General features: G+C 59.8%; 44 protein-coding genes (1 of these 44 only partly in view). 18 read left to right on the forward strand and 26 right to left on the reverse strand.

What is annotated here, in order from left to right; genetic code table 11:
- The 7 genes from murA to HX790_RS06275 all read right to left on the reverse strand — a co-directional run.
- Positions 1-832, reverse strand: the 5' portion of a protein-coding gene (gene murA, locus HX790_RS06245; protein ID WP_017138227.1) for a UDP-N-acetylglucosamine 1-carboxyvinyltransferase. 434 nt of this gene lie to the left of the window's left edge; only the first 832 of its 1,266 coding nucleotides appear in the window; the start codon lies at positions 830-832; its stop codon lies beyond the left edge, outside the window.
- A 23-nt stretch (positions 833-855) separates the two neighbouring features.
- Positions 856-1,095 (reverse strand): BolA family protein, encoded by a 240-nt coding sequence (locus tag HX790_RS06250; RefSeq protein ID WP_017138228.1) that lies wholly within the window; start codon positions 1,093-1,095, stop codon positions 856-858.
- A 114-nt stretch (positions 1,096-1,209) separates the two neighbouring features.
- Complete coding sequence (locus HX790_RS06255; RefSeq protein ID WP_138453435.1) at positions 1,210-1,515, reverse strand: lipid asymmetry maintenance protein MlaB; 306 nt, start codon at positions 1,513-1,515, stop codon at positions 1,210-1,212.
- Positions 1,512-2,165: a phospholipid-binding protein MlaC gene (locus HX790_RS06260; RefSeq protein WP_017138230.1), complete on the reverse strand. Its 654-nt coding sequence runs from the start codon at positions 2,163-2,165 to the stop codon at positions 1,512-1,514. The genes HX790_RS06255 and HX790_RS06260 overlap by 4 nt, the downstream gene beginning before the upstream one ends.
- An 11-nt stretch (positions 2,166-2,176) precedes the next feature.
- Positions 2,177-2,644: an outer membrane lipid asymmetry maintenance protein MlaD gene (gene mlaD, locus HX790_RS06265; RefSeq protein WP_010170575.1), complete on the reverse strand. Its 468-nt coding sequence runs from the start codon at positions 2,642-2,644 to the stop codon at positions 2,177-2,179.
- Complete coding sequence (gene mlaE, locus HX790_RS06270; protein WP_017138231.1) at positions 2,644-3,441, reverse strand: lipid asymmetry maintenance ABC transporter permease subunit MlaE; 798 nt, start codon at positions 3,439-3,441, stop codon at positions 2,644-2,646. Before mlaE ends, mlaD begins: the two co-directional genes overlap by 1 nt.
- On the reverse strand, positions 3,441-4,250 hold the full coding sequence (locus tag HX790_RS06275) for an ATP-binding cassette domain-containing protein (RefSeq protein WP_005784851.1): 810 nt from the start codon (positions 4,248-4,250) through the stop codon (positions 3,441-3,443). The genes mlaE and HX790_RS06275 overlap by 1 nt, the downstream gene beginning before the upstream one ends.
- A gap of 287 nt (positions 4,251-4,537) precedes the next feature.
- On the opposite strand from HX790_RS06275, the gene HX790_RS06280 reads away from it, so the two are divergent.
- From HX790_RS06280 to HX790_RS06325, 10 genes are all read left to right on the forward strand, one after another.
- Positions 4,538-5,512: a KpsF/GutQ family sugar-phosphate isomerase gene (locus HX790_RS06280; RefSeq protein WP_017138232.1), complete on the forward strand. Its 975-nt coding sequence runs from the start codon at positions 4,538-4,540 to the stop codon at positions 5,510-5,512.
- Complete coding sequence (locus tag HX790_RS06285; protein WP_017138233.1) at positions 5,513-6,037, forward strand: HAD family hydrolase; 525 nt, start codon at positions 5,513-5,515, stop codon at positions 6,035-6,037. It abuts the gene before it with no gap.
- An 8-nt stretch (positions 6,038-6,045) separates the two neighbouring features.
- Complete coding sequence (lptC, locus tag HX790_RS06290) at positions 6,046-6,618, forward strand: LPS export ABC transporter periplasmic protein LptC (RefSeq protein ID WP_017138234.1); 573 nt, start codon at positions 6,046-6,048, stop codon at positions 6,616-6,618.
- Complete coding sequence (lptA, locus tag HX790_RS06295) at positions 6,605-7,177, forward strand: lipopolysaccharide transport periplasmic protein LptA (RefSeq protein WP_017138235.1); 573 nt, start codon at positions 6,605-6,607, stop codon at positions 7,175-7,177. Before lptC ends, lptA begins: the two co-directional genes overlap by 14 nt.
- Positions 7,177-7,902, forward strand: coding sequence for an LPS export ABC transporter ATP-binding protein (gene lptB / locus HX790_RS06300; protein WP_016974288.1), 726 nt, complete (start codon positions 7,177-7,179; stop codon positions 7,900-7,902). Before lptA ends, lptB begins: the two co-directional genes overlap by 1 nt.
- A 184-nt stretch (positions 7,903-8,086) precedes the next feature.
- Positions 8,087-9,580 carry an RNA polymerase factor sigma-54 gene (locus HX790_RS06305; protein ID WP_017138236.1) on the forward strand — a complete coding sequence of 498 codons (1,494 nt, stop codon included), beginning with the start codon at positions 8,087-8,089 and terminating at the stop codon, positions 9,578-9,580.
- 75 nt (positions 9,581-9,655) lie between these two features.
- Positions 9,656-9,961: a ribosome hibernation-promoting factor, HPF/YfiA family gene (gene hpf, locus HX790_RS06310; RefSeq protein WP_017138237.1), complete on the forward strand. Its 306-nt coding sequence runs from the start codon at positions 9,656-9,658 to the stop codon at positions 9,959-9,961.
- A 12-nt stretch (positions 9,962-9,973) separates the two neighbouring features.
- Positions 9,974-10,438 (forward strand): PTS IIA-like nitrogen regulatory protein PtsN, encoded by a 465-nt coding sequence (ptsN, locus tag HX790_RS06315; protein WP_017138238.1) that lies wholly within the window; start codon positions 9,974-9,976, stop codon positions 10,436-10,438.
- A gap of 2 nt (positions 10,439-10,440) precedes the next feature.
- Complete coding sequence (rapZ, locus tag HX790_RS06320; protein WP_017138239.1) at positions 10,441-11,298, forward strand: RNase adapter RapZ; 858 nt, start codon at positions 10,441-10,443, stop codon at positions 11,296-11,298.
- A gap of 16 nt (positions 11,299-11,314) precedes the next feature.
- Positions 11,315-11,587: an HPr family phosphocarrier protein gene (locus tag HX790_RS06325; protein ID WP_017138240.1), complete on the forward strand. Its 273-nt coding sequence runs from the start codon at positions 11,315-11,317 to the stop codon at positions 11,585-11,587.
- A 37-nt stretch (positions 11,588-11,624) separates the two neighbouring features.
- On the opposite strand, the gene HX790_RS06330 is transcribed toward HX790_RS06325, so the two are convergent.
- The 6 genes from HX790_RS06330 to pmbA form a co-directional block, all read right to left on the reverse strand.
- On the reverse strand, positions 11,625-12,518 hold the full coding sequence (locus HX790_RS06330; protein ID WP_099548388.1) for a ZIP family metal transporter: 894 nt from the start codon (positions 12,516-12,518) through the stop codon (positions 11,625-11,627).
- Between the two features lie 32 nt (positions 12,519-12,550).
- On the reverse strand, positions 12,551-13,162 hold the full coding sequence (locus HX790_RS06335; RefSeq protein WP_017138242.1) for a superoxide dismutase: 612 nt from the start codon (positions 13,160-13,162) through the stop codon (positions 12,551-12,553).
- Between the two features lies 1 nt (position 13,163).
- Positions 13,164-13,592 carry a hypothetical protein gene (locus tag HX790_RS06340; RefSeq protein WP_017138243.1) on the reverse strand — a complete coding sequence of 143 codons (429 nt, stop codon included), beginning with the start codon at positions 13,590-13,592 and terminating at the stop codon, positions 13,164-13,166.
- 27 nt (positions 13,593-13,619) lie between these two features.
- Positions 13,620-14,996 (reverse strand): lyase family protein, encoded by a 1,377-nt coding sequence (locus tag HX790_RS06345; protein ID WP_176991353.1) that lies wholly within the window; start codon positions 14,994-14,996, stop codon positions 13,620-13,622.
- Complete coding sequence (locus HX790_RS06350) at positions 14,989-15,384, reverse strand: FagA protein (protein ID WP_176991354.1); 396 nt, start codon at positions 15,382-15,384, stop codon at positions 14,989-14,991. The genes HX790_RS06345 and HX790_RS06350 overlap by 8 nt, the downstream gene beginning before the upstream one ends.
- A 134-nt stretch (positions 15,385-15,518) precedes the next feature.
- Positions 15,519-16,865, reverse strand: a complete 1,347-nt coding sequence (gene pmbA, locus HX790_RS06355) for a metalloprotease PmbA (RefSeq protein WP_176991355.1) — start codon at positions 16,863-16,865, stop codon at positions 15,519-15,521.
- A 108-nt stretch (positions 16,866-16,973) separates the two neighbouring features.
- Here pmbA and yjgA point away from each other — a divergent pair, with 108 nt between their 5' ends.
- Complete coding sequence (gene yjgA, locus HX790_RS06360; protein WP_017138246.1) at positions 16,974-17,495, forward strand: ribosome biogenesis factor YjgA; 522 nt, start codon at positions 16,974-16,976, stop codon at positions 17,493-17,495.
- Positions 17,496-17,540: 45 nt separating this feature from the next.
- Here yjgA and tldD read toward each other — a convergent pair whose 3' ends face one another.
- The 8 genes from tldD to mreB all read right to left on the reverse strand — a co-directional run bounded on the left by tldD (position 17,541) and on the right by mreB (position 28,742).
- Positions 17,541-18,983, reverse strand: coding sequence for a metalloprotease TldD (gene tldD, locus HX790_RS06365; RefSeq protein WP_064450712.1), 1,443 nt, complete (start codon positions 18,981-18,983; stop codon positions 17,541-17,543).
- A 16-nt stretch (positions 18,984-18,999) separates the two neighbouring features.
- A complete protein-coding gene (locus HX790_RS06370; protein WP_017138248.1) occupies positions 19,000-19,848 on the reverse strand; it encodes a carbon-nitrogen hydrolase family protein in 849 nt (282 codons plus the stop codon).
- Between the two features lie 48 nt (positions 19,849-19,896).
- A complete protein-coding gene (locus tag HX790_RS06375; RefSeq protein ID WP_176991356.1) occupies positions 19,897-23,712 on the reverse strand; it encodes a YhdP family protein in 3,816 nt (1,271 codons plus the stop codon).
- Between the two features lie 76 nt (positions 23,713-23,788).
- Entirely contained in the window at positions 23,789-25,246 is a 1,458-nt protein-coding gene (gene rng, locus HX790_RS06380) for a ribonuclease G (RefSeq protein WP_010213134.1), read from the reverse strand.
- Between the two features lie 71 nt (positions 25,247-25,317).
- On the reverse strand, positions 25,318-25,914 hold the full coding sequence (locus HX790_RS06385; RefSeq protein WP_176991357.1) for a nucleoside triphosphate pyrophosphatase: 597 nt from the start codon (positions 25,912-25,914) through the stop codon (positions 25,318-25,320).
- A 51-nt stretch (positions 25,915-25,965) separates the two neighbouring features.
- Positions 25,966-26,454, reverse strand: coding sequence for a rod shape-determining protein MreD (gene mreD, locus HX790_RS06390; protein WP_017138250.1), 489 nt, complete (start codon positions 26,452-26,454; stop codon positions 25,966-25,968).
- Positions 26,454-27,566 (reverse strand): rod shape-determining protein MreC, encoded by a 1,113-nt coding sequence (mreC, locus tag HX790_RS06395; protein ID WP_080593785.1) that lies wholly within the window; start codon positions 27,564-27,566, stop codon positions 26,454-26,456. The genes mreD and mreC overlap by 1 nt, the downstream gene beginning before the upstream one ends.
- A gap of 138 nt (positions 27,567-27,704) precedes the next feature.
- Complete coding sequence (gene mreB / locus HX790_RS06400) at positions 27,705-28,742, reverse strand: rod shape-determining protein MreB (protein WP_002555108.1); 1,038 nt, start codon at positions 28,740-28,742, stop codon at positions 27,705-27,707.
- 210 nt (positions 28,743-28,952) lie between these two features.
- Here mreB and gatC point away from each other — a divergent pair, with 210 nt between their 5' ends.
- The 6 genes from gatC to HX790_RS06430 all read left to right on the forward strand — a co-directional run bounded on the left by gatC (position 28,953) and on the right by HX790_RS06430 (position 34,147).
- Entirely contained in the window at positions 28,953-29,240 is a 288-nt protein-coding gene (gatC, locus tag HX790_RS06405; protein WP_003188556.1) for an Asp-tRNA(Asn)/Glu-tRNA(Gln) amidotransferase subunit GatC, read from the forward strand.
- A gap of 16 nt (positions 29,241-29,256) precedes the next feature.
- On the forward strand, positions 29,257-30,708 hold the full coding sequence (gene gatA / locus HX790_RS06410) for an Asp-tRNA(Asn)/Glu-tRNA(Gln) amidotransferase subunit GatA (RefSeq protein ID WP_065911562.1): 1,452 nt from the start codon (positions 29,257-29,259) through the stop codon (positions 30,706-30,708).
- Between the two features lie 10 nt (positions 30,709-30,718).
- Complete coding sequence (gene gatB / locus HX790_RS06415) at positions 30,719-32,164, forward strand: Asp-tRNA(Asn)/Glu-tRNA(Gln) amidotransferase subunit GatB (protein ID WP_017138253.1); 1,446 nt, start codon at positions 30,719-30,721, stop codon at positions 32,162-32,164.
- Between the two features lie 131 nt (positions 32,165-32,295).
- The gene (locus HX790_RS06420; protein WP_026013786.1) at positions 32,296-32,667 is read left to right on the forward strand and encodes a septal ring lytic transglycosylase RlpA family protein; all 372 of its coding nucleotides are present in this window, start codon (positions 32,296-32,298) and stop codon (positions 32,665-32,667) included.
- A gap of 56 nt (positions 32,668-32,723) precedes the next feature.
- Complete coding sequence (locus HX790_RS06425) at positions 32,724-33,770, forward strand: calcium/sodium antiporter (protein WP_032865800.1); 1,047 nt, start codon at positions 32,724-32,726, stop codon at positions 33,768-33,770.
- Positions 33,767-34,147, forward strand: a complete 381-nt coding sequence (locus HX790_RS06430; RefSeq protein WP_017138256.1) for a carboxymuconolactone decarboxylase family protein — start codon at positions 33,767-33,769, stop codon at positions 34,145-34,147. Before HX790_RS06425 ends, HX790_RS06430 begins: the two co-directional genes overlap by 4 nt.
- A gap of 112 nt (positions 34,148-34,259) precedes the next feature.
- On the opposite strand, the gene HX790_RS06435 is transcribed toward HX790_RS06430, so the two are convergent.
- The 5 genes from HX790_RS06435 to kdgD form a co-directional block, all read right to left on the reverse strand.
- Positions 34,260-35,201 (reverse strand): AEC family transporter, encoded by a 942-nt coding sequence (locus tag HX790_RS06435; RefSeq protein ID WP_170036267.1) that lies wholly within the window; start codon positions 35,199-35,201, stop codon positions 34,260-34,262.
- Positions 35,202-35,387: 186 nt separating this feature from the next.
- Positions 35,388-36,941: a galactarate dehydratase gene (gene garD / locus HX790_RS06440; RefSeq protein WP_176991358.1), complete on the reverse strand. Its 1,554-nt coding sequence runs from the start codon at positions 36,939-36,941 to the stop codon at positions 35,388-35,390.
- An 11-nt stretch (positions 36,942-36,952) separates the two neighbouring features.
- Complete coding sequence (locus HX790_RS06445; RefSeq protein ID WP_099548377.1) at positions 36,953-38,317, reverse strand: MFS transporter; 1,365 nt, start codon at positions 38,315-38,317, stop codon at positions 36,953-36,955.
- A 173-nt stretch (positions 38,318-38,490) separates the two neighbouring features.
- Positions 38,491-39,936, reverse strand: a complete 1,446-nt coding sequence (locus HX790_RS06450; RefSeq protein ID WP_017138260.1) for an aldehyde dehydrogenase family protein — start codon at positions 39,934-39,936, stop codon at positions 38,491-38,493.
- 54 nt (positions 39,937-39,990) lie between these two features.
- Positions 39,991-40,902, reverse strand: coding sequence for a 5-dehydro-4-deoxyglucarate dehydratase (gene kdgD, locus HX790_RS06455; RefSeq protein WP_176991359.1), 912 nt, complete (start codon positions 40,900-40,902; stop codon positions 39,991-39,993).
- A 236-nt stretch (positions 40,903-41,138) separates the two neighbouring features.
- On the opposite strand from kdgD, the gene HX790_RS06460 reads away from it, so the two are divergent.
- Positions 41,139-42,293, forward strand: a complete 1,155-nt coding sequence (locus tag HX790_RS06460; RefSeq protein ID WP_176991360.1) for a phospholipase — start codon at positions 41,139-41,141, stop codon at positions 42,291-42,293.
- Positions 42,294-42,721 lie beyond the last annotated feature (428 nt).

Consider the following 42,721-nt stretch of genomic DNA (forward strand, 5'->3'; position numbering starts at 1 on the left):
TAGTGATTTCAGCACCGGCTTCCTTGAGTTTTTCCAGCACGGCTTCCAGGATGGTCGGATCGGTGTCCTTGACCTTGACGCGGCCACCGGTAACGGCAGCGGCAACCAGGTAGGTGCCGGTCTCGATACGGTCCGGCATCACTTTGTAGGTGGCCGAGTGCAGACGCTTCACACCGTCGATAGTGATGGTGTCGGTGCCGGCGCCGGTGATGTTGGCACCCATGGCGATCAGGAAGTTGGCCAGGTCGACTACTTCAGGCTCGCGCGCTGCGTTTTGCAGCACACTGCGACCGTTCGCCAGGGCGGCAGCCATCATGATGTTCTCGGTACCGGTAACGCTGACGGTATCAAAGAAGAAGTTGGCACCGCGCAAACCGCCTTCCGGCGCCTTGGCCTTGATGTAGCCGCCTTCGACGTCGATGACCGCGCCCATGGCTTCAAGGCCACGGATGTGCAGGTCGACAGGGCGCGAACCAATCGCGCAACCGCCAGGCAGTGCTACTTCAGCTTCGCCGAAACGGGCAACCATCGGGCCCAGCACCAGGATCGAGGCACGCATGGTTTTCACCAGTTCGTACGGAGCGATCAGGGTCTTGATGGTGCGCGGGTCGATTTCGACAGACAGCTTCTCGTCGATCACCGGCTCAATACCCATGCGACCGAACAGCTCGATCATGGTGGTAATGTCGTGCAGGTGCGGCAGGTTGGCCACAGTTACCGGGCCATCGCACAGCAGGGTCGCTGCCAGGATCGGCAAGGCGGAGTTTTTTGCACCGGAAATGCGGATCTCGCCATCGAGGCGGGCACCACCGGTAATAATCAATTTATCCATAAGAATCTCGACGCCTTGGGGGCTCAGGTACGCTCGGCCCAGGCCGCGCGGCTGAAAAATTTCATAGTAACCGCGTGGATGCTGCCATCGGTGATCCACGGGTTCAAATGGGCATAGATCTGCTGTTGACGCTTGACCGGGCTCAATTTCGCCAGTTCATCGCTAATCACGTTCAGCTGGAAATTGCAGCCTTCGCCTTCAACTTCTACGATCGTTTCCGGCAGCTTTCCTTCAAGGAAGCTTTTAACTTCTAGGGCCTGCATGCTCAACCTCTATCGGCGCCCAGTGCGCACGGGTCGCACATCATACAAAAAAGCCCCGCGCCTGCGAACCCCGCATAGCAGGACTCTGACGGGGGGCTTCTTTAATAATGTGTATTAAGGATGCGCCAACAGTTCGGTAATACCGGAAACCTGAGCGATTTCACGCATGTCTTCGGGCATTGAGCGGATGCTGACCGGCTTCCTGGCGGCTTGCGCATCACGCATGAAGCACAGCAACAACGACAAGCCGACGCTGCTGGACTTGGTCACCGCCGAGCAATCAAGCACCAACGCAGGTGCGTTACTGCTGTTGATCAGCGCCTGACCCTGCTTGCGCAGGTCAGGCCCGGTGCGGTAATCCAGCACGCCACTGAGGAACAACTCGCCGGCGTCACCCAAACGAACAGCCGACTCGGTCATTGCGCAGGCTTCCCGGCTTGTTTGTCGGTTTCTTCCTTGGCTTTGGCGACTTCACCGGCCCAACCATTGATGGTTTTGTCCAGGTTATTGCCATTACGCTGCATCGCATCAGCGAACTGATCGCGGAACAGCTTGCCGATGTTGATGCCGTTGATGATCACGTTGCGCAGTTTCCACTCGCCGTTGACCTTCTCCAGCGTGTACTGCACAGGGTAGATGGCGCCGTTGTTGCCTTTGACGCTCATGTTAACGCTGGTGCGATCACCCGACTCATCCCCGGCTGGGGCGACGGTAATACCTTGGTTGTTGTACTCCAGCAGGGCGTTGCCGTAGAACTGGAACAGGCCCTTCTTGAAGTTTTCCTGGAATGTTTGCATTTGCGCAGGGGTAGCCTTGCGCGAATACTTGACCGTCATGATGCTGCGGGAAATGCCTTCGGCATCGACCACCGGGCCCACAATGGTATTCAGTGCTTCGTAAAACCTGGTCGGGTCTTGCTTGTACTGCTCTTTGTTGGCAGTCAGGTCAGCCAACATCTTGTTGGTGGTGTCCTGCACCAGATCGTGCGCAGAACCGCCGGCAGCGGCATTAGCCATCAGCGGCAGCGCTGCCAGCAGCACCAGCAGGCCACGTCGCAAGGTAGAGATCATGAACAGGTTCCTCATTTGGCGTCTTTATTGACCGTATTGAGCAGGAATTTACCGATCAAGTCTTCAAGCACCAGCGACGACTGTGTGTCGTGGATTGTCGAACCATCCTTGAGCAGGGCTGTTTCCCCACCCACGCTGATGCCGATGTACTTCTCGCCCAGCAGCCCAGCAGTGAGGATAGATGCAGTGGAGTCAGTCGGCAGATTATCTACCTTCTTGTCGACTTGCATGGTCACCCGGCCAGTGAAGCTGTCGCGATCCAGATCGATTGCCGTGACCTTGCCGATGGTTACACCGGCCATGGTCACTTTAGCTCTGACCGTCAAACCAGCAATATTGTCGAAGTACGCGTAAAGCTTATAAGTATCGGCGGTGGGGCTGGCCGAAAGGCCGCTGACTCGCAGGGCGAGCAACAGTAAAGCCAGGATGCCAGCCAGCAAGAAAAGGCCGACACCGATTTCCACAGTGCGGTTTTGCATCAGAAATCTCCAAACATCAAGGCGGTCAAAATGAAGTCAAGGCCCAGTACCGCCAGCGAGGCGTACACAACGGTCTTGGTGGTGGCGCGACTGATCCCTTCTGAAGTGGGCTCACAGTCATAGCCTTGGAATACGGCGATCCAGGTCACTACAAAGGCGAAAACGATGCTTTTGATGATGCCATTGAGCACGTCGCCGCTGAAGGTCACGCTGTTTTGCATGTTGCCCCAGTAGGAGCCGTCATAGACGCCCAACCAGTCAACCGCCACCCACGAACCACCCCAGATGCCCACCACGCTGAAAATCATCGCCAGCAGCGGCAGGGATATGAAGCCGGCCCACAGGCGCGGGGCAACAATATATTTGAGCGGGTCCACGCCGATCATTTCCAGGCTGGACAACTGCTCGGTGGACTTCATGTTGCCGATTTCGGCGGTCAATGCAGAACCCGCACGGCCAGCGAACAGCAAAGCGGTGACCACCGGCCCCAGCTCACGCAGCAGCGTCAGGGCAACCATCTGCCCGACTGCCTGCTCCGAACCGTAGCTGGAGAGGATATTGAACCCCTGCAACGCCAGCACCATACCGATGAATATCCCGGACACCACGATGATGACCAGGGACATCACGCCCACCGAATGCAGCTGTCTCAACAACAGGCCAAAACCGCCGCCAATGCCGCCACGCCCGAGCAGCGCGTGAAACAGAAAAATTGTCGAACGCCCCAGGACCTCGACCAAGTCGATGCCGGAACGGCCGAAAAGGCGAACCTTCTCGAGTAAAGATGTCTTGCGCATCAGCGCTTCCCCAGAAGATCTGAGCGGTAGTCCGCTGCCGGAAAATGAAAAGGCACCGGGCCATCGGGATCGCCGGTCATGAATTGGCGAATGCGCGGGTTATCAGCGTTCATCAGTTCTTCAGGCGTACCCTGCCCCAGCACCTGGCCATCGCCGACCACATAAAGGTAGTCAGCAATGCTCGCGGTTTCGGCCAGGTCGTGGGAAACCACGATGCTGGTGATCCCCAACGCATCGTTGAGCAGGCGGATCAGGCGCACCAGCACGCCCATGGCGATCGGGTCCTGGCCTACGAACGGCTCGTCATACATGAGGATCTGCGGATCGAGAGCAATAGCCCGCGCCAGCGCAACACGACGCTTCATGCCACCGGACAACTCGTCGGGCATCAGGTCGATGGCACCGCGCAAGCCCACGGCTTGCAGTTTGAGCAGCACAATGTCACGAATCATTTCATCGGACAGCTGGGTATGCACCCGCAGCGGAAACGCTACGTTTTCGAAAACGTCGAGGTCGGTAAACAGGGCACCGCTCTGGAACAGCACGCCCATATGCTTGCGCGCATCGAACAGATCGCTGCGCGACAGGGTCGGCAGGTTCTGGCCGTTGACCCACACTTCGCCGGCGCTGGGCCGCAATTGCATGCCCATCAGGCGCAACAAAGTGGTCTTGCCGCAACCGGAAGGCCCCATGATGCCCGTGACTTTGCCGCGGGGAATGCGAATATCGACGTTATTGAAGATGCTGCGCGAACCGCGCTTGAAGGTAAGGCCCTTCAGCTCGACCGCGTAGGCGTTATCGGCACTCATCTAATCTCCTTGGGATGCAGCCTTTCACTCAGACACCATGCTTGCGACTTTCGTTTGCAACAGATGCACAAAAGTTAGCGGCATGGGGTGGGCCGACCGAACTGGCGGCGAACTATATCACTGCTGGTACAGAGCCCCCAAGGCCGGAACAGCGCTTGTTCAGATTCGGGACAGGGAAAACACGTGGCTGAGCATAAATCCCAGGCACCTGCAGAATAACTAGCGTGAGGGATTTGATCATTACCGCTATAATCGCCGACTTTTCGTCAGGCTATACGATTTCAGACATGAGCCAATCCAGCGACCTTATTCAATCCGCACAACGCACCATCCGCCTCGAGCTTGAAGCCGTAGAAGGTTTACTGGCCCATATCGACGCAGATTTCGTACGCGCCTGCGAGATGATTCTGGCCAGCACGGGCCGCGTTGTGGTGGTCGGCATGGGCAAATCCGGCCACGTCGGCAACAAGATCGCCGCCACCCTGGCCAGCACCGGGACCACGGCGTTTTTCGTGCACCCGGCCGAAGCCAGCCACGGTGACATGGGCATGATCACCAAGGATGACATTATCCTGGCGCTGTCGAACTCGGGCACCACCAACGAAATCGTGACCTTGCTGCCCTTGATCAAGCGCCTGGGCATCAAGATGATCAGCCTCACCGGCAACCCGGAATCCACGCTGGCCAAGGCTGCCGAAGTCAATTTGAACGTGCACGTGGCCCACGAAGCCTGCCCGCTTAACCTGGCACCGACCTCCTCCACCACCGCCGCCCTGGTCATGGGCGACGCCCTGGCCGTGGCGTTGCTGGAAGCTCGTGGCTTTACCGCTGAAGACTTCGCGTTTTCGCACCCGGGCGGCGCGCTGGGTCGTCGCCTGCTGCTCAAAGTGGAAAACGTCATGCACTCGGGGGATGAACTGCCCCACGTGCAACGTGGCACCTTGCTCAAAGACGCGCTGATGGAAATGACCCGCAAGGGCCTGGGCATGACCGTGATCCTGGAAGCCGACGGGCGTCTGGCCGGAGTCTTCACCGACGGCGACCTGCGCCGCACCCTGGACCGCACCATCGATATCCACACCGCGACCATTGATGCGGTGATGACGCCCCACGGCAAGACCGCCCGCCCCGAGATGCTTGCAGCCGAAGCGCTGAAGATCATGGAAGACCATAAGATTGGCGCGCTGGTGGTGGTCAATAGTGACGACCGCCCGATCGGCGCCCTGAACATGCACGACTTGCTGCGTGCGGGAGTGATGTAAATGACCAGCGACCTGATGCAACGCGGCAAACACATCAAACTGGCGATTTTCGACGTGGACGGCGTGCTGACCGACGGCCGCCTGTACTTTCTCGAAGATGGCAGCGAATTCAAGACCTTTAACACCCTCGACGGCCAGGGCATCAAAATGTTGATGGCCGCCGGTGTGCAAACGGCAATTATCAGTGGTCGAAAGACACCGGTTGTGGAACGCCGCGCACAAAACCTGGGGATTCCTCACCTGTATCAAGGCCGTGAGGATAAACTGGTGGTTCTGGACGAGCTTCTTGGCCAACTCAACCTAAGCTATGAGCAGGTTGCGTACCTGGGTGATGATCTGCCTGACCTGCCGGTCATTCGCCGAGTGGGCCTGGGCATGGCCGTCGCCAATGCAGCGGCGTTTGTTCGTGAACACGCCCATGGCATTACTGTCGCACGTGGCGGTGAAGGCGCTGCCCGCGAGTTCTGCGAATTGATCCTGCGTGCCCAAGGCAGTCTTGAAGCGGCCCACGCCGCCTACTTATAGAGCGTTTTATGCTGAGCAAAAAGATTCGCAACTTCCTGTTATTCGGGGTCATCGCCGCGCTGTTCCTGGCGGTGGGCTACTGGAATATCAGCCCGGAGCGCTTTCTCGACAAGCCTGTAGCACAGGTTGACGAGGGGCTGATCGACAATTTCGCCACCAATGCCTATACGGTGCAGTTCATGCCTGACGGCAAGGTCCAATACGAGATGACCTCCGATAAGGTGGAACACGTCAAAGCCTCCGACGTCAGCTTGCTGACCAACCCGGACCTGAACCTGTTCCGCGGCACCGACTTTCCGTGGCACGTCACCAGCAAACGTGGCGAGGTCAATGCGGACGGCACCCAGGTTGAGTTGATCGACTCGGTACGCGTTGCGCGCACCGATGAACACAAGCGTGACACCATCATCACCAGCAGTCGCATGACCGTTTTCCCACAACAGCAATATGCGCAGACCGAGCAAGACGTTAGAATTGACGGCGCTGGCGGTGTATCGACTGGCAAGGGAATGAAAGCGTATTTGAAAGAAAGCAGGATACACCTGCTATCGAACGTAAGAGGACAGTATGAGGCTCGTTAAAACCCTCCCTATTTTGCTCGGTCTGGGCGCAGCACTGGGAAGCGTGAGCGCCTGGGCTCTGCCGAACGATAGCCAGCAACCGATCCATATCTCGGCTGACGATGCGCAGTTGGATGATAAACAAGGCGTCGCGACCTACACCGGTGGCGTGATCATCACCCAAGGCTCGATGAAGATTACCGGCAACACGGTAACGCTGACTCGCACCCCGGCTGGCGACATCGACGTGGTGACTTCGGTGGGCAACCTGGCTTACTTCGAACAGAAGCAGGCGGCTGCCGACCCGGCACCGATGAAAGGCTACGGCAGGACCATCCAGTATCACGCCCAGCAGAACCGCATTATCCTGATTGACCAGGCACGGGTTGTCAGTACTGACGGCAATACCACCGAAGGTGAAAAAATCACCTACGACACCGTCAAGCAGATCGCTACCGCCGGTCGCGCCAATGGCACAAAAATCGGCACACCGAAGCCGCGCATCGACATGGTTATCCAGCCGAAGCAGAAAGACGCTGCCGCCCCTGCGCCAAAACCCGCTGCGAAGAAGACGAACTGATGGCAACCCTGAAAGCCCAGCATCTGGCCAAAGCTTATAAAAGCCGTCAGGTCGTACGCGACGTCAGCCTGTCGATCGACAGCGGCCAGATCGTCGGCTTGCTCGGCCCCAACGGCGCCGGCAAGACCACCTGCTTCTATATGATTGTTGGCCTGGTCCAGGCGGATCAGGGCCGTGTATTGATTGACGACCTGGACGTAAGCCACCAGCCCATGCACGGTCGTGCACGCGCCGGCATCGGCTATCTTCCCCAGGAAGCGTCGATCTTCCGCAAACTGTCAGTGTCCGACAACATCATGGCGATCCTCGAGACCCGCAAGGAACTCGACCGTGACGGCCGTCGCAAAGAGCTGGAAAGCCTGTTGCAGGAGTTCCATATCAACCACATCCGCGACAACCTCGGCATGAGCTTGTCCGGTGGCGAGCGTCGCCGTGTGGAAATCGCCCGTGCCCTGGCCACCGCACCGAAGTTCATCCTGCTGGACGAACCTTTCGCCGGTGTCGACCCGATCTCGGTTGGCGATATCAAGCAGATCATCCATCACCTCAAGGCCAAGGGTATCGGTGTACTGATCACCGACCACAACGTGCGTGAGACCCTCGATATCTGCGAAACCGCCTATATCGTTAACGATGGGCAACTGATTGCAGAAGGTGACTCCGCCACTATCCTGGCCAATGAACTGGTGAAGGAAGTGTACCTGGGTCACGAGTTCCGCCTGTAAACACGGTGGTATCAGGCCATTGCCCGGGGCGCGTGCAAGTCAATAAAAACCTCAGTTTTTTTATTGTTACCGCGCTCTAGGCAAAGCCCCTGATATCAGGCATATAATTTGCTTATGTTTGGCGCTCACGCGCCCTGTCGTGGATGGCGCATTGCGCCGGCGAATAAGGTGTTAAGCCCCTGCCATGAAACCATCGCTAGTCCTGAGAATGGGCCAGCAGCTGACGATGACACCGCAGCTGCAACAGGCCATCCGCCTGCTCCAATTGTCGACCCTGGACCTGCAACAGGAAATCCAGGAGGCCCTGGAGTCCAATCCGATGCTCGAACGCCAGGAAGAAGGCGACGACTTCGACAATGCAGACCCGCTGGCCGACAACATCGAGCAAAAACCCAACCCCGACGTGCAGGAACCGTCCTATCAGGAAACCGCCCCTACGGTGGACAACCTTGAGGAAGGTGAATGGAACGAACGCATTCCCAACGAGCTTCCCGTGGACACCGCCTGGGAAGACGTCTACCAGACCAGCGCCAGCAGCCTGCCCAGCAATGACGACGACGAGTGGGACTTCACCACTCGCACGTCCGCCGGTGAGAGCCTGCAGAGCCACTTGCTGTGGCAACTGAACCTGGCGCCGATGTCCGATACCGATCGCCTGATCGCCGTAACCCTGATCGACTGTATCAACAATCAGGGCTACCTGGACGAGACGCTCGACGAGATTCTTGAAGCCTTCGACCCGGAACTGGACATCGAACTGGACGAAATCGAAGCCGTCCTGCATCGCATCCAACAGTTCGAGCCTGCCGGCATTGGCGCTCGCACCTTAAGCGAATGCCTGTTGCTGCAACTGCGCCAACTGCCGGCCAAGACCCCGTGGCTCGCCGAAGCCCAGCGCCTGGTCACCGACTACATCGACCTGCTGGGCAGCCGCGACTACAGCCAGTTGATGCGCCGCATGAAGCTCAAGGAAGACGACCTGCGCCAGGTCATCGAGCTGGTACAGAGCCTCAACCCGCGCCCCGGCTCGCAGATCGAGTCCAGCGAAGCCGAATATGTCGTGCCCGACGTGATCGTGCGCAAAGACAACGAACGCTGGCTCGTGGAGTTGAACCAGGAATCGGTGCCACGCCTGCGGGTCAACCCACAATATGCAGGCTTTGTGCGCCGCGCCGACACCAGTGCCGACAACACCTTCATGCGCAACCAGTTGCAGGAAGCGCGCTGGTTCATCAAGAGCCTGCAAAGCCGTAACGAAACCCTGATGAAAGTGGCCACCCAGATCGTCGAGCACCAGCGCGGCTTCCTGGAATATGGCGACGAGGCGATGAAGCCACTGGTTCTGCACGACATTGCCGAAGCGGTAGGTATGCATGAATCGACGATTTCACGGGTAACCACGCAGAAATTCATGCATACCCCACGGGGTATTTATGAGCTGAAATACTTTTTCTCCAGCCACGTCAGCACCTCCGAAGGCGGTGAATGCTCGTCCACGGCGATCCGCGCGATCATCAAAAAACTGGTTGCGGCGGAAAATCAGAAAAAGCCATTGAGTGACAGTAAGATCGCTGGTTTACTGGAGGCACAAGGCATTCAGGTCGCCCGTCGAACCGTCGCCAAGTACCGCGAGTCCCTCGGGATCGCGCCTTCCAGCGAGCGTAAGCGTTTGATGTGACGGGCGGGCCATAGCGTTCCAGTGGTGGGTATTCCTACCCACCGCTTTATGCACTGGCAACGAAGGAGAAGCTGTATGCAAGTCAACATCAGTGGACACCATGTAGAAGTCACCCCTCCATTGCGCGAATACGTCGAGCAGAAGCTGAAACGGCTTGAGGGTCATTTCGACAAAATCACCAATGTGCAAGTCATCATGAAGGTCGACAAGCTTCAGCAGAAAATTGAGGCGACTCTCCAGATACCCGGTGGCGAAGTAGTCGCCAATGCCGAGCATGAAGACATGTATGCATCAATTGATGCCTTGACTGACAAGCTTGACCGCCAACTTAAAAAGCATAAGGAAAAGCAGCAGAGCCTTCTTCAAGGCACAGGCCGCTAACACTCCCCACCCATGATCCGACTTGAAACTATCCTGACCCCCGGCCGTTCCCTTGTGAACGTGCCGGGCGGCAGCAAAAAGAAAGCCCTCGAACAAATTGCCAACCTGATCGCGCGCGAAGTGCCGGATCTGGAGATGCAGGATGTATTCGACGCGCTGATCGCCCGTGAAAAACTCGGTTCAACCGGTTTTGGCAACGGCATCGCCATTCCTCATTGCCGCCTCAAAGGCTGCGAGACACCCGTCAGCGCCTTGCTCCACCTCGAAGCCCCCATCGATTTCGACGCCATCGACGGCGCCCCGGTTGACCTGCTGTTCGTTCTGCTGGTCCCGCAAGCCGCCACCGATGCGCACCTGGAACTGCTTCGGCAGATAGCCAGCATGCTCGACCGCAAAGAAGTACGCGACAGACTGCGCAGTGCCAGCAGCAACGAGGCGCTTTATCAGGTTGTACTCGATGAGCAAAGCGGGCAGTAACCATGCGTTTGATCATCGTCAGCGGCCGCTCCGGCTCGGGTAAAAGCACCGCCCTCAATGTTCTTGAGGACAACGGTTTCTACTGCATCGACAACCTGCCGGCGGGCCTGCTGCCGGAATTGGCCGAACGCGCCCTGATCCACACTGAACTGCCGCAGCCACTGGTGGCCGTCTCGATTGACGCCCGCAACCTGCCCAGCCATCTCGAGCGCTTCCCGCAACTGCTCGAGGAAGTACGCGCCAAGCATATTCACTGCGATGTGCTGTACCTGGATGCCGACGAGGAAACGCTGCTCAAGCGTTTCTCCGAAACCCGTCGACGTCACCCTCTCAGCAGCCCGCATCGCTCCCTGGCCGAAGCCATAGAGGATGAGACCACGCTGCTGGGGCCGATCATTGACCTCGCGGATCTCAAGATCAACACCACGGACCTCAACCTGTATCAGTTGCGCGATGCCATCAAGCTGCGCCTGCTGAACCAGCCGGAGCCAGGCACGGCCTTTCTGGTTGAGTCGTTCGGGTTCAAGCGCGGGATGCCGGTGGATGCCGACCTGGTGTTCGACGTGCGCTGCCTGCCCAACCCCTACTGGAAGCCGGAGCTGCGTGACCAGTCTGGTTTGGACCAGCCAGTAGCCGAGTACCTGGCTGCGCAACCGGATGTCGAGGAGATGTTCCAGGATATCTCCAGCTACCTGCTCAAATGGTTACCGCGCTTTGCTGCAAGTAATCGGGCTTATGTCACCATTGCCATCGGCTGCACCGGCGGCCACCACCGTTCCGTCTACCTGACCGAACGCCTGGGCCAGGTGCTGCAACAAACCCTCAAGAACGTCCAGGTTCGCCACCGCGACCTTAGCTGAAAGGAACACCCCCGCGATGCCCGCTCTGGAAATTGAAATCATCAACAAGTTGGGCCTGCACGCCCGCGCCTCGGCCAAATTTGTCGGCGTTGCCGGGCAGTTCCCTTGCCAGATCCGCGCCGGGCGCACGCCGGAATCGATGGTCGACGGCAAAAGCATCATGGCCATGATGATGCTGGCTGCGGGCAAGGGCACCAAGATTCACTTGAAGACGGAAGGCGAACAAGAGCAGGAAGCGATGGACGCCCTGGTTAAGTTGATCAATAACTACTTTGACGAGGGTGAGTAAACCCACCCTTTGAGACAGGTGTGAGGCTGCAATGGCCTCACCCTAATGCGGTATCCATCACCATCATCAAACAAAACCCGACGCACAACCCCAGGCTGGCAAGCTTTTCGTGACCGTTGCGGCGCGATTCCGGGATCACTTCGTGAGTCACCACCAGCAACATAGCCCCCGCCGCCAGCGCAAGCCCCAATGGCAACAGAACCTCAGCCAGGCTCACCAACCACGCACACAGCACGGCAAACACCGGCTCGACCAAGCCTGACGCGGCGCCGATCAAGAACGCCTTGACCCGCGACATGCCCGCGCCTGCCAACACCAGTGCAATCACCAAACCTTCCGGCACATCCTGCAAGGCAATGCCCATGGCCAGGCTGTCGGCGTCCGGCATGCCACCACCGGCAGAAACGCCCACTGCCATACCTTCCGGAATGTTGTGAGCAATGATGGCGAACACAAACAACCAGATACGCGGCGCAATCACGGGTTTATCCGACGTACCCACCAGCATTTCCGGGCTCGCACCGGAAACCTTGCGGTCTACCAGATACAGCCCGCACGCCCCCAGCATGATGCCGAAGCTGATCAAACCACTGGCACCCCAAGGCGAGAGCCCCAGGCCTTCGGCAGCCGCAATGCCCGGTACGATCAGCGAGAAAGCCGTCGCCGCCAACATTACCCCGGCACCAAAGCCCAGCAAGGTATCGCTCAGCGCTACCGGCATGCGGCGTATGACCAGCACGGGCACCGCGCCCAGTGCCGTGCCGAGCGCGCAGATAGCGCCGCCCTGCAAGGCGCGCAGGATACGCGGTTCAAGGTTTAGCCAGGCCAGCCCATGGGCCACCAGCAATGCAGTCCCTGCCAACAGCAACAGCGAGCCAAACGCATAACGAAACATTCGCCCGCTGCTGATCGCCAGTGTTTCAGTGCCCATAGTCGGCCTTAGATCTTGTTATAGGTTGAATATCAGGCCAGGGCGGCCTGGTAGCGTGCGGCGACTTCCGGCCAGTTGATCACGCTATAAAAGGCGTTGATGTATTCCGGGCGACGGTTCTGATACAGCAGGTAATAGGCGTGCTCCCACACGTCCAGGCCCAGGATTGGCGTGTTGCCGCTCATCAACGGGCTGTCCTGATTGCCACTGCTTTCCACCACCAGCGTCTTTTGCGGGGTGACACTCAGCCATGCCCAGCCGCTGCCGAAGCGGGTCAAGGCGGCCTTGGTGAAGGCCTCTTTGAAACTGTCGAAGCCGCCCAAATGCTCGTCGATGGCTTTGCCCAGTGCGCCGTCAGGTTTACCGCCGCCCTTTGGCGACATCACCGCCCAGAACAACGAGTGGTTGGCGTGACCACCCCCTTGGTTGATCACGGCAGCACGCAGTTTTTCCGGCAGTTGCTGCACGCTGGACACCAACTTCTCTACCGGCCAACCCGCAAACTCCGTGCCTTCGACCGCTGCATTGAGGTTGTTGATGTAGGTCTGGTGATGCTTGGTGTAGTGAATCTCCATGGTTTGCGCATCGATATGCGGCTCCAGGGCGTCGTAGGCGTAAGGCAGGGCAGGCAAGGTGTAGGTCATATCAATGTGCTCCGTAGTGTGGAGTGATCGGTTGCGCCGCAGTACCGCCCAGCAGGCGATGGGTACGCGGGTACTCGCCGTGATCGCTGATGAAATTCAACAGTTCGACGTAGGTCTTGCTGCTCTGGCGCAACGCCGCCTCGCGCAATTGCGGGTTCAGACGCGGGTCCTGCATGGTCTGCAACAGCCGTTGGTGAATGGCGCACAGGTATTCCGCGCTTTCCTCCGGCTGGTTCAGGCGCAGGTGCAGGTCCGCCAGGTTGTGGTGGGAAATGACGCAAGCCGCCACTGCTTCGTCGGCATCCGCCCAACGCTCGAACAACACTTGCGCCAGGGCCAGGGCTTGCAAATAGGCCTCACGAGCGTCGACCAACTCACCCGCCATAAAGCAGCGATTAGCCCGTTCGATCGTGCGTTTCCAGTGCTCCATGGTGCGCCTCCAAAGCAGGGTCGGTGATTACACGCCGCCGGCCGTGAGCTTTTCCGGGTCCAGCAGGATCTCCAGTTGGCTACGTGACAAGTCGGTGTGCTCAAGAGCGACATCGATCACCGGGCGGCCTTGCTGATAGGCTTTCTTGGCGATTTCAGCGGCCTTTTGGTAGCCAATGATCGGGTTGAGTGCGGTGACCAGGATCGGGTTACGCGACAGCGCTTCCTTAAGCTTGGCTTCGTTGACCTTGAAGCTGGCGATGGCTTTGTCGGCCAGCAGGAGGCTGGCATTGGCCAGCAATTCGAGGCTGCTGAGCAGGTTCTGGGCGATGATCGGCAGCATCACGTTCAGCTCGAAGTTGCCGGACTGACCCGTCACAGTGATCACCGTGTCATTGCCGATGACCTGGGCGGCAACCATGGCGGTGGCCTCCGGAATCACTGGATTGACCTTGCCCGGCATGATCGAGGAGCCTGGCTGCAAGCCTTCCAATTCGATTTCACCCAAGCCTGCGAGCGGGCCGGAGTTCATCCAGCGCAGGTCGTTGGCGATTTTCATCAGCGATACCGCAGTGGCTTTCAACTGGCCGGAAACGGCAACGGCGGTGTCCTGGGAGCCGATCAGCGCGAACAGGTTCTTGCCGGGGGTGAATTTCACCCCGCTAAGGATGCTCAGTTGCTGACTGAAACGCGCAGCAAATTCGGGGTGCGCATTGATCCCGGTGCCAACCGCCGTGCCACCCTGTGCCAGCGCCTGCAAGCTCGGCAGCAAATCCTGCAAATGGCCGATATTGGCCTTGAGCTGTTGCGCCCAACCATTAAGCACCTGGCTCATGCGCACCGGCATGGCGTCCATCAGGTGCGTTCGGCCGGTCTTGATGAACGGGTGGACCTCTTCGGCCTTTTGCTCGATGACTTGCACCAAGTGCAGCAAGGCCGGCAGCGTTTGCTCATGCAGCACCAAGGCTGCGCTGACGTGGATGGTGGTTGGGATAATGTCGTTGCTGCTTTGGCCACAGTTCACATGATCATTGGGGTTAACCGCTTCACCCAGCAAACGGCTGGCCAAGGTCGCAATCACTTCGTTGGCATTCATGTTCGAGCTGGTGCCGGAGCCGGTCTGGAAAATATCCACCGGGAAGTGCGGCATGAAGTTGCCTTCGAGCAGGCCCTGGGCCGCGTCAACGATGGCCTTGCCCTGCCCTTCGCTGATTTGCTTGAGGTCGACATTGACCTTGGCGGCGGCGGCCTTGGCCAGGATCAGGGCACGAATGAATTGCGTCGGCATGCGTTGATGACTGATCGGAAAATTGTTCACCGCGCGCTGGGTCTGCGCGCCATACAAAGCCTCGGCAGGCACTTGCAGCTCGCCCATGCTGTCGCGTTCGATACGGGTGTTACTCATCGTTTGATCCTTGCACCAGGTCGGAGTGAGAAATAGACGGCAGCAATTCGCAGGTCGCCAATTGCCAGGCAAAGGTCTGCCAGCACTTGAGGCGGCAGGCACAGTGGGAAAGTTTTTCCAGGTCGCGAAGTGGGCGCCAGGCCTGGTCCAGGCACATGGATCGCCAGTGCCAGGGCAAGGCGATGTCGCCCGCGGTGTCGATCAAAAGGCGGAATGACGTTTCGGCGATCGTCCACGGATGGGTCGCGGTGCAGCACGCCAGGTATCGCCCTTCGTTGAGGTAATGTTCGATCAGTCGCGGTTCATTGGGATCAAGGCCGCAGCGAATCTGACGACTCATCCAACGCCAACTTTCCAGGTACGGATCCTCATGCAGGACAGAACTCATGATCCACGCTCATTCGGTAATGATATTTATTATTAAATGATATTGAGAATCAAAACAAGAGCAGCAAATTGCAGCCATTAAAAAAGGCACGCCATCTTGAGGATGGCGTGCCTTTTTGATGAAGCGTCGCGCCGTTAACTGCCGGCGACGGTCATCCGCTCAATCAGCACCGAACCGGTGCGAATGTTGCTGCGCAGCTCCAGGTCATTACCCACTGCGACGATCTGCTTGAACATATCGCGCATGTTGCCGGCAATAGTCACTTCCTGGACGGCGAATTGAATCTCGCCATTTTCTACCCAGAAACCCGCCGCACCGCGTGAATAATCACCGGTCACCATGTTCAGGCCACTGCCCATCAGCTCGGTGACCAGCAGGCCTCGGCCCATACGACGCAACAGCGCTGCCTGGTCTTCATCGCCATGGGTGACGAACAGGTTGTGCACGCCACCGGCGTTCGCCGTGCTTGGCAGGCCCAGCTTGCGACCGGCGTAAGTGCCCAGCACGTAGGACACCAACTCGCCCTTTTCGACAAACGGTTTGGCATAGGTGGCCAGGCCATCACCATCGAATGAGGAACTGCCCATGGCACGCATCAGGTGCGGGCGCTCATCAATCGTCAGCCATTCAGGAAACAGTTTCTGGCCAATCGCGCCTTCAAGGAACGAAGATTTTCGGTACAGGTTGCCGCCGGAAATCGCGCCCAGGAAACTGCCGAACAAACCGCCAGCCAGCTCGGCCGAAAACAGCACCGGCACCTCGCACGTTGGTACCGGGCGTGCACCCAGGCGGCTCGCTGCACGTTGCGCCGCGCGCTGACCGATGCTGACTGGATCGGCGAGCAATTCGCCCTGGCGGCTCACGTCGTACCAGTAATCGCGCTGCATCTGGCCATTGGCTTCGGCGATCATCACGCAGCTCAAGCTATGGCGAGTGGAGGCATAACCACCGATAAAACCATGGCTGTTACCGTAGACACGGCAGCCTTGATGAGTGCTCAACGTGGTGCCATCAGCGTTATTGATGCGGGCATCGGCATCAAACGCCGCTGCTTCGCAGATCAGTGCCTTTTCGATCGCTTGCTCGGGCGTGATGTCCCAGGCGTGAAACAGATCGAAATCCTTCAAGTCCTTGGCCATCAGCGCTTTGTCGGCCAGGCCCGAGCTTTCATCCTCGGAGGTGTGCTTGGCAATCGCCAGCGCCGCCGCCACGGTTTCACGAATTGCTTCCGGCCCACTGGCGGAAGTACTGGCCGAGCCTTTGCGCTGCCCGGCATACAACGTGATACCAAAACCCTGGTCGCGATTGAATTCAACAGTTTCTACTTCACGCTGGCGCACCGACGTCGACAGCCCCTGCTCCAGCGACACGGCTACTTCACAGGCGCTGGCCCCCTGGCGCTTGGCCTCGGCAAGGATCTGCTCGACTTGTTCCTGCAGTGCCGGTAACGCTTGCGGACCGACGCTTTGGGCTGCACTCATGGTTTTCTCCACTCAAATTCTGCTTTCGGTTAAGGCCATCGAGCGACCGGGCCGGACAAGCGGCCCCCGACTGGTTATCATGGCGGCGTTTCTTTGCGGACTGCCACCATGGTTGATTCTTACGACGACTCCCTCGATGGGGAGAAAAGCAAAACCCAGGTCAAACGCGAGCTGCATGCGCTGGTTGACCTCGGCGAGCGCCTTACAACGCTCAAGAAAGACTTGATTGCCAAATTGCCACTGACCGACGAAATGCGCCGGGCGCTTGCGGATGCTCCCAAGCACACCGCGAATATCGCGCGTAAACGGCACATCATGTTTATCGGCAAGCTGATGCGCGATCAGGACACTGATGCCATTCTGGCCTTGCTCGATCAAACCGATGCCTCCACTCGCCAGTACAACGAACGCTTCCATAACCTGGAGCGCTGGCGTGACCGCCTGATCTCGGGCGATGACGCGGTGCTGGAGAAATTCGTGCTGGACTACCCGGACGCGGACCGCCAGCAACTGCGCTCCCTGATCCGTCAGGCCCAGCACGAGCAGGCGCATAACAAGGCGCCGGCCACCAGCCGTAAAATCTTCAAATACATCCGTGAGCTGGACGAGACTCAACGCGGCCTGCGTTGACCCTCTTCCCCGGGTGGCGGTCTTCGCCACCCGAAGCTCCGGCCATTACGACCCCGTGCCACCCACGGTGATCGCATCGATTTTCAAGGTTGGCTGACCGACGCCGACTGGCACCGACTGCCCATCCTTACCGCAGGTGCCCACGCCGCTGTCCAGCGACAGGTCATTACCGACCATCGACACCTTGCTCATGGCTTCCGGCCCATTGCCAATCAACGTCGCCCCTTTGACCGGCGCGGTAATCTTGCCGTCTTCGATCAGGTACGCTTCGCTGGTGGAGAACACAAACTTGCCGCTGGTGATATCGACCTGGCCGCCGCCGAGGTTGGCGCAGTAGATCCCGCGTTTTACCGAGGCGATGATTTCCGCGGGGTCGCTTTCGCCACCGAGCATGTAGGTGTTGGTCATGCGCGGCATCGGCAGGTGCGCGTAAGACTCGCGACGGCCGTTACCGGTACGCGCCACACCCATGAGGCGGGCGTTGAGCTTGTCCTGCATATAGCCCTTGAGCACGCCGTTTTCAATCAGCGTGGTGCATTCGGTCGGCGTGCCTTCGTCGTCGACACTCAACGAGCCACGCCGGCCAGCCAGGGTGCCGTCATCGACAATGGTGCAGAGTTTGGATGCAACCATTTCGCCCATGCGCCCGCTGTAGGCCGAACTGCCTTTGCGGTTGAAGTCGCCTTCCAGGCCGTGGCCCACGGCTTCGTGCAGCAGCACGCCAGACCAGCCCGAGCCCAACACCACCGGCAAGGTACCGGCCGGCGCCGGAATGGCTTCCAGGTTGACCAGCGCCTGACGCAGCGCTTCACGGGCGTAACCCATGGCGCGGTCTTCAGCGAGGAAATAACGGTAGTCGGTACGCCCGCCACCGCCGTGACCACCGCGCTCGCGGCGGCCGTTCTGCTCAACAATCACACTCACGTTGAAACGCACCAGCGGCCGCACGTCCGCCGCCAGCCCGCCGTCCGTGGACGCCACCAGAATGCGCTCCCACACGCCAGCCATGCTCACCGTTACTTGCTGAATACGCGGGTCGAGCGCACGAGTGGCCGCATCGATACGCTTGAGCAAATCGACCTTTTCCGCGCGGCTGATCACCTCCAGCGGGTTATCCGGCGCGTACAGCTGGGCCACGTCCTGAGTGCTGAAAGCCTGCACAGTGCCGTTCTGGCCGGCGCGGGAAATCGAGCGTGCCGCGCGCGCCGCCAGGCCGAGGGCTTCAAGGGTGATGGCGTTGCTGTAGGCAAAACCAGTCTTTTCACCGGATTGCGCGCGCACGCCTACGCCTTGGTCAAGGTTGAAACTGCCTTCCTTGACGATGCCGTCTTCGAGGGCCCACGACTCGGAAATCTGGCCCTGGAAATACAGGTCGGCCGCGTCGATGCCCGGCCCGGCCAGATCACCGAGCACGGTTTGCAAACTTTCGATGGTCACGCCACCGGGTGCCAGGAGGTGTTCACTGACTGAGGACAACAACTCGCTCATAGGTTTGGCCTTAAATTCATCGTTCTGAAGCAGGCCGCTGCGCGCCCTGCGAGAAAAAGCGCCGATGATTGACCACCGGCATGCGCGCCCGTATCGACGCTTGTTCACTGCTATCGCGTTCGGCCAACAACACCGCTTCGCCTTGATCCTGTTGTGTCAGCACACGCCCCCAAGGGTCGACAATGGCTGCGTGGCCAAAGGTTTCCCGTGGCCCCGGGTGCGCACCGCCTTGAGCGGCGGCCAATAAATAGCACTGGGTTTCGATGGCTCGCGCCCGAATCAGTACATCCCAATGTGCCGCGCCGGTCACCGCCGTAAAGGCCGAAGGCGCGGTAATCAACTCCGCCCCCGCTGCACGCAGCTCGCTGTACAGCTCGGGAAACCGCAAGTCGTAGCACACCGTCAGGCCCAAGCGCCCCACCGGCGTGTCCGCCACCACCACATTGCTCCCGAAAGCATAGTCGTCAGATTCGCGATAACGCCCCCTGGCATCTGCAACATCGACATCAAACAGGTGCAATTTGTCGTACCGGGCGACGATTTCGCCCTGATCATCGATCAATAGCGAGCAAGCGTTGGACTTGGCGTGCGGTTGGTCCTTGGGCGGCAACGGCAAAGTGCCGGCCACTATCCATAAGGTGAGGTCGCGGGCGGTCTGTTTCAACCAGGGCAGGATCGGGCCTTCGCCCAAGGCTTCGGCGCGACCGATATCGGCCACGTCGCGGCGACCCATGGCAGCGAAGTTCTCCGGCAGTACCGCAAGCTTCGCACCGCCCGCTGCCGCCTGCTCCAGCAAGCGCCGGGCCTGGGCCAGGTTGGCCAGCACATCGCTCTGGCTGACCATTTGAATTACCGCAAAGGGCATGGGCCGACACTCCATAATAGGCATGCGGCCATGCTACTCCACAGGCTCTCAGTTTGGCTTTTCAAATGGCTTGTCGAAGGTGATTTTTGGATCCTTCCACGGGCCTTGAACCTTGTATTGCACGCTGGCGAAGCGCGAAACACGGTCACCGATCAGCTTGTCGATCAGGAACAACGCGCCGCCAATGGCGGGCGCGCCGACAATCAGCGCGGCAATCGGCAGGTTGTTGGTCACCGGCAACGTGACCAGCAGCTTGGCGTCGACACGGTCAGCCACCAGGTCCAGGGTGCCATTGAGCTCGAGGTTGGTGGACGGGCCGGTCATGGTGATGGGTTCACGGGTGACGAACACCCCATCACTGGCGGCCAGCAAGCCTTTGACCCGGTCATAACTCAAGCCCTTGCCGAGCAGGTCCGAGAAGTCCAGGCGCAAACGGCGACCGATCGAATTGAAGTTGAGCAAACCAAACACCCGCAAGGCCTGGGCGCCACCTTCCACTTCGACAAACTGGCCTTTACGGAATGACGCATCCAGGCTACCGGAGAAACGCTTGGGGCCAACCCAGGCCGGCGAACCCGGCCAACGGCCATCCACATCCAGGTGGAAGTCTTCGCTGGTCACGGTCGGCGCAAAACCCCAGCCCTTGAGCACGTCGGCAATGTTCTTGCCGTCCAGGCGGCCCTTGTACCAGCTGCTGCTGGCGCCGGGCGCGCCTTCCCAACCGCCGGCACCATTAAGCTGCATGCCCTTGAGGCCGAGGTTGAGGTTGTTGAAGGCCAGGCCTTTGGCAGTCGGGCGGATCTTCAGCGACCAGGCGCCCACCAGGTCGGGGCCCTGGAACAGCTGGTTGATGGCGATATCCAGCGCGGGGATGTCCTTGGGGTCGATATCCGCCAACGGGTCCGGTGCGTTTTCGTCGGCCTGCGCGGTCGGGTCCACCGCCGGCAGCTTCACGTATTGCAGGTTGATCGCAATCGGCGCGCCCTTGGCGTCCGGCAGGTTGACCGTGCCCTTGGCCTGCTGGCTGTCGAGCTGCAAACCCCAGGCGGCAGGCTTGCGGTCCAGCTGAAGGTTGGCCTGATCAAGCTGGGTGCCAAAACCGATCAGTTTGCCCACTTTGAAGTCGGCACCACTGAGCAACTGTTTGGCGCTGCCGCCTGGGTCGTTACCGGCGTAGCGGTTGGCGAGTTTTTTCCATGGGTCAATATCCAGTTCCGACAGCACACCGCGAATACGCAAGCCTTTGGCTGCGGGCAACACAGCATTGCCGGCGCCAAGGAACAACTCCCCGCGCCCATCATTGAATTTGTCCGGCGGCGAGGCAAAGGTAAAGCTCGCCAATTCGCCGTAGTCGAACCAGTAACGACGCTCGGCACCTTGCAACGTCATGCGGAACACACTGTCACGGCCTTGGCTGGCAGGCATGCCGAAGGGCGCCGGCAGGTCTACCGCCACGCCTTTCATAGTGGAACTGACCATCAGTTGGCTGTCGGCGCCGTCCAGTGTGAGTTGCAGCTGGTACGGAATATCACCGGACACTGGCAACGGCTGGCTGATTTTTAACCAATCGGTCAAGCGCTTGACCGTGACCTGGCCCTTGGCGGTGACGCGGGTACTGATGTTGCCTGGCTTGCCATCGGCAACAATTTGCGCGGTGATCGGTCGATCGAATGCCTGGGCCGAGATGTTCTGGCCACTCAAGCCCTTGCTGCTGTCGAAGCGGAAATCGCCCTTGAGCTGTGTCAGGTCCAAGGTCGGCTCCGCCAATTGAAGACGGGCTTTGTCGGTCTTGAAGTCCACCACGATCTTCGGCTCGGTGCCTTTGACCAGCGCAATGTCCAGGTCCAGATTGCCTTGCAGGTCGCCGTCGCCCTTCCAGCCGGCAAAGGTTGAACCCGTGCCTATCGGCGCGTCCTGAAGGATCTTCAAACCATCACCCAGGCCGCCCGCAAACCCACCGGTGATCAGCAGGTGGCTGTCTTTACCGGCCGGTGCGTGGGGAATATTGACGTACACGTCCTTGACCTTGGTGTCGAGCAATTGGCCCTTGCTGGCCAGGATGCGCACGCCGCTCTCCTCGACAAACACTTCGCCATTGACCTTGCTCACATGCGGCCAACCCGGCTGGAAGGCCAGTTCGGCGTCATGCACCTTGAAGAACAAGCTGATGTTGCGCGCAGCGGGCAGCGCGTCATGGTTGAGCGAACCTTGGTACTGGAAGAACCCTTGGTCCACGGCGCCTTTAAGAATTGCGGTGCGCAGCCATTCATCCAGGGACGGGCTCAACACGGCCGGCAAATACTTGGGCGTGAAACGACCATCGCCATCGACCATACCGACCCGCAGGTCCATGTAGTCTTCCTGGGCATGGTCGAAGTGCAGGCGAATCAGGAAGTCGGCAGCCACTTTGCCCTCCTCGCCCAGCACCTTGATGTAAGGGGCAATCAGGGTGAAGCCTTCTTTATCCAGCTTCCATGTCAGGCGCGCGTTGGCCTGGATGTACTGCCAGGGCTTGGCGAAGATCGGGTACAGGTGCAGGGAAAAATCCTTGCTGTCCATACGCAACTCACCCTGGCCCAAATCGCCACTGATACTCCCGGATACGTTCCGTGCGGCTGGCGCACCGAAGTACGCGTCAAAACCGATGCGTTCAAGGTTGGCGGCGAAGCTGAGTTTTTTATCGGTGGCGTCCTGCGGGCGGAAATCCACCAACACATTGCGCAACACGCCCGTGGCCTTGAGGTGCTCGATGGTTTTGGCAAAACCTTCCGGCAATGGCGCCAAGGCATTCAACAGCGGGGTAACAGGGGTCAGGTCAAGGCGGTCAGCCTGAAGCTTCCAGGTTTCCTGGTCTTTGTCGGTCGCCACGCTTTGTTGCAGTTGCAGGTGTGATTCCCAGCGGGTATCGCCGATGTTCATCGCCAGTGAATCGAACAACACCTTAAGGCCACTGTCACTGCGTTGCAGGTAGGCGGTCAGGGCGAGGTTTTCGATATGCACAGGTTTGCGGTCGGCGTAACTGCCCTTTACTTGCGGTGAGTTGAGGCGCACCACGGCACTTTGGACGGTGCCTTTGCCCCAATTGAGCCAGAACTCGCCACCGGCTTTGAACTGAGTGAGCTTCCATTGCTGGGTCAGCCTGGCGGGAATCCATTTGGCCCAGTCACTTTGAGGCAGGCTCAGGTAGGCTTCGACTTCGCCCTCTTTCCATGCGCTTGCACGAATACGGCTACGAAGGCTCAGCGCCAAAGGCTGGCCGTCCGGCAGGGTGAGGCGTGCATCCAGGCGTTGGCGGGTGTTGCCGGTATGCAGGCTCAGGCCCACATAGGTCAGGGTCAACGGCGCTTGCTCGAACGGCTGCAATGTCACCTGGCTGTCGAGCAACGACACGCGCTTGACCATCTGCATGCGCGTGAGCAACTGCTGCGGGTCCAACGGCTGGTCATCCTGCACCGGCAAACCTTGCAGCGCCCAGTGGCCGTCCTGGTCTTCCTTGACACTCAACTGCAGGCCGCTGACTTCCAGGTGGGCGATACGCACTTCGCGCGCCATCAGGCTGGCCCAGATATCCGGCACCACTTCAACCTGATCCAGGCGCAAGGCGCTGTTGCCTTCGCCGACCATCACGTCGTGGGCCAGCAATATCGGCGCGAAACCACTCCAGCGCCCTTCGAGGCTGCCGATGTGCAGGGGCATCTCCACCGCAGCCTGCGCCTTGACTTCAACTTCGGCGCGGTACTCCGCCACCAGTGGGACCAACTCACGACCCAGGCTCACGTACACCGCCGCCAGTACCAGCAGCAAGGCGCACAGGCCCAGGCCCCAACGGGTCAAGGCGGCAAAAAAGCGTGTCAGACGCTCCATGTCAGGCGACCCTCAAGGCAGTTAGCGGACGGCAGATCAACGCCTGCCGGTCTCGAATAAAGAAAGCGCTTGGGGATCAGAGCAGCACCACGTCGTATTGTTCCTGGGAATACATGGTTTCGACCTGGAAACGAATGGTACGCCCGATAAAACCCTCAAGCTCAGCAACGTTACCGGACTCTTCATCCAGCAATCGGTCGACCACTTTCTGGTTGGCAAGCACTCTATAGCCTTCCGCCTGGTAGGCACGTGCCTCCCGTAAGATTTCGCGGAAAATCTCGTAGCAAACCGTTTCCGGGGTCTTCAACTTTCCACGCCCCTGGCAACTGCTGCACGGCTCGCACAGCACTTGCTCAAGGCTTTCGCGGGTGCGCTTGCGGGTCATCTGCACAAGACCAAGCTCGGTGATCCCGATAATGTTGGTCTTGGCGTGGTCACGCTCCAGTTGCTTCTCCAGGGTGCGCAGCACTTGGCGCTGGTGCTCTTCGTCTTCCATGTCGATGAAGTCGATAATGATGATGCCGCCCAGGTTGCGCAGGCGCAGTTGACGGGCAATCGCGGTGGCCGCTTCGAGGTTGGTCTTGAAGATGGTTTCTTCGAGGTTGCGATGGCCCACGAACGCGCCGGTGTTGACATCGATGGTGGTCATGGCTTCGGCCGGATCGACCACCAGATAGCCGCCGGACTTGAGCGGCACTTTGCGCTCCAGGGCTTTCTGGATTTCATCTTCGACGCCATACAGGTCGAAGATCGGCCGCTCGCCAGGATAATGCTCCAGGCGGTCGGCAATTTCCGGCATCAGCTCGGCCACGAATTGCGTAGTGCGCTGGAAGGTTTCCCGCGAGTCGATGCGAATTTTCTCGATCTTCGGGCTGACCAGGTCACGCAAGGTACGCAACGCCAGACCGAGGTCCTCATAAATGACACTCGGCGCACCAATGGTTTTGATCTGTGCGCCGATCTGGTCCCAGAGCCTGCGCAGGTAGCGGATGTCCATGAGGATTTCGTCAGCACCGGCGCCTTCTGCCGCAGTACGCAAAATAAACCCACCCGCTTCCTTGATGCCCTCGGCCGCCACGCAGTCGCTGACCACCTTTTTCAGGCGCTCACGCTCGGCTTCGTCTTCAATCTTGAGGGAAATACCCACATGCGCGGTACGCGGCATGTACACCAGATAGCGCGAGGGGATCGACAGTTGCGTCGTCAGCCGCGCGCCTTTTGAACCGATCGGATCCTTGGTGACTTGCACCACCAGGCTCTGCCCTTCGTGCACCAGGGCGCTGATGCTTTCTACCGCCGGGCCTTCACGCAGGGAAATTTCCGAGGCGTGGATAAACGCGGCACGGTCCAGGCCGATGTCGACGAAAGCCGCCTGCATGCCCGGTAATACGCGCACCACCTTGCCTTTATAGATATTGCCGACAATACCGCGCTTCTGGGTGCGCTCGACGTGCACTTCCTGCAGAACACCGTTTTCTACCACCGCCACGCGCGATTCCATCGGCGTGATATTGATCAGAATCTCTTCACTCATGGCTGGGTCTCGTTCAGGCGTTTTCACAATAGTGACCGATCGCTTAAGGCTTGGCGCGCAAATAAAGGCGTTCAGCGCGCGGTAAGGTTTTGCCAACAGGGTATGCCGAATTGGCCGAGCAGTTGCGCGGTTTCGCACACCGGCAGGCCGACCACAGCGGAATAGCTGCCATTGAGCCCGGCGACAAACACCGAACCCAGCCCCTGGATAGCATAGCCGCCGGCCTTGTCCGCAGGTTCGCCACTGTGCCAGTAGGATGTAGCTTCCTGGACAGAAATAGCGCGAAAACGTACACGACTGCTTACACAACGCGTTTCGCAACGATGGCCGTCGGTGAGGGCAATGGCAGTGAGCACTTCATGTTCACGACCTGAAAGCGCCATCAGCATCGCCAAGGCATCGGCTTGGTCCACGGGCTTGCCAAGGATCTGGCCATCCACGATCACCGCCGTGTCCGCACCCAGCACACAGGCCTGCACACTTTGTTCAAGCGCAGCAAAACCCGCCTCGGCCTTGCCGCGCGCAAGGCGCTCGACGTAGGCAACGGCGGGTTCATTAGTAAGAGGGGTTTCATCAATGTCGGCGCTGACCACAGTGAAAGGCACACCGATCTGGGTCAACAGTTCACGCCGCCTCGGTGAGCCCGAGGCCAGGTAAAGCGAATTCATTGCAGACTCTCCCTGTAGAGTTTGATAACCAGGCAGAGCCTCGCAATCCATTCAATTGATTTTATAGCGACGACGTAACCCACGCAGGCCGAAACTGACCCAAGGCCACAGCAGCGCACTGACCAACGCTGGCAACACCAGCGCCAAGGTCGGTTGGCGGTTGCCGGTCAAGGCACTGAGCCACAGTTGCACCAATTGCGCCAGGCCGAAGATCACCAGGATCACCAGGCACTGTTGCCACATCGGGAACATGCGCAAACGCTGCTGCAACGACAGCACCAGGAAAGTAATCAGCGTGAGGATCAATGCGTTCTGACCCAGCAAGGTGCCATAGAGCACGTCTTCCGCCAAGCCCAGGCACATCGCCGTGACCATCCCGACTTTATGCGGCAGGGTCAGCGACCAGAACGCGAGCAACAACGCGAGCCAGAGCGGTCGCAGGATCTCCATGAATTGCGGCAGCGGCGAGACGCTGAGCAATAAGCCGATGGCGAAGGTCAGCCAGACGATCCAACCATTGCGTGAATGAGTACCGGCCATTATTCCTCCCTCTGCCGCGTGGTTGCCGGGGCAGCGGCCGCTGGTCGAGCGGCTGGTGTGGCGGCAGGCGTCGACGCAGGCGGTTTGGTTGCGGCGGGTTTCGCCGGGCGGGCGTTGTGGGTGGCAGGTTTAACGGGCGTCGCCACCGGCGCTGCCGGAGTTGCCACCGGTGCAGGCGGCCCAACAAATGCGGGCTTGGGCACCGTTGCGGGAACGATCGGCGTTATACCGTTCTGCTTGTCTTCCGCTTCCTGGGCCTGGGCGGCGTCGTTGGCGCGCTCTTCCGGAGTGCGATTGTCGCTGAATACCAGCAACAGATAGCGGCTGCGGTTCAAGGCAGCGGTTGGCACGGCACGCACGATAGCGAAAGGCTGGCCGGAATCGTGGATCACTTCCTTGACCGTCGCCACCGGGTAACCCGCCGGGAAGCGCTGACCCAAACCGGAGCTGACCAGCAGGTCGCCTTCCTTGATATCGGCGGTGTCGGCAACGTGACGCAACTCCAGACGCTCCGGGTTGCCGGTGCCGCTGGCAATCGCGCGCAGGCCGTTACGGTTGACCTGTACCGGAATGCTGTGGGTGGTGTCCGTCAGCAACAATACCCGTGAGGTGTAGGGCATAAGCTCCACCACCTGGCCCATCAGGCCACGGGCATCAAGCACCGGTTGGCCCAGCACGACACCGTCGCGCTCACCCTTGTTGATGATGATGCGGTGGGTAAAGGGATTTGGGTCCATGCCGATCAACTCGGCCACTTCGACCTTCTCGTTGACCAATGCCGAAGAATTGAGCAACTCGCGCAGCCGAACGTTCTGCTCGGTGAGGGCCGCGAGCTTTTGCATGCGCCCCTGCAACAGCAGGTTTTCAGTCTTGAGTTTTTCGTTCTCGGCGACCAGCTCGGTGCGGCTGCCGAATTGGCTGGCCACGCCCTGGTAGAGCCGTTGCGGCAGGTCAGTGATCCAGTAAGTCTGCATCAACACCAGCGACATCTGGCTGCGCACGGGCTTGAGCAGTGCAAAGCGGGCATCGACCACCATCAGCGCGACCGAAAGCACGACCAGCACCAATAAGCGCACGCCCAATGAGGGGCCTTTGGCGAAAAGCGGTTTAATAAGCCGCTCCTCCCAGGCAAATGTTCTCTTTATTCATACGGCATCAAACCGGCCTGGATGCAGATTGAAGAAGATAAACGCCAACAGGCAGCACTGCAAAGTGCTGCCTGCGGGCGAAGCATGGTGCAACCAACGATCTTATTCGCTGGAGAGCAGGTCCATGGTGTGTTTATCCATCATTTCCAGTGCACGACCACCGCCACGGGCAACGCAGGTCAGCGGGTCTTCGGCGACGATCACCGGCAGGCCGGTTTCCTGGGCCAGCAGCTTGTCGAGGTCGCGCAGCAAGGCGCCACCACCGGTCAGCACCAGGCCACGCTCGGCGATATCGGAAGCCAGTTCCGGCGGCGATTGCTCCAGGGCGCTTTTCACAGCCTGAACGATGGTGGCCAGGGACTCTTGCAGAGCTTCCAGCACTTCATTGGAGTTCAGGGTGAAGGCACGTGGAACGCCTTCGGCCAGGTTGCGACCACGAACGTCGACTTCGCGAACTTCGCCGCCCGGGTAAGCGGTGCCGATTTCCTGCTTGATGCGCTCAGCGGTAGATTCGCCGATCAGGCTGCCGTAGTTACGACGTACATACGTGATGATCGCTTCGTCGAAACGGTCGCCGCCTACACGCACGGATTCGGCATACACCACACCGTTCAGGGAAATCAGGGCGATCTCGGTAGTACCACCACCGATATCCACCACCATCGAACCGCGCGCTTCCTCAACCGGCAGGCCGGCGCCGATTGCGGCAGCCATAGGCTCTTCGATCAGGAACACTTCACGGGCACCGGCACCAAGGGCCGATTCACGGATGGCACGACGCTCCACCTGGGTGGACTTGCACGGAACGCAGATCAGCACACGTGGGCTGGGCTGCAGAAAACTGTTTTCGTGAACTTTGTTGATGAAGTACTGCAGCATCTTTTCGCAGACGCTGAAGTCGGCGATCACGCCGTCTTTCATCGGACGAATGGCAGCAATATTGCCTGGTGTACGGCCGAGCATGCGCTTGGCCTCGGTGCCTACGGCAACGACACTTTTCTGATTACCATGGGTCCGAATGGCCACAACCGATGGCTCATTCAGAACGATACCGCGCTCGCGCACGTAAATAAGGGTGTTGGCAGTGCCCAGGTCAATGGAAAGATCGCTGGAAAACATGCCACGCAGTTTCTTGAACATGGGGAAAGGACCCTAGGCAACGCGTGGGTAAAAAAGTGCGGCAAACTCTAACAACGACAGGGATTTTGGGCAAGGCGCCAATGTGCTAAATTGGCCGACTTTCTGTGCACCAACCCCCACAATCGCGGCCTTATGACCGTAGAAATGCGGTAGTGTTCCGACAATCTAACACACGGATGCCCTCCGTTCTGTTTTCCACTGGAGAAACCCATGGCGCTTGAACGCTCCGACGTGGAAAAAATCGCGCATCTGGCCTCGCTTGGCCTTAATGACGCCGATCTTCCACAGACCACCGCAGCCCTGAACAGCATTCTCGGGCTGGTCGACCAAATGCAGGCCGTAAATACCGACGGCATCGAGCCCCTGGCTCACCCGCTGGAAGCCAGCCAGCGCCTGCGTGCAGACGTTGTGACCGAGCGAAATAATCGCGAGGCCTACCAGTCCATCGCGCCAGCGGTCGAAAACGGCCTGTACCTGGTTCCGAAAGTCATCGACTAAAGGGAAAGAGCCTTTCATGCATCACATGACTCTGGCCGAGATCGCCCGCGGTCTCGCCGACAAAAAGTTTTCTTCCGAAGAGCTGACCCAGACCCTGCTGGCGCGAATTGCCGCGTTGGATCCCAAGGTCAACAGCTTTATCAGCCTCACCGAGGAACTGGCCCTGAGCCAGGCCAAGGCCGCCGACGCACGTCGCGCCAACGGTGAAAACGGCGCACTGCTGGGCGCCCCGATCGCCCACAAAGACCTGTTCTGCACCCAGGGCATTCGCACCAGCTGCGGCTCGAAGATGCTCGACAACTTCAAGGCACCCTACGACGCCACCGTAGTGTCCAAGCTGGCAGCCGCCGGGGCCGTGACCCTGGGCAAGACCAACATGGACGAATTCGCCATGGGTTCGGCCAACGAGTCGAGCTACTATGGTGCGGTAAAAAACCCGTGGAACCTGGAGCACGTGCCCGGCGGTTCCTCCGGCGGCTCGGCTGCTGCTGTTGCCGCGCGTTTCCTGCCGGCGGCCACGGCCACCGACACCGGCGGCTCGATCCGCCAGCCCGCCGCTTTCACCAACCTCACTGGTTTGAAGCCGACCTACGGTCGCGTTTCCCGTTGGGGCATGATTGCCTATGCCTCCAGCCTCGATCAGGGCGGCCCGCTGGCACGCACGGCTGAAGACTGCGCAATATTGTTACAAGGTATGGCCGGGTTCGATAAACAGGACTCCACCAGCATCGATGAGCCGGTGCCGGACTACAGCGCCAGCCTTAATACCTCGCTTAAAGGCCTGCGTATCGGCGTGCCGAAAGAGTATTTCAGCGCCGGTCTCGACCCGCGTATCGCCGAACTGGTGCACAACAGCATTAAAGAGCTGGAAAAGCTCGGTGCCGTGATCAAGGAAATCAGCCTGCCGAACAACCAGCACGCGATTCCTGCGTACTACGTGATCGCGCCGGCAGAAGCCTCCTCGAACCTGTCGCGTTTCGACGGCGTGCGCTTCGGCTACCGCTGCGAAAACCCGAAAGACCTTACCGACCTGTACAAACGCTCCCGTGGCGAAGGCTTCGGTGCCGAAGTACAACGCCGGATCATGGTCGGTGCCTACGCACTTTCCGCCGGTTACTACGACGCGTACTACCTCAAGGCGCAAAAGATCCGTCGCCTGATCAAGAACGACTTCATGGCCGCCTTTGAAGAAGTCGACGTGATCCTCGGCCCGACCACGCCGAACCCGGCCTGGAAGATCGGCGCCAAGACCGGCGACCCGATCGCCGAGTACCTGGAAGACCTCTACACCATCACCGCCAACCTCGCGGGCTTGCCGGGCTTGTCCATGCCCGCAGGTTTCGTCGATGGCCTGCCGGTCGGCGTGCAATTGCTCGCCCCGTATTTCCAGGAAGGCCGCCTGCTCAATGTGGCGCACCAGTACCAGTTGAACACCGACTGGCACACTCGCACCCCTACCGGCTTCTGAGGAGAACACTATGCAATGGGAAGTTGTGATCGGGCTGGAGATTCATACCCAGCTCGCCACCCAATCGAAGATTTTCTCCGGTAGCGCCACCACGTTCGGCGCAGAACCCAACACCCAGGCCAGCCTGGTAGACCTGGGCATGCCCGGCGTACTGCCAGTGCTGAACGAGGAAGCGGTGCGCATGGCGGTTATGTTCGGCCTGGCGATTGACGCCGAGATCGGCCAGCACAACGTGTTCGCGCGCAAGAACTACTTCTACCCGGACCTGCCCAAGGGCTACCAGATCAGCCAGATGGAATTGCCGATCGTCGGCAAGGGCTACCTGGATATCCCGCTGGAAGACGGCACCATCAAGCGTGTCGGCGTGACCCGTGCGCACCTGGAAGAAGATGCCGGCAAGAGCCTGCATGAAGAATTCAACGGCGCTACCGGTATCGACCTGAACCGCGCCGGTACGCCGCTGCTGGAGATCGTTTCCGAGCCGGACATGCGCAGCGCCAAGGAAGCCGTGGCCTACGTCAAGACCATCCACGCGCTGGTGCGCTACTTGGGCATCTGCGACGGCAACATGGCCGAAGGTTCGCTGCGTTGCGACTGCAACGTGTCGGTGCGGCCAAAAGGCCAGGCCGAGTACGGCACACGCTGCGAGATCAAGAACGTCAACTCGTTCCGCTTCATCGAGAAGGCGATCAACACCGAAGTGCGTCGCCAGATCGAGCTGATCGAAGACGGCGGCAAGGTGATCCAGCAAACGCGCCTGTACGACCCGAACAAAGACGAAACCCGTGCCATGCGCAGTAAAGAGGAAGCCAACGACTACCGTTACTTCCCCGACCCGGACCTGTTGCCGGTGATCATTGAGGACTCGTTCCTCAATGACGTGCGTGCCACCCTGCCGGAACTGCCGCCGCAAAAACGCGAGCGTTTCCAGGAACAGTTCGGCCTGTCGGTCTACGATGCCAGCGTATTGGCCTCCAGCCGTGAGCAAGCCAACTACTTCGAAAAAGTCGTGAGCATTGCCGGCGACGCCAAGCTGGCGGCCAACTGGGTGATGGTTGAGCTGGGCAGCCTGTTGAACAAACAGGGCCTGGAGATCGACGAAGCCCCGGTGACCGCCGAGCAGTTGGGCGGCATGCTGCTGCGCATCAAAGACAACACTATCTCCGGCAAAATCGCCAAGACCGTGTTTGAAGCGATGGCCGCAGGCGAAGGCAGCGCCGACGACATCATCGAGAAGCGTGGCCTCAAGCAAGTCACCGACAGCGGCGCTATTTCGGCCGTGCTCGATGAGATGCTGGCCGCCAATGCTGAGCAAGTTGAACAATACCGTGCGGCAGACGAAGCCAAGCGCGGCAAGATGTTCGGCTTCTTTGTCGGCCAGGCGATGAAAGCCTCCAAAGGCAAAGCCAACCCGCAACAGGTGAACGAACTGCTCAAAAGCAAGCTCGAAGGCTGACACTTGATCGTTCCCACGCTCCGCGTGGGAACGCCTCACTGGACGCTCCGCGTCCGCTTTTGTGACGCGGAGCGTCACGGGCTGCATTCCCACGCAGAGCGTGGGAACGATCAATTGGGGGTTTGTTGAACATGAAGCGTCTACTCGGCCTCCTGGCCCTGTTCTCTCTGCTGGCCGGTTGCGCCAGCGGCCTCATCGACCCCAACGGCTACGACGAAACCGGCACCGCCTCCTATTACGGCGCCAAGCACCATGGCAATAGAACCGCCAGCGGTGAACCCTTCAACCAGAACGCCCTGACCGCCGCCCATCGGCGCCTGCCCTTCGGCACGCGGGTCAAGGTGACCAATCTCGACAACAACAGATCCGTCGTGCTGCGCATCAATGATCGCGGCCCGCACACCCGTGGCCGTCTGATCGATGTTTCCCGCAAGGCGGCTGAGCAACTCGGTATGCTGGGCAGCGGCACCGCACGGGTTCGCGTGCAAGCGCTGAGCAACTGACAGGAGCCTTGGCCATTTCCGTACTCACCGCCCTCTCGCCCTTCAGCCTGCTCGAATTGGTCAGCGGCCTGCTGCTGCTGATTCTCGGCGCCGAAATCCTGGTGCGCGCCGCCGTGCGCCTGGCGGCCAGCCTCAAGGTGCGGCCGCTGATCATCGGCTTGAGCATCGTTGCCTTCGGCAGCAGCGCGCCGCAAATGACCGTCAGCCTGCAAGCCACCCTGGCCGGCAATACCGATATCGCCGTGGGCAGCGTGATCGGCAGCAGCATATTCAACATCCTCGTCACCCTGGGCCTGTCTGCGCTGATCATCCCGCTGCGGGTGTCGCGACAACTGGTGCGCCTGGACATCCCGGTGATGATTTGCGCCGCGCTGCTGGTGTTTACCCTGTCGGCCAATGAAACGTTGACGCCCGTTGACGGGCTGGTACTGCTCGCAGCGCTGGTGGCCTACCTGGGTGTGCTGCATTACCAGACCCGCCATTCCCGGCGCCCGCGCACGCTGGACACCGTGGCCAGAGCGCCGTGGTTGAGCAGCGTGTTGCTGATGCTCGGCGGGCTGCTGATTCTGGTGCTGGCCGGGCATTTGCTGCTGGGCGCGGCGGTGGACGTGGCGAGCGACCTGGGCCTGTCGGAGCGCATCGTCGGCCTGACCTTGATCGGCGTCGGCACTTCGTTGCCGTGCCTGGCCACTTCGCTGATTGCCGCCGTGCGCGGCGAGCGCGAGATTGCCGTGGGCAATGTGATCGGCAGCAGCCTGTTCAACCTGCTCGGTGTGCTGGGGTTTACCGCGTTGGTAGCGCCGTCACCGCTGTCGGTATCGCCCAACGCCCTCGATTTCGACTTGCCGGTAATGCTCGGCGTGGTGGCGCTGTGCCTGCCGGTGTTCTACACCGGTTACCGAGTCACCCGCGCCGAAGGCCTGGTCTTTCTGGGCCTGTACCTGGTGTACGCATTGCATGTGGTCTCGTTCACGTTCGGCATGCCCTTGGCTACCCGTCTTGAAAAACTGATGCTGTATTACGTCCTGCCGGCGCTGGTGGCGTTTCTGGTACTCAGCACGCTGCGAGCCTGGCGCCGCCAACACAAGAGGGAAGCGCAATGACCGATCAGAGAAAGCCCGGGGTTGAGATGCGTCGCCAGGTGATGGGCGACGTGTTCGTCGATCGCGCCCTGGGCAACGCCACCGAGTTCACCCAGCCACTGCAGGATTTTGTCAACGAACATGCCTGGGGCAGCGTGTGGAATCGCGAAGGCTTGCCCTTAAAGACCCGCAGCCTGATCACCCTCGCGGCCCTGACCGCACTCAAGTGCCCACAGGAACTCAAGGGCCACGTGCGCGGCGCACTGAACAATGGCTGCACGGTGGAAGAGATTCGCGAAGCGCTGCTGCATTGCGCGGTGTACGCGGGTGTGCCGGCGGCGATTGATGCGTTTCGGGCGGCGCAGGAAGTGATTGAGGCGTATCAGGCAGACCAGTAGTGACTGTTAGATAGCCATCGCAGGCAAGCCAGCTCCCACATTTGAACTGTGAATACATTCAAAATGTGGGAGCTGGCTTGCCTGCGATTGGCCCTCAAGCACACCACAAACCTTAGATCCACCCACCCGCCTGCAACACAAAAATCCCGATATTGGTGGTCACCGCCGCCATCAACGTGGTGATCACAATAATCGCCGCCGCCAACTCATGGTTGCCCTCAGCCGCCCTGGCCATGACAAAACTCGCCGCCGCCGTCGGCGCGCCGAAATACAGAAACAAAATCCCCAATTCCGGCCCACGAAAGCCCAGCAGCCACGCGCCCAACGTCGCGAATAGCGGCAGGCCGATCATCTTCACCAGGCTGGCACTCAAGGCCATGCTCCCGCTTTTGCGCAAGGCCGCCAATGACAAGGTGCCGCCGATGCAGATCAGCGCCAGCGGCAAGGTCATGTCCGCCAGATACTGCCCGGACGACTCCAGCCACCCCGGCAAGCCGATCTTGAAGATCGCGAACGGCGCGGCGACGATCACACTGATGATCAGCGGGTTGGCTATCACGCTTTTGAAAATGCTCCACGGGTCGGACTTGATCACCGGGCTGTACACCGCCAGCACAATGGTCGACAGCGTGTTGTAGAACAGGATCACCAGCGCCGCGAGAATCGCGCCAAGGGAGATGCCGTAGTCGCCGTACATGCTGGCCGCCAGCGCCAGGCCGATCACGCCGTTATTGCCGCGAAACGCGCCCTGGGCATAAATGCCACGGTCTTCACGCGGGCAGCGAAAGATCGCCCAGCCCCAGGCCACAGCAAAGCTCAGCAGCGTGGCAACGGCAAAGTAGATCAACAAACCGGGTTTGAGCGCCGAATGCAGGTCGGCGTGGAGGATGCCGAGAAACAGCAGCGCCGGCATGGTGACGTTGAACACCAGCGACGATGCAACGTGGATGAAGTTGTCGTTGATCCAGTTGATGCGCTTGAGCAGCACACCCAAAAACAGCATGGCAAACACCGGCGCGGTGATGGTCAGGGTGGTGAGGAAGATAGCCAGCATGCCGGGGAGAACCTTGGTGGGTGTCGTCAGGTGGCTAATGATAAGCCATGCAGCCCGGTTCGTCTGGGCAACCCCGAGCAAATGTGGGAGCTGGCTTGCCTGCGATGGCGCAGTGTCAGTCGATGCATTCGTTACTGATACACCGCCATCGCAGGCAAGCCAGCTACCACAGAGTCCGTGCTGGTCTCAGGTGATGGGCGCGGGGTTGAACAGGGTGATGTCGTTATGCAGCTTATGCCGCTCCGCCCACGTCTGTTTCTTGCCGCTGGCCACATCCAGGTAGAAGTGGAACAGCTCCCAGCCCAGCTCCTCGATGGTCGCACGCCCGGTGGCGATACGCCCGGCGTCGATATCGATCAAGTCCGGCCAGCGCTGCGCCAGTTCCGTGCGCGTTGAGACCTTGACCACCGGTGCCATCGCCAGCCCGTAAGGCGTGCCACGCCCGGTGGTGAACACATGCAGGTTCATCCCGGCCGCCAGTTGCAGGGTGCCACAGACAAAGTCGCTGGCCGGCGTGGCGCAAAAGATCAGGCCCTTGCCCTTGAACCGCTCACCCGGGCCAAGCACGCCATTGATCGCGCTGCTGCCGGATTTGACAATGGAGCCCAGGGACTTCTCGACAATGTTCGACAACCCGCCCTTCTTGTTGCCCGGCGTGGTGTTGGCGCTGCGATCCGCCTCACCCTTGGCCAGATAACGGTCGTACCAGTCCATTTCCCTGACAAGTTCCTGGGCAACTTCCTTGCTCTCGGCGCGCGACGTCAGCAGGTAGATGGCGTCGCGCACTTCGGTGACTTCGGAAAACATCACCGTCGCCCCGGCTCGCAACAGCAAATCCGAGGCATAGCCCAGCGCCGGGTTGGCGGTGATGCCGGAAAACGCATCACTACCGCCGCATTGCATGCCCAGGATCAGTTCGGACGCCGGCACGGTTTCCCGGCGACGCTGGTCGAGTTTCTTCAAGCGGGTTTCGGCCAGTGCCATGATCTGCTCGATCATTTCGGTAAACCCGTGGCTGGAGTCCTGCAAGCGGTACAGCCAAGGCTCACTGAGGTCGACAGAACTGTCGTTGTCGTGCATCACCTGCCCGGCCTGCAGCTTTTCGCAGCCCAGGCTGATCACCAGCGCTTCGCCGCCCAGGTTCGGGTTGCGTGCCAGGTTGCGCACGGTGCGGATCGGGATGTAGGCATCGGTCGCGGTGATGGCCACGCCACAGCCATAGCTGTGGGTCAGCGCCACCACGTCGTCAACGTGCGGGTACTTGGGCAGCAACTCGTCCTTGATGCGCTTGACCGCATGGTCCAGCACACCAGTGACGCATTGCACCGTGGTGGTGATGCCGAGGATATTGCGCGTGCCCACGGTGCCGTCGGCGTTGCGGTAGCCCTCAAACGTGAAGCCTTCCAACGGCGCCTGCGTTGCTGGCACCTCGGTCGACAGCGGCAAGCTGTCCAGCGGCGGCGCAGTCGGCATGCGCAATTGGTCTTCCTGTACCCAACTGCCACGCGGAATCGGCGCCAGCGCATAGCCGATGGTCTGGCCGTAGCGAATAATCTCACCGCCTTCGGGGATATCTTCCAGGGTCACCTTGTGGCTCTGTGGAATGAAATCCACGGTGACCAGGCCGTCCGGAAACTCGGTGCCGGCCGGCACGCCCTGGTCGTTCACCACGATCACCACATTGTCGCGCGCGTGCAAACGAATCGAGCGCGGCGAGTCGGCATGTTCAATCAACTGCATTACATCGCCCCTCAGGAGTGCGCTTGGGTAAGGTTAGTCAGTTCCGGCCCTTTGCTTGGCGGCTCTTTGAGCACCACGCGCTTGATCGGGCCGACGATCACCAAGTAGCTGAACACCGCCAACAGCGCGTTGGCGCCGACGAACACCAACGCCCACTTGAACGAGCCGGTGGTGGCGATGATGTAACCAATCACGATCGGCGTGCTGATGGACGCCAGGTTGCCAAACATATTGAACAAGCCGCCACTGAGCCCGGCGATTTGTTTCGGCGAGGTGTCGGACACCACCGCCCAACCCAGTGCGCCAACGCCTTTGCCGAAGAAGGCCAAAGCCATGAAGCCCACCACCATCCATTCAACGTCAACGTAGTTACACGCGATGATGCTGCTGGAGACCAACAAGCCGGCAATGATCGGCGCCTTGCGCGCGAACGTCAGCGAATGGCCTTTGCGCAGCAGGTAGTCGGAAATCACGCCGCCGAGTACGCCACCGATAAAGCCGCAGATGGCTGGCAACGAGGCAATGAACCCCGCCTTGAGAATGGTCATGCCACGCTCCTGCACCAGATACACCGGGAACCAGGTCAGGAAGAAATAGGTGATGCCATTGATGCAGTACTGGCCCAGGTACACGCCGAGCATCATGCGGTTGGTGAGCAGTTGGCGGATGTAATCCCACTTCGGCCCGTCGGTTTTCTGGCCTTTGGTTTTGTCCTGGTCCATGTCGACCATCGCACCGTTGGCCGCGATGTGGTTGAACTCGGCTTCGTTGATCATCGGATGCTGGCGCGGGCTGTGGATAAGTTTCAGCCAGATCAGCGAGAACAGGATGCCGATGCCGCCCATCACGATAAACACGTGCTGCCAGCCGAAGCTGTAGACGATCCAGCCCATCAGCGGTGCAAACAGTACCGTAGCGAAGTACTGCGCCGAGTTGAAAATCGCCGAAGCAGTGCCGCGTTCGGCCGTAGGAAACCACGCCGCCACAATACGGGCGTTTCCGGGAAACGAAGGCGCCTCAGCCAGGCCCACCAAAAAGCGCAGCATAAACAGCGCAACAATCGCGGTGGAAACCCCGAACTCACCCACATAGCCTTGCAGCACGGTGAACAGCGACCAGGTGAAGATGCTCAGCGCGTAGATTTTTTTTGAACCGAACCGGTCCAGCAGCCAGCCACCGGGGATTTGCCCGGCCACGTAGGCCCAACCGAATGCAGAGAAGATATAACCGAGGGTGACCGCGTCGATGCCGAGGTCTTTTTGCAGGCTGGAGCCGGCGATGGCGATAGTGGCTCGGTCGGCGTAGTTGATCGTGGTCACCAGGAACAGCATGAGCAGGATCAAATAGCGGACGTGAGTCGGCTTGGTCGCTTGCATGAAGATGTACTCCCACTAATTATTTTTTTTGCGGGTAATGGTCTTGTTGTATGCGGGACCGGCTTTGTGTGGGAGCTGGCTTGCCTGCGATACAGGCACCGCGGTGTGTCAGGTACACCGCAGTGATGCTATCGCAGGCAAGCCAGCTCCCACACAAGCAGGGCTCGCAGGTATTACGAACCGATGTAGCTGGTTTTCACCACTGTGTAGAACTCTTGCGCATAGCGACCTTGCTCACGCGAACCATAGGATGAACCCTTACGCCCACCGAACGGCACGTGGTAGTCCACACCGGCGGTCGGCAGGTTGACCATCACCATCCCGGCCTGGGAGTGGCGCTTGAAGTGGTTGGCGTACTTGAGCGAGGTGGTGGCGATGCCCGCCGACAGGCCGAACTCGGTGTCATTGGCCATGGCCAGCGCCGCCTCGTAATCCGCAACACGCACCACATTGGCCACCGGGCCGAAGATCTCCTCACGGCTGATACGCATGGCGGCTTCGCTGTCGGCAAACAGCGTCGGCGCCAGGTAGTAACCTTCGGTGTCACAGGTCACCAGGCCGCCACCGCTGACCAGCCGCGCGCCTTCGCTTTGGCCGATGTCGATGTACTTCATGTCCTGGTCCAACTGGGCCTGGGAGACCACCGGGCCAATGTCTGTGCCGCTTTTGAGCGCGTGGCCGACTTTGATCGACTTCATGCGCTCGGCCATGGCCGCGACGAACTGGTCGTGGATACCGGCGGTGACGATCAAGCGGCTGGAGGCCGTGCAACGCTGGCCGGTGGAGTAGAACGCGCTCTGTACCGACAGCTCGACGGCCTGTTTAAGGTCGGCGTCATCGAGGATGATCTGCGGGTTTTTACCGCCCATCTCCAACTGTACTTTGGCCTGGCGCGACACGCAGCTGACCGCGATCTGACGCCCGACGCCAACCGAACCGGTAAAACTGATGCCGTCGACTTTCGGGCTGTTGACCAACACATCGCCGACCACACGGCCGCTGCCCATCACCAGGTTGAACACACCGGCCGGGAAACCGGCGCGGGAGATGATTTCGGCCAAGGCCCAGGCGCAACCCGGCACCAGTTCAGCCGGTTTGATCACTACGCAGTTGCCGTAGGCCAGGGCCGGAGCGATTTTCCACGCAGGGATGGCAATCGGGAAGTTCCACGGCGTGATCAGGCCGACCACACCGAGGGCTTCGCGAGTGACTTCCACATTCACGCCTGGGCGCACCGATGGCACGTAATCGCCAGACAAGCGCAGGCATTCGCCCGCGAAGAATTTGAAGATGTTACCGGCGCGGGTCACTTCGCCGATGGCTTCGGGCAGGGTCTTGCCCTCTTCCCGAGCCAGCAAGGTGCCAAGTTCTTCGCGGCGGGCGAGAATTTCGCTGCCGACTTTATCCAGTGCATCGTGGCGTGCCTGGATGCCGGACGTCGACCAGGCCGGGAACGCGGCGCGGGCGGCATCGATGGCGGCGTTGACTTGGGCTACATCGGCCTTGGCGTATTCGCCAATGACATCGGACAACTCCGACGGATTGATGTTATTGCAGTAGTCGGCACCGGCCACCCACTCGCCATTGATGTAGTTTTCAAAACGTTTGGCTTGGGACACAAATCTTCTCCTGACGCAAAAGGCCGCTGATTACTCAGCGGCCTTGTTGATAAGTTACTGCGGACCTTGCTTGTCGATCAGCGCGGCCAGGGCTTCGTATTCTTCCGGCAGCAGGTCGGTCAGCGGCGTGCGCACCGGGCCTGCGTCGTAACCAGCAATTTTGGCGCCCGCCTTGACGATGCTCACCGCGTAACCGGCTTTACGGTTGCGGATATCGAGGTAAGGCAGGAAGAAGTTGTCGATGATTTTGGCAACAGTGGCGTGATCGTCCTGGGCAATCGCGTGGTAGAAGTCCATCGCGGTTTTCGGGATGAAGTTGAACACCGCCGAGGAGTACACCGGCACGCCCAGGGCCTTGTAGGCAGCGGCGTAAACCTCGGCAGTCGGCAGGCCGCCGAGGTAGCTGAAACGGTCGCCGAGACGGCGGCGGATCGACACCATCAGCTCGATATCACCCAGGCCATCTTTGTAGCCGATCAGGTTCGGGCAGCGCTCGGCCAGGCGTTCGAGCAAGCGTGCAGTCAGGCGGCAAACATTGCGGTTGTAGACCACTACGCCGATTTTGACCGACTTGCACACGGCCTCAACGTGGGCGGCGACGCCGTCCTGGCTGGCTTCGGTCAGGTAGTGCGGCAACAGCAGCAAGCCTTTGGCGCCAAGACGCTCGGCTTCCTGCGCATATTCGATGGCCTGACGGGTCGAACCGCCGACACCGGCCAGGATCGGCACGCTGGTGGCGCAGGTATCAACGGCGGTCTTCACCACTTGGGAATATTCGCTGGCGGCCAGGGAGAAAAACTCACCGGTGCCGCCGGCGGCGAACAAGGCGGTGGCGCCATAAGGGGCCAGCCATTCCAGACGCTTGATGTAGCCCGCCTGGTGGAAGTCACCCTGGGCATTGAAATCGGTTACCGGAAAAGACAGCAGACCGTGGGAGAGGATGGACTTCAGTTCTTGTGGATTCATTATTCGAACACCCTGGATGAAGACTTTCTGTCGAAAGGTTGTTGTTGGTTTTGATGATGTCGTACGTCATCGTACAACTATAAAATGATTCGTCAACTGCAATTCATCGGGCTTCATCCGCAGGCACGTGTTTAAACGCAGCTTCTTGACGTAGGAAATTATTCCTCTATGCTCTGAATTACTGTATAAATATACAGTTATTACGGAAGATTCCTACGACATAGCAAGGAGCTAACATGTCAGGTCTTGAACTCGCAGCACCCGAAAAAACACCGCCCACCCTACGTTTTGAAGGCGGTGAACACACTGCCATCGGCGATGACACGCTGCTGCGTTTCGTCAAGGACGCCCCGGCGATTCCTGCGCGGCAAGTCGAACTGCACCTGCCCAACGGCCTGGCGCTGACCTACGGCCAAGTGATTGCCCTGGGCGGTGATTTCTATGGCATTCCCGGCCAGGCCATCAGCGATGGCGCCTCCCCGGCCGACCGTGTGCAACGTTTTACCGCCGCTTTCAACACACTGGCGGTGCTACCGGCCTCGCGTGAAGAAGCCGGGAAAATCCTCGCAGTCATGCAAAAGGAGATCAACGCGGTCAACCAGGCCATCCGCGACGGCAAACAACCCCATGAAGCCTATGACGCGCTGGGTGATACGTTGTCCGAAGAATGGAACCGCATTACCGGCGGCGGCAGTGCGGTTTCGGCGCTGATTCCACTGGGGCGTTACTTGAAGCTGGCAGCAGACAACGCCGACCACTTTGGCGAATGGGCGCTGTCGGCGTACCTGGCCGGCCATACGGCGGCACTGCAACAGGCGGTCATCGCGCACCAGACTGGCACCGACCAGGCGCTGGAACTGGCGTATGCAATGAACAGCTTTGCCGATCACTTTTTGACCGATCTGTTTTCTGCCGGCCACCTGCGCGTGCCGCGCAAGCAATTGGCGGCGGTGGTCACGCCAGGAGAGTTGGGCTCACTGATCAGCCGCTTCATGCACGACGAAGACAGCAAGTTCGGGCTCAAGGTACGCAATGCCAAGGGTGATCAATGGCACGCCTATGGGGACAAGCGCTACTTCGATGCGATCGACGCGGACAATCGGGCCATGGTTAAACGTGCAGTGCAGGCCTCGGCCGATGAGATCTTCGAGACCTTTATCAGCGGTGTCGCGCCCTCCCCGGCCAGCTTCAAGGCACCGCTGTATGTGCCGGACCTGAATGCTGCGCAGAACCCGGCGAACAACTTTTCGCCGCTGTTCAAGATGGAGGGTGACAAGGTGCTGCGCCGCAAGGACGTGAATGACCTGAACGACAAGCACTGGACCAATGATTGGTGGGGCTGGAGCACTTACCTGCTGCTCAAGGACTACAAGCCCAACCAGCCGGCCTGACACTGATCGTACCAACCGACCTGCCACTGATCATTCCCACGCTCTGCGTGGGAATACATCCTGTGACGCTCTGCGTCACCTTGCACGGGGCTTGAGATACTCGCGCACATCGGGACGCGGAGCGTCCAGGGCGGCATTCCCACGCAGAGCGTGGGAACGATCAACTCCAGGCCAAGGAGATCAAAATGTGGGAGCTGGCTTGCCTGCGATAGCGGTGCGTGCACACAGTATCAGTTGCCTGAAACTCAGCCATCGCAGGCAAGCCAGCTCCCACACTAGAACGTGTTTGGCGGTTAACCGCGCTGTGCTTGCGCCTCTTCATGGGCATGGCGCAGCCGTTCACGGCTATTGGTCAAATGCAGGCGCATGGCCGCGCGGGCCGCATCCGAATCCTGGCGGGCACGCGGAATGATTGTTCCCACGCTCTG

The sequence above is a fragment of the Pseudomonas sp. IPO3747 genome (assembly GCF_013385245.1).
GTDB classification, from domain to species: Bacteria; Pseudomonadota; Gammaproteobacteria; order Pseudomonadales; family Pseudomonadaceae; genus Aquipseudomonas; species Aquipseudomonas edaphica.

Bases quoted from the DNA above. Each gene is read 5' to 3' on its own strand.
- HX790_RS06275 (WP_005784851.1), bottom strand. From the start codon at position 4,250: ATGAGTGCCGATAACGCCTACGCGGTCGAGCTGAAGGGCCTTACCTTC.
- ptsN (WP_017138238.1), top strand. From the start codon at position 9,974: ATGATCCGACTTGAAACTATCCTGACCCCCGGCCGTTCCCTTGTGAAC.
- kdgD (WP_176991359.1), bottom strand. From the start codon at position 40,902: ATGAATCCACAAGAACTGAAGTCCATCCTCTCCCACGGTCTGCTGTCT.
- HX790_RS06250 (WP_017138228.1), bottom strand. From the start codon at position 1,095: ATGCAGGCCCTAGAAGTTAAAAGCTTCCTTGAAGGAAAGCTGCCGGAA.
- HX790_RS06305 (WP_017138236.1), top strand. From the start codon at position 8,087: ATGAAACCATCGCTAGTCCTGAGAATGGGCCAGCAGCTGACGATGACA.
- HX790_RS06285 (WP_017138233.1), top strand. From the start codon at position 5,513: ATGACCAGCGACCTGATGCAACGCGGCAAACACATCAAACTGGCGATT.
- HX790_RS06430 (WP_017138256.1), top strand. From the start codon at position 33,767: ATGACCGATCAGAGAAAGCCCGGGGTTGAGATGCGTCGCCAGGTGATG.
- HX790_RS06340 (WP_017138243.1), bottom strand. From the start codon at position 13,592: ATGGAGCACTGGAAACGCACGATCGAACGGGCTAATCGCTGCTTTATG.
- gatC (WP_003188556.1), top strand. From the start codon at position 28,953: ATGGCGCTTGAACGCTCCGACGTGGAAAAAATCGCGCATCTGGCCTCG.
- rng (WP_010213134.1), bottom strand. From the start codon at position 25,246: ATGAGTGAAGAGATTCTGATCAATATCACGCCGATGGAATCGCGCGTG.
- HX790_RS06435 (WP_170036267.1), bottom strand. From the start codon at position 35,201: ATGCTGGCTATCTTCCTCACCACCCTGACCATCACCGCGCCGGTGTTT.
- HX790_RS06420 (WP_026013786.1), top strand. From the start codon at position 32,296: ATGAAGCGTCTACTCGGCCTCCTGGCCCTGTTCTCTCTGCTGGCCGGT.
- HX790_RS06375 (WP_176991356.1), bottom strand. From the start codon at position 23,712: ATGGAGCGTCTGACACGCTTTTTTGCCGCCTTGACCCGTTGGGGCCTG.
- garD (WP_176991358.1), bottom strand. From the start codon at position 36,941: ATGCAGTTGATTGAACATGCCGACTCGCCGCGCTCGATTCGTTTGCAC.
- gatB (WP_017138253.1), top strand. From the start codon at position 30,719: ATGCAATGGGAAGTTGTGATCGGGCTGGAGATTCATACCCAGCTCGCC.
- mlaD (WP_010170575.1), bottom strand. From the start codon at position 2,644: ATGCAAAACCGCACTGTGGAAATCGGTGTCGGCCTTTTCTTGCTGGCT.
- hpf (WP_017138237.1), top strand. From the start codon at position 9,656: ATGCAAGTCAACATCAGTGGACACCATGTAGAAGTCACCCCTCCATTG.
- HX790_RS06280 (WP_017138232.1), top strand. From the start codon at position 4,538: ATGAGCCAATCCAGCGACCTTATTCAATCCGCACAACGCACCATCCGC.
- HX790_RS06330 (WP_099548388.1), bottom strand. From the start codon at position 12,518: ATGGGCACTGAAACACTGGCGATCAGCAGCGGGCGAATGTTTCGTTAT.
- lptC (WP_017138234.1), top strand. From the start codon at position 6,046: ATGCTGAGCAAAAAGATTCGCAACTTCCTGTTATTCGGGGTCATCGCC.
- mlaE (WP_017138231.1), bottom strand. From the start codon at position 3,441: ATGCGCAAGACATCTTTACTCGAGAAGGTTCGCCTTTTCGGCCGTTCC.
- HX790_RS06260 (WP_017138230.1), bottom strand. From the start codon at position 2,165: ATGATCTCTACCTTGCGACGTGGCCTGCTGGTGCTGCTGGCAGCGCTG.
- mreD (WP_017138250.1), bottom strand. From the start codon at position 26,454: ATGGCCGGTACTCATTCACGCAATGGTTGGATCGTCTGGCTGACCTTC.
- HX790_RS06370 (WP_017138248.1), bottom strand. From the start codon at position 19,848: ATGCCCTTTGCGGTAATTCAAATGGTCAGCCAGAGCGATGTGCTGGCC.
- lptA (WP_017138235.1), top strand. From the start codon at position 6,605: ATGAGGCTCGTTAAAACCCTCCCTATTTTGCTCGGTCTGGGCGCAGCA.
- HX790_RS06345 (WP_176991353.1), bottom strand. From the start codon at position 14,996: ATGAGTAACACCCGTATCGAACGCGACAGCATGGGCGAGCTGCAAGTG.
- gatA (WP_065911562.1), top strand. From the start codon at position 29,257: ATGCATCACATGACTCTGGCCGAGATCGCCCGCGGTCTCGCCGACAAA.
- HX790_RS06335 (WP_017138242.1), bottom strand. From the start codon at position 13,162: ATGACCTACACCTTGCCTGCCCTGCCTTACGCCTACGACGCCCTGGAG.
- HX790_RS06460 (WP_176991360.1), top strand. From the start codon at position 41,139: ATGTCAGGTCTTGAACTCGCAGCACCCGAAAAAACACCGCCCACCCTA.
- HX790_RS06255 (WP_138453435.1), bottom strand. From the start codon at position 1,515: ATGACCGAGTCGGCTGTTCGTTTGGGTGACGCCGGCGAGTTGTTCCTC.
- tldD (WP_064450712.1), bottom strand. From the start codon at position 18,983: ATGAGCGAGTTGTTGTCCTCAGTCAGTGAACACCTCCTGGCACCCGGT.
- HX790_RS06325 (WP_017138240.1), top strand. From the start codon at position 11,315: ATGCCCGCTCTGGAAATTGAAATCATCAACAAGTTGGGCCTGCACGCC.
- HX790_RS06385 (WP_176991357.1), bottom strand. From the start codon at position 25,914: ATGAATTCGCTTTACCTGGCCTCGGGCTCACCGAGGCGGCGTGAACTG.
- yjgA (WP_017138246.1), top strand. From the start codon at position 16,974: ATGGTTGATTCTTACGACGACTCCCTCGATGGGGAGAAAAGCAAAACC.
- pmbA (WP_176991355.1), bottom strand. From the start codon at position 16,865: ATGAGTGCAGCCCAAAGCGTCGGTCCGCAAGCGTTACCGGCACTGCAG.
- HX790_RS06445 (WP_099548377.1), bottom strand. From the start codon at position 38,317: ATGCAAGCGACCAAGCCGACTCACGTCCGCTATTTGATCCTGCTCATG.
- lptB (WP_016974288.1), top strand. From the start codon at position 7,177: ATGGCAACCCTGAAAGCCCAGCATCTGGCCAAAGCTTATAAAAGCCGT.
- mreB (WP_002555108.1), bottom strand. From the start codon at position 28,742: ATGTTCAAGAAACTGCGTGGCATGTTTTCCAGCGATCTTTCCATTGAC.
- HX790_RS06350 (WP_176991354.1), bottom strand. From the start codon at position 15,384: ATGAGTTCTGTCCTGCATGAGGATCCGTACCTGGAAAGTTGGCGTTGG.
- rapZ (WP_017138239.1), top strand. From the start codon at position 10,441: ATGCGTTTGATCATCGTCAGCGGCCGCTCCGGCTCGGGTAAAAGCACC.